A 57671-nucleotide genomic window follows, 5' to 3' on the forward strand; every position below is an offset into this window, starting at 1 on the left:
TACTAATTACAGATTACTGATTACCCTTAATCTTCCTCTGTTTTTCTAAAAGCTCAATATATTTATAATTACCAGGATATGCTTTCACCAGTTCTTCATAGGTTCTTACTGTTTTATCAATATTGTTCTGATTGCGATACATCTTGCCTAATTCTAAGTAAAAATACTCTTTGGAGCGGTTCTTTTTAATCGCCCGACGATAAATTTTTTCCGCCTCCTTCATCTTACCTTCCTCAGTATAAGCGAATCCTAACTTCCTATAAACATCAATTTCGTCCGCTCCTCTTTTCAAGGCTTCTCGAAAAGAAGATTCGGCATCGCGAAAATTTCCCTGCTCAAAATAAAGAGTGCCCAATATTTTGTAAACTTGGGCATTTTTAGGACTCTTGCGAATGACGGAAAAACAAATCTTTTCTGCCGCTTTGAAGTGTTTTATTTTAACAGCATTTTGAGCATCGGTCAACAACTCTTCCAAGCTTAACTCTTCCTGCTCTTCCCGCTTTAAAAGCGCGGAGGGAATTTCCACTTTGACCTCTCTGGCTTTGAACCCTTGGGACGTAAATGGTTTCGGCTTTCTTAACCTCCGTGCTTCTTGCTCATCCCCTGCCCGCATTAATATTTTTTCTTCCTGTTGAATTTTTTCGTTTTGATATGGTATTTTTTGCTTGTTTTTTCTTCTCGCCTCGATGAGCCCTTTAATTCTACCTCCCAAGGCTTTCAGCCCCCTCCTGCATAAAACCAAAATTTTTTTTGCCGCTCCTCCGCCCTTCCGAGCAACGGACAAAATAAAATACCATATATGAGGCAGACACGTTTTAAAAACCGCTAAAACTGTTTTTCTATTTTTTCTCGGCTTTGATACCGCATCTATTTTTAACTCTCGGACCTCGGGCAACTTCCGACCTAAAATCACAACAATACCCGCCAGCGCTAAAACAATTACGAATTGAGGAATGATCTCGTAAATCATTATTGTATAATGGTTTAAAGTGAAGGTCCTTAAAGAATGAAATTTGGATTTTAATTTTACGCCACCCTCCCCCTTTTCACTCTAGATAAACCTCTCTTAAGGGCGGTTATTTCCTTGCGCAAGCCCTTCACCTTTAACTAAAGGTGAATGGGCAAGAGATCTCAATTTCTGTCCCGTCCTGGCTCAACTTAACTTTAACTTTCTGCGCCAAAAGGCTGCGACTGACAACTATCCCCTTGCCTTGGGGAGTGTTAACCACTTCATTGATTTCCGGCATCTGGCGGGCCAGTTCTTCATACATATCCGCTTCGTAAGAAAGACAACACTTTAAGCGTCCGCACAATCCGGAATTTTTTTCACTGCCCTTATGGGTCATTTCTTGCATTCTAGCCATATCCGTGGTGACGCTTTTCAATTCCTCCAAGAAACGGCTGCAACAAATTTCGCGGCCGCACATCCCATAACCGCCTACCACTTTCGCGCCATCTCTGGAGCCAACTTGCTGCAAGCGAATTGATTTCTGAAAATGATGCGTCAAGTCCTTTAAAAGATTGCGAAAATCAATCCTTCCCTCCGCTGTAAAAGCAAAAGTAATGCGGCTGCCGTCCAAAGCAAAATGGACATCAATCAGTTTCATCGTGAGTTTATATTCTTTGATTTTCTCTTGAAAAATTTTGACCGCCTCATCCTTCTTGGTTTTATAATATTGAATCTTTTCCAGGTCGGTATTGACCGCTTTTCTTAAAACCGGCTTCAAGGCCGTTACCGATTTTTCCTCTGCGCTCTCCCTCACATAAAGCACTCTCCCCAACTCCAAACCCTGTTCTGTTTCCACAATCACAGCATCATTTTCTCTTAAATTCAAATCCCGCGGATTGAATTCCTCCGTCATCCCCCAAGATTTAATTTTGACATTTACCACCTGCATATTCTGAAGAAAAGATTTAGATTTCAAATTTAATAAACTCCCCCACCTCAATCTTCTCGCCTAACTTCAATATTTTTTCCTGCACCAATGCTTGAACGCTCATCTCTGGGTTTTGAAAAAATGGTTGCGCGAGAAGACAAATTTCTTCCTGATATTTCTTTAATTTTCCTGCCACAATCTTCTCTTTGACCTGCCGCGGTTTCTTTTTTCCTTTAAGCTCTCCTAAAATGATTTCCTTTTCTTCTTTGATTTTTTCCGCGGGGATATCTTCCGGACGAACATAAAGCGCGCCCGCGGCTAAAACCTGCATTGCCAAGAGATGAGCTAATTCTTGAAATTCCTTATTTCGCGCCACAAAATCACTCTCGCAATAGACCTTGATGAGAGAAGCTACCTTGCCATTATTGTGGACATAACAGCCAATTACGCCTTCATGCGCGACCCGATTTTCTTTCTGCCTCGCAATTTTCTGCCCTTTTTTTCTTAATATTTTTTCTGCCTCCTTTAAATCGCCATCCGCCTCGCAAAGCGCTTTTTTGCAATTCATCATTCCCGCACCCGTCATTTCCCTTAATTTTTGAATAGAAATGATTGCTATTTTCATTTTTTAATTTATTTAAGAAGGTTTTATGGTTTTTAAATTTTTTTGAACCTCGATAATAGCCTCGCCTACCTTTGCACAGATAACTTCAATTCCCCGAATAGCGTCATCATTGCCAGGAATGGGATAATCAATAAGTTCGGGGTTGCCGTTAGTATCTACTAAGGCGATAATAGGCACTTTCTTTCTCCGCGCTTCAAGCACCGCGTTCTTTTCCCTCACCACATCAATAATGAAAATCGCTTGAGGAAACCCTTTCAGGGTCGCGAGCCCCCCCACCATTTCCGTGAGTTTCTCTTTTTCTCGGGCAAGGGCTAAACGTTCTTTTTTTGTATATTTTTCCCATTCCCCTCCTTTTTCTCCTTCTTCCAGCTTTTTGAGCCTCTCTACCTTTTGATGGATAACATCAAAATTGGTAAAAGTGCCTCCCAACCATCTTTTTACCACATACGGCATCTGCGTTTTAAGGGCTGTTTCCCGGATAATCTCTTGGGCTTGTTTTTTACTGCCTAAAAATAAAATTTGACCCCCGCGAGAGACTATTTCCTGAACAAAATGTAAAACCTCTCCCAACTTTTCTTGCGTCTTCTGCAAATCAATAATAGAAATCCCATTCCGCACGGTAAAAATATAAGGCTCCATTTTAGGATGCCTTTTAGACTTTTGATGGCCAAAATGCAATCCCGCTTCCAGCATTTTAACAATTAAATTTTCATTCTCCATAAATAATTTTCAAAAGTATAAATTAATCCTTCAACAAATTTCAGGACTAATGCCAAATAAAGCCGAAATGAAAATTCCATTCTCATTCCCGCCTTCTAGAGCCAATTATAAGCAGAGCTTGAAATTCTTGTTCGGTCTAAATGAAAGTAAACTTTTATTTATCCCTCTACTAGCGAATTATAGCATATAAAAAAATTTAATCAAGGGGAGCAAACCCAGTTAGAGAACCTCGTTCTCTCGGGGCAAAAAACCGCTTTGAAAACCTTGGAGAGGTTATAAAAGCCGATAAATCTTGCCTAAATTCATCTTTTATATTATATTAATCTCATAGTAATTAACTTCTATGAAAGAAAAAATTCACCCTCAATACGGCAAATCAATTGTGACTTGTTCCTGCGGCAACACTTTTGAAACCGGCTCCGTGATTCCAGAAATTCACGTGGAGATCTGTTCGGCGTGCCATCCATTTTACACAGGGAAAAAGAAACTCGTGGACGAAGCGGGAAGAGTGGAACGTTTTGAAAAAATCATGGCTAAAACGAAAAATATCAAAAAAATGAAAAAAACAAAAAAGGTAAAAAGGGGCAAAAAAAGTAAAAAATAAATATTTGTTTTGACCCCGTTAGAAACATGCCCCGCCCCGTTAGAAAAAATTTTCTAACGGGGTTGACTAAATTGAGCTGTAAATAGCAGGGGCGGACCAGTGTGTCCGCCCGGTTTCGGGTTAACAGGAGATTGCGGGTTGACACATGGGTCAATCCCTACAATTTTATCTTTATGAAAGGAAAAATTAAAAAAATTCAAAAGGAATATGAAATGATTTTGAGCGCGCTCTCCGAGCCTGCTGCTATTTCTGATCCCGCGAAACGAACTTCCCTTAACAAAAGAAGCGCTAGGCTTCAGACCATACTTGCGGAGCATGAAAATTACAAAAAAATTCAGAAAGAAATTAGAGAAACTGAAACCTTGCTTGTTGATCCCGAACTCAAAAAGGAAGCGGAGCAAGAATTGCAGAATTTAAAGAGTAAAGAGACGCAGATCAGGCAGAGTTTAGAGGAAAAATTAAATCCCCCAAATCCCAATGACGTCAAAGATATAATTATGGAAATCCGCGCTGGCGCTGGCGGCGATGAAGCCGGACTTTTCGCCGCCGATCTTTTTCGGATGTATTCACGTTATACTGAACAACGCGGATGGGAGGTAAATCTTCTTAATTCCAGCCGCACGGGCATTGGCGGCTTTAAAGAGATTATCTTTGAGGTGAACGGCAGCGATGTTTTCAGCCACTTAAAATACGAAAGCGGAGTGCATCGCGTCCAACGCATACCGGAAACCGAAAAGTCGGGGCGCATCCATACCTCCACGGCTTCCGTCGCGGTTCTGCCTCAAGCCGAGGAAGTGGAAATCAAAATCAAACCGGAAAATTTACGCGTTGACGTTTACCGTTCTTCCGGACCCGGCGGCCAAAGCGTAAACACCACCGATTCTGCTGTCCGCATCACCTATCTTCCCACCGGATTAGTTGTTTCCTGCCAAGACCAAAAATCACAACTTAAAAACAAAGAAAAAGCGCTTCAGGTTCTCCGCTCTCGCTTGCTCGTTCAAAGACAAGAAGAAGGAGAAAAAGCGCAAGGCAAGGCAAGGCGCGCTCAAATTGGCGGGGCTAAGCGCGCTGAAAAAATTCGCACCTATAATTTTCCCCAAGACCGCATCACGGATCACCGGATCAAGAAAAGCTGGCACGGCATAGAAAGGATTATGAACGGAGAAATAGACGATATTATTCAAACAATTAAGAATAATCTTGGACAGAACAACAGCAAAAGTTAAAAGTTCAAAATTCAAAGTTGAGTTTCAAATTAAAAGCTTTAAGATTATTAACTTTAAATTTTTAATTCAACTTTTCACTTTGCACTTTGAACCTTTAACTAGAACAATTTGATAAAAATTGCCTATATTTTGTCCCAAGCTACCGCAAAACTTAGAAAGAGACTGATTCCCTCCGCCCCTTTAGAAGCGGAGATTTTATTATCTTCTGTTCTAAGGAAAAAACGAGAATACCTGCTTGCGCGCCCAGGGGACGCCATAATTTTAAGCCAAAGCCAAAAATACCAAGCCTTAATCTCGCGCCGCGTTAAAGGTGAACCCGCGGCTTATCTCACACATCACAAAGAATTTTACGGTCTGGATTTTTATGTTAACAAAAATACTCTCATCCCGCGGCCGGAATCAGAACTAATCATTGAGGAGGTCAAAAAAATTACAGCATCCTGCGCAAAACCAATTATTATTGATGTAGGCACGGGATCGGGGTGTCTCGCAATTACCTTGGCGCACAGCATACCGCGAGCTACTGTATACGCCACTGACCTTTCGCCAAAAGCGCTCTCTGTCGCCCGAAGAAACGCCCGCTTACACAAGGTAACAATCAAATTCCTGCAAGGCGATCTTATTTCGCCCTTGCCATCTTGCGTTTGGCAGCTACCTAGCAAAAAAATTATTATTGCCAATCTCCCCTATCTTTCAGAAAAATACCGCGAAGATATCCGCGACACGAGCTTAAAATATGAACCCAAAGCAGCTCTTTGGGGCGGCAAAGACGGTTTAAAATATTATCGGCAATTATTTCAACAAATCCAAACAAGAATCAGGAATCAGGAATCAGGAATCAGGATATTTGCGGAAATCAACCCTGAACAAGTGAATAAAATAGAAAGAATAATCAGAAAATATTTTGTCCATACAGATATAAAAATCAAAAAAGACCTTGCTGGTCTTGATAGAGTTGTCGTTATAAAAATAAACTAATGGTGCCCTAAGTTATTTATTTTGTCATTGCGAGGAGGGCTTATAGTCAGATCCCTCGCTTCCGCTCGGGACAGGCTCCGTAATCTCATCGAGCTATATTTATACAGATCTAGGAGATTGCTTCGGGCTCCGCCTAGGGCGGATCCCTCGCAATGACGGTATATTTCGTAATTCAAGGTAGGCTACGAATTACTCCTCATGAATTTCATCTGAAACGTTAAAAGCGGGAGAGTTGATTAAAATTGCTTTAAAATTTCCACTCATTTTATAGGGAGTATTTGCTGGTACATATAAAACTGAATCTTTTTCAACTTTTATTTTTTTATCCTCAAAGTCAAAAATGGCGTTTCCTTCTAAAAAATAATAAATCCTATCACTGACAGTGTTCATTGTTTGAAGGGCGCTTCCGTGTAATTCAGACACGGCTAAACTTACCTTATTAGTAATCTCTTTAGTAATGAAATTGGCTATCTTATAGGTTGCACCTTCACCCCGAATGACAGCCTCGGAACTTCTTTTAAAGATTGGTTTACCCATATCAATCCTTCATTTTTTTCATTATTTAATAAGTGACGTTTTTTTCTGGCGGCACCACTTCCACCCAGGTTGTGCCGGGGTTAAATTTTATTTCTTTTCCTTTCTCATCATAAAACCGCGTCCGCTCTTCGCGGCTGCCCTTTTTCCAAATTCCCTGAATTACTTCGCCATCGCGGAAGACGAGAGCCTTATCCCCGCCAATCGTATGCATACCGAGCCGTCCTTTAATATCACCAGGATCTTTCAATTTAGCCACCATATATTGCACGACGACATTTTTCGCCGCAATCTCCGCGCCGGAATTTTTGTCTATATGTTTGAAGCCGCCATTGTAACGCAAATATTGATTGTTTTCGCGGTCATACTTCCAAACCACTTGATAGCTGGAAGTAGAAAAAGGAATCACAATGTCCCGAACCTCCGCTCCCCGGCCACCAAGCTCTTTCTCTTTTTTAAAGAGCCAAGGTTGAAAACTGCCCTTGTCCTCCCAACCTTTGGATTGCACAGCTTCCCGCAAAGATTCTATCTTAGTAAAAAGATTATGAGGAGCGAGAGCGTCAGAGGCGCGCCAGAAAAAACTGCCATTATACATTTGATCTAATTCCTTAATCCCATATTCCCGCGCGAGTTTTAAGGCGTAAGGATCTCCCCCGCAATGGGCATAGACCGCATTGAGCTCGCTTGCCCAATCCAGATAATAAACCCGCGCGCTCCGCACTGGTCCGATTTCAGGGATATCTCCATCCTCGGTAAAAAAGGCTAAAAAGCGAGTAATCCCGCCTTCGGCGAGCGCTTCATAAACTAAATTGGCTTGAGAGAGACCGGATTGGGGTCTGACCGTTACCAAATTTTCAATCATCACCCCCAAAGGCAGCCTGTTTACTTCCTCTTCTTCAACCGGCATTCCGTCAATGAGGCGAATCCCTTGGGGTAAAACGTAATTTTGATTTTGTTGCGCGTCCTCCTGACTTAACTTACTCTCTCCTTCTCCTCCTCGCGCCTTGGGCGCAAATCCCCGAATGTAAAAAGTACTCAAGAAAACAGCCACTACCAATAAAAAAACAGCCGCGCCAAAAATAATTTGATGCTTGCGGCTTTCTTTTAACAGAGTAAAAAATTGACGAAAAAAAATTTTGATATGCATATAATGTTAAAAACACTATTTTTCAAATCCTCCGGTTACCCAATCAAACTCACTTTGCCAATTACGCCCAGAACAACTCCAACCGGGGCTATTCGGATGAGGATTACCGCTTGTCTCAATATCTACTACTCCTAAAACATAAAAGGCTCCTCGGGAAGCATCGCAACTATAACTCCCAGCAGGATAACGGTAATAGCGATAATTTCCACAATCATAATTATTGATCGGATCTTTTACGTCTTGGCTTAAGAATCCTGCCGTTCTTAAAGAAGAAATAAAATCACCATCTCCGGGAGTATCCCAACCACCACAACCCTGATAGTCTGAACTAGGATATAACCCATATTGATCATAATACAGTGCTAAGGCAGTTATCAATTGTTTCATTGACGCTAATCTTTGGGCGTCTCGCGCTTTTTTTCGGGCATTGTTCACGGACACAGTCACGATTGTTGCCAGAAGACCGATGATCGCAATCACAACCAAAAGTTCAATCAGAGTAAACCCCGTTAAATGCCGCTTCACGGCAATTTTACCAAAAGCAAAATTATTTAATGGGGTAAACCCGATAGAAATTTTAGAACTTACAGCCTGGTGCCTATTGTTACCCTTTATTTCTAATGAGGTAAATTCCCTTGAATGCATTAAAGGATCAACGCGCTTTTTAGTTTTGCAAGACATAATCTTCTTGAACTAAAGGATGTTATTCGCGAATAACATCCTGAAATTTGTATTTTTATTTTGCATCCTCTTGCTTTTCTCCTGCTTCTTCTGGGGCTCCAGGTTCGCCTCCTGCTTCGCTTTCAGCCCCTTCCTCTCCCTCTTTTTTAACGCCCTCAACCTCTTCCACTTTTTCCTCTACTTTTTCTTCTAATTCTTCTAATTCTTTTTCCGAACGTGGCGGCATCACGGAAACGACCACATCTTCAGGGTGAGCCAACACTTCCACATTTTTTGGAATATCCAAATCTTTGACATGAATAACGTCGTCAAATGTCTTTAAAGAAGATATAGAAACAAGAATAGAGTGAGGCAAGTCTTGAGGCAAACAGGAGACCTCAATCTCATCTAAACTTTTCACCAAAACGCCATCCAGATCCTTTACCGCCCGCGATACCCCCTTAAATTCCAAGGGCGCTTCCGCGGTAATCTTCTCGGTCATCTTGACCTCGTAAAAATCTATATGCAAATACTCCCCAGATACTGGGTCGCGTTGCACCTCTTTAACTAAAACCTTGCGCGGTTTTTTTTCTTTTTCAATGGTAAGATCGATCAAAGAGCTTTCCCCTGCTTCTTGAAAAACCTTTTGAAATTCCTTACGATCAGCAATCAAAAAAACATTTTTCACCTTATGCCCGTAGAGCACCGCCGGCACCATTGCTTCTCGCCGCAACTTTTTGGGTTTATTTTGAAGATCTCTTAATTTAACTTGTAAAACTAAATCAGCCATATTTGTAAACCCTGTTAGAAATTTATTTCTAACAGGATGAACTTTCTCAAATATCCCTTTAAAAGTCTGCCTTTTAAAGGGAATATAAGCTCAATTTAATAATAAGACGAAATTCCTCTGTAACTCAAGTTGCGTATTTTAGCGAGGGAAAATAAAATCCCTTTAAAATCTGCATTTGCGGTAGACAAACCTGCCCGCTAGCCTAGCGGCAGCTTAGACAGGCGGGTTCCTAGCGGGTTAAAGAAGCATTTCTAGTCTTCATCTTCTCATAGGTTTCAATGACCTCATCACAATTCACCATTAAACTGTCCACAAACCTTTCCAAATCATCTCCCGTAAAATCAGTGACCATATAAAGGGAACTTGTACCCAAAGGATTATTTAAAATGATATTAATAATTGAAGAAAAGCAAGAAGGACAAAGGATATAAAAAAGATAACGCCCATTTGCTTCCCGAACCAATCTTAAATCCTCCCCACGGTAGACCGCCTGACAAATGGGGCAACGCGGTTTCACTCCCATTCTTTGGATTAACTCACGATCAGTTTGTGACATAAAGTATTCCCTCCTGAAATTTATTATAGCGTAAAATAATAGGTAGTCAATAAAATCTTATAACTTAAAACCTATAGCTTGTAACTCAAGGAGGGAAATACAGATGCTAAGTCTTGAAATCTTGGGTTACACGTTATAAGTTACAAGTTACATACTTATTTCTCCCTTCCAAACGCAACCTTGCGATAATTCATATAGATACTCTCTATAAGCCCCAAACTAATCAAAAAACTAATCAACGCTGAACCGCCATAGCTGATCAAAGGCAAAGCAATGCCTGCCACAGGGACTAAGCCAATATTCATCCCAATATTAATCATCACCTGGCTCAAAATCAAAATAGCTACCCCCGAAGCCAGAAAAACTCCGAATTTATCTAAAGAGAGGCGGCCTACTTTCAAAATTCTTAAGATCAAAAGCGCGAAGAGAACTAAAACAACGAAACCCCCAAAAAAACCAAATTCCTCGGCTGTAACCGCAAAAATAAAATCAGTATGCGGCTCGGGAAGAAACTTCAGCTGACTCTGGGAACCATGTCCCAACCCCTTTCCCCAAATTCCGCCCGAACCAACCGCAATCATGGATTGAATTAAATTATAATTTACTCCCAGCGGATCTGCATGGGGGTTAAAAAAAGCTATGATCCTTGACTTCTGATAAGGAACAAGCAGAAAAAGCCAAGCAACTAAACTAACCAGAATGAAAACCGATAAAGTGATCAAAATATGTTTTAGTTTTAGTCCCGCCACAATAAGCATCCCGACCCACACCACAAGTAAAATGACGGCTGCCCCTAAGTCATGTTCCAGAATGATCAAGCTAACCGGAAGAGCAGTTAAAAACCCAGAAATTAATAAAACTTTGAGCCTACTAATATGTTCTTGATGGTCAGCAAAAAATGAAGCGAGCGTAATAATTAAAAAAATCTTTGCCATTTCTGATGGTTGAAATCGAAACGGTCCCAAAGAAAACCAACTCCTGCTCCCCCGAATCGTTGATCCCCAAAAAAGAACCGCAATTAAAAGAAGGAGCATTAAAATGTAAACAATGAAACGATAATTCTTCAAAAAACGATAGTCAATAAGGCTTAAACCTATAAGCAAAAAAAAACCGATGCCGGCGGCGATTATTTGGACCTTAATCTTAGCCAAATTCGCTCCCCCTTCTTCCCATGTAGCGCTGTAAATTACCACCACTCCTATGGAGATTAATAAAAATAAAGGAATAAATAACCGCCAATCAAAATATTTGAAAAATTGCAAGATTTTCATAAAAACCTTGAATTATGAAATGCGTCGTCTATTAGCGAGAGATCCGCCCTAGGCGGAGACCAAAGCCCGCCCGCCTCGCCTGAAGCGAAGCGATGGCGGGCAGGCAATCTCCTAAATCTGTATGAATAACAGCTCGATGAGATTACGGAGCCTGTCCCGAGCGGAAGCGAGGGATCTGACTATAAGCCCTCCTCACTAATAGGCAAAATGAATTCCGCGATTCAAGGTAAAAAGCGGAAGGTTTAAAATCCCAAACCCAAAATCACGATTTTTAAACTTTAAAGTATTTAGATATCTCTGTATTCCCCGCTCCCCTGCGGGCTATCCTCTGGCAGAGGTTCCAAAAAATTGTCAGGATTATAGATATTAGTTTCTATAAAAATATCCATCCGCTGCATCTCCCCCCGAAAATCTTGCAACCAACGCATCCTGAATTCTCTCTTGGTGTTGGAATAAAAATTGTTTAAGGTGGTGTAATTTACAGCCAAAATCGCATCATTCTCCCCCCAACATACCACTTTCACTTCTACGTCTTTAAAATTATAATAACCCTGGTTTTGCACGATAGCAAAAAGCTCCAGCTGTCCTAGAGGATTTAGAGAAAGGCTCTTTGCATCCTCCAAAACGGAAAGTGAGGGGGACAAGAGATCACTACGGTTTAACCACCGCCCTACGGGTTTTAGTTCCAGTGTCGCTCTTTCTACTTTTATATCTTGAACTTCAATATCTGGACGAATAATATATTGGGTCTCTCCAGGTAAAATATAACTTGCTCCGGCAATCTCTTTAATAATCTCCCCTTGCGCGTTAAAAAGAAAAAATTTATAGTCCAAATTTTGCAAACCTAAAGCGGGATTAGGGTTTCTAATGACCGCAACCAAATTATATTTATTACCCGAAGGCAAGGCTTCGCATCTAACAACCTCCAAATCCTCCGCAGCCACATTCCTCACGGGGAGAGTGACGAGAATGCCAGGTTCCGCCGGCCGGGGGTTCCCTAAATACTGCACTACCGAAGCAAAAATATAAATACCGATGACGGCATTCACGGCAATTAAAATCACAATTGCCATCCAATCAATTAAACGACGATGTTTAATGTACCACAAAGCAAAACTCACGTTAAAATCTTTCATATTTTTGTTTCTTATTTTGCGGAAAAGCGCATTGGATTATCAAGACCAAAACGCATCATTCCTGTCTTTTAATTTAACATAAAAAGCGATTTGTCGCAAATGGCTATATTTAGTATAATAAATCTTAGGAATGGCGCAAAGACTGCGTCATAAAATCTCAATGTCTCAAAAAGTTTACAACTGGGATGCAGTTTCTGATTATCTGCGGGAAAACACGCAGGCAGGACTTCAAATAGCCGTGCTAGAGGCGGATAAAATTTTAATCGCCGTAATTCGAGATTTAAACTATCCTGGCAAAAATGGCGAGGAAAGGTTACTCTTAGCCCAAAAATTATTTTCTGATTTTGACCGTGTCAAAAAAGCCCATCGGTTCGCGCAAAAAATCAGAAGAGAAATCGGTTTTTCTCTCACGCCAAAAACTACGGAAGAAATTCTCGCTGTTTACTACCAAGCTCTTCTAGACATCAAAGAACATTCTAATCCTCGTTTCAAACTTTTCGAAAAAATTGTTTTCTATTTTCAGAAAAGGATTTTGAAGACCAAAAAATTATTAAAATGGATCGGCATAGGCTTACCTCTTTTTCTTCTTGCCACCCTTTTCCTCGATAAAACCAAAATTGGTCATAAGATAGTGAAAACAGTGCTCGCGATTAATGATTTTATTTTCTCTTGGCTGATCATTTTAATCTTTCTTGCTGGTGGTATTATCGCCTTGACCTTCGGAAGCATCTGGTATTTTAAAACGCGCCACAAGATAGATATAGATATGGATATTAACATCAATAAACCCCATTAGACCCTGTTAGAAATTTATTTCAAATGGAGCTAACGGTTTTCGCTGACCCCGTTAGATAAGTAAACATCTAACGGGGTAAATAAAATAACACGCAGTTTTATGTTCACCCACCTTCATACCCACTCCCACTATAGCCTTTTGGATGGTTTAATTAAAATTGATGATCTCGTGCAGATGGCTTCAAAAAACGGAATGAAAGCCCTTGCCTTAACCGACCATGGCGTAATGTATGGCGTGATTGAGTTTTACGAGAAAGCGCTAAGTGTAGGCCTAAAACCTTTAATTGGCGTTGAGGCTTATCTTGCTAATAATGGGATGACGGACAAGCGGCCCAATATTGATAATAAGCAGTATCATTTAGTTTTAATCGCTAAAAACCAACAAGGCTATCAAAATTTAATTAAACTTACCACCCACGCGCATCTTGAAGGCTTCTATTACAAGCCGCGGATTGACCGCGAACTCTTAAAAAAACACAAGGGAGGTCTCATCGCTCTTTCCGCCTGTTTAAAAGGGGAAATCCCTAACGCGATTATGAATGGTGACTTCAAGAAGGCTGAAGAGAGTGCTCTTTTTTATCAAAACACCTTTGGCGCAGGCAACTTCTATCTTGAACTCCAACATCACCCCAACATTCCCGAACAAGCCAAAGTCAACGCAGAGCTCGTTAAAATTTCCAAAAAGCATAACATCCCTCTGGTTGCCACAAACGATATTCATTATTTGGAAAAAACTGATGCCGAGGCTCAGGAAATTCTCCTCTGTCTGCAAAGTAAAAAAACCCTTCTTGACCAAAATCGTCCTCTTTCCATGATCGGCGACGACTTTTCTTTCACTCCTCCTAAATTAATGGAGGAATATTTTCGCGACATTCCTGAGGCTCTAGAAAATACAGCTAAAGTAGCGAAGATGTGCAATCTCAATATCGCCTTAGGTCAAACCAAACTCCCCCATTATCAAGTCCCATCCGGCACTAATCCAATTTCTTATCTTAGAAAACTTTGCCTGTCTGGTTTGCAAAAACGCTACCAAACGAATTATCAAAAGGCGCCACGCACAATTATAGAACGTTTAAACTACGAATTCTCCGTCATTGAAAAAACCGGCTTTGCCACTTATTTCTTAATTGTCCAAGATTTCGTGAATTGGGCCAAGAACCATAATATTATTGTTGGTCCTGGACGGGGTTCGGCCGCCGGCTCCCTGGTTTCTTATCTTCTGAACATTACCGATATTGATCCGATCGCCCATGAACTATTGTTTGAACGCTTCTTAAATCCAGAAAGAATCTCTATGCCGGATATTGATTTGGACTTCGCGGATACCAGACGCGATGAAGTAATCGATTATGTGCGCCAAAAATACGGCCAGGACCATGTAGCCCAAATTATCACTTTCGGAACAATGGCGGCGCGAGCAGCGATACGCGATGTGGGAAGGGTTTTTAGCTATCCTTACAGTTTTTGCGATCAAATCGCTAAAATGATCCCAATGTTCTTTTCGCTAGAACGAGCTCTCTCCACCGTCCCAGAATTAAAAACCGCTTACAAGCAAGACGAAAAAGTGAAGAAATTAATTGATACCGCAAAAAAATTAGAGGGAGTAGCGAGGCACGCTTCTACGCATGCCTGCGGCATCTTAATTACTAAAGATCCCATTGATGAGGTCGCCCCTCGCCAGTATGCCTCCGCTTCTGATCAGACTATTGTGAGCCAATATGAGATGCACGCGATTGAATCCACGGGTCTTCTAAAGATGGATTTTCTGGGCTTGAAAAATCTGACTATTCTGGAAAACACCCTGAAAATCATTGAAAAAATCCGCAACGAAAATGTTGAACTTAAAAAAATCCCGATGGATGATCTCCGAACCTTTAAGCTGCTTGCCCAAGGTAAAACCACTGGCGTCTTTCAATTAGAGTCTTCAGGAATGAAACGATATTTGAAAGAGCTCCAACCCACGACGTTTGAAGATATAATAGCAATGGTTTCTCTCTATCGTCCTGGTCCCATGGAATGGATTCCCGATTATATCGCGGGAAAAAAAGGAAAGAAAAAAATTACTTATCTGCATCCTAAACTCAAACCGATTCTGGAAAAAACCTATGGCGTGGCCGTCTATCAAGAACAAGTTTTGCAAATCGCCCGAGATCTCGCTGGTTTTTCCTTGGGAGAAGCCGACATCTTGCGCAAAGCGGTAGGTAAAAAAATCCCAAAGCTGCTCGCCGAACAAAAAGAAAAATTTGTTCAAGGCTGCAAGCAAAATGGACTCTCACAAGACCTCGCGGAAAAAATCTTTTCATTTATTGAGCCTTTCGCAGGTTATGGTTTTAACCGCGCGCACGCAGCTTGTTATGCCCTCATCGGTTATCAAACCGCTTATTTAAAGACTCATTATCCTGCCGAGTTTATAGCCGCTCTATTAACCTCGGATCAGAGTAATACTGATCGGATCGCTATCGAAGTTGATGAATGTTCAAGCTTAGGAATTAAGGTCCTGCCGCCGGACATTAATGAGAGCTTCGCTAATTTTACCGTCGTCCAACAAAAAGACAAAAAAGAAGTGATCCGTTTCGGACTTTCCGCTATTAAAAATGTGGGGGCTAACATCGTCGCCGAAATAATCAAGGAAAGAAAACAAAACGGCCCTTATCAAAATCTTGATGATTTTATTAAGAGAGTGCAGGATAAGGATTTAAATAAAAAATCGTTAGAAAGTCTTTCAAAATGCGGGGCGCTGGACAAATTCGGCGAACGCAACCAAATACTTGCCAATACTGACAAGATTCTGCATTATGCCCGCGAGTATCGCCGCGTCAACGCCATTGGACAACGCGACTTGTTTGGAAATCTTTCTACCACCCAAGCGAATTTCTCCAGATTGCGCCTAGGAGAAGTCGCTACTGCTTCCAAGGAAGAAAAGCTAACATGGGAAAAAGATCTCTTGGGTCTCTACATCTCCCATCATCCCCTTGATGATTATCGCGAATACCTCGCTTATAAAACGACACCCATTCACGCTTTGAATCCTCTCCAGAAGAATGATCTTGTGACTTTGGGAGGTATTATCACAAAAATCAAAAAAATTATCACTCGCAAGGGCGATCCTATGCTTTTTGTGACTTTAGAGGATTTATCTGACAAAATAGAAATTCTCGTTTTCCCCCGCCTTCTAGCGCAAAACCCCACTCTTTGGCAGGAAAATAAAATTGTCCTTCTCTCGGGTAAACTCTCGGATAAAGACGGTGAACTAAAACTTCTCGCCGACAGCGCCTCTCACGTTACTAAGGAGATATTGACAGAATTTCAACAAAAAGTCAGAGAGCAAAAAATAGATCCAGATTCTGTGTTTGTGGCGAAACAAAAATGTCCAAAGGTCCAAATCAAACTGCCGCGAGCGGCGGATCGCGACCTGTTGATTAAGTTGAAACAATTCTTGGCCTCCCACCCTGGATCCTGCCCGGTTTATCTTTCTATTCCTAATGGCAACCCCTCTTCCCCAGAACAAATCAAAACCGAGTTTAAGGTGGATCTGCAACAGAATGTAACCCAAGAATTAAAAAACTTTATGGGGGGAGAAAATGTGTCGGTAATCAGTAATCGGTAATCAGTAATTAGTAAATAGTAATTGGCAAATCTGCATTAAAATAATTACCAGTTACCAATTACCAATCACTAATTACCAATTTACTATTATTCTTGCTAAAAACATTATTTTTCTCTATAATAAGAGACAATGCATATGCGCGACAACCGTTCTCTTTTAAAAATCACGCGGATCTTATGGCAAAAATATTTTTCCGATATTCCGATTAAAAACAACATTCTAATATTTTTTTCACGCCATAATAAACGTGTTTTAGGTTCGATTAAATACGACCGCCAAAAGAGAACCACCTCTATCCGCCTCAATGGTTATTTTCAGGACGAAACAATTCCCCTTTATGTTGTGATAGCAACCCTCGCCCACGAAATAGCTCATTATGCTCACGGCTTCTCTTCTCCGAGAAGACGGCTCTATCGCTATCCGCACGAAGGAGGAATTGTAAGGCGCGAGCTTCTCCAAAGGAATTTAGGTATTTTGGAAAAGGCATCTAGGAGATGGCTCAAAAAAAATTGGCTAAATTACCTAAAATCTTGCAACTTATAACGTGTAACTCAAGCATTTTCTTGTGTTATAAGTTACAAGTTATATGTTACAAGAATTTAACGGACTTGGAATTGTTAATTGTACGCTTCATACTTTAAGTTTTATGCAACTATGTATTTAGGTCGCATTGAATCTGGAAAATCATACAAGAAATTTTATCTTTTTTTCATTCTCTTGAGTATAGGATTAATAGGAGCAATTGTTTATATTACCTTTTCCCGAGCCACAATCATAATTACGCCGAAAAAGGTAACCTTTGAGACTAATTTTGAGGCTGAAGTTTTGGAAAATCCCAATACAGAGAATGCTATACCCGGCAAAGTCCTTTCCCTAGAGCTGGAAGAATCAAGGCTGGTCACCACTAATGATAAAAAGGGGGTGGATGGACGCAGCCATGGTCTCGTTACCATCTTTAATAAACGCGATAAGGATCAGCCTCTTCTCCCTAAAACACGCCTCCTTTCCGATTCTGGAATCCTTTTCCGCACAGACAAAAGAGCAGTCGTGCCTAGCGGAGGTCAAATAAATATTGAAGTCACGGCGGACAAAGAAGGAAAGGAAGGCAATATTGGACCAGAGCGTTTTACCCTCGTCAACATTTGGAAAGGCTGGCGGGATAAACTCTATGCTGAATCTTATACTCCAATGACTGGGGGCTACACTGAAGTGCCATATATTTATGGTTCCACGATTGATAAGGCTTTAGATATGCTAACTGAAGATCTTTACGCTAAAAATCTCACCGCTCTCCACCAAAGAGTCTCTTCTAGCGAAACCATTCTGGAAGGGGCGGTGAAGAATGAAATGTTGGAATTCTCTTCTTCGGTTGAGCCGGAGACACAAGCGGATAAGTTTATTATTAAAGCCAAAGTGAGAACTGTAGCGCTTGTTTGCAATGAAGAAAAATTAAAAGATCTAGCCCAAAAACATCTGAAGAACGATGCTCCCCGCGACAAAGAATTCCTGGGTATTCAGTGGGATAGCTTTAATTACAAGCTTAAATCCTATGATTTAGAAAAAAAGACTGCCCTCGTTACCACCCACCTTGAGGGCGAATCCCGCGCGAAAATATCGGCAGATCTTCTTGAAAAACAGGAACTCGTTAGTCTGGACCGTTATGAAGTGAAAAAATATTTTGAACGTTTTGACGATGTGGGAGAGGCCGAAGTCTATTTCAAACCATTCTGGGTGCATAAAGTGCCTTCAATGTTGGATCATTTTGAGATCCAAGTTAAATGATAATTTTTAATTTTCAATTTCTAATTTTCATTAAATTTCCATTTACTTAATTTTTAAACAAATAAAAATCAAATTCTCTTAACCCGCTTACCATAGAATCCGAAAGTTTAAAAATTATTTCATTAAAAATTTAATAAAAATTGCCACACCTAACGGGTGGTCACCCATTAGGGTGAAAAATTATAAATTAGAAATTTTATTTACATAAATATGCCTTTAAAAAACACAAACCGGCGTGAAGAACAAGAAAAAATTTTTAAGCTCTCTACCCTCCGCCATTCCGCGAGCCACATTCTCGCTGCCGCAGTTTTAGAATTATTTCCCGAGGCTCGTCTTGGAATGGGACCCGCGATAAGTGACGGGTTTTATTATGATTTTGAATTATCTCACTCCCTCACCCCGCACGATCTGCCAAAAATAGAAGAAAGAATGAGAACATTGATCCGCGCCAACAAAAAATTTGAGAGAAAAGAGATGCAAATTGATGCAGCGCTTAAAATGTTTCAAAAACTAAACCAAAGCTATAAAGCGGAACTCATTCAGGACTTGAAAAATAAGGGCGAAAAAACAGTCTTTCTCTATAAAACCGGTGATTTTACCGATTTATGCCGCGGACCGCATTTAAAATCCACCAATAAGCTGAAACCCAAGGCTTTCAAACTCACCAAGATTGCGGGCGCCTATTGGAAAGGGAATGAAAAAAATCCTATGCTGCAAAGAATCTACGGCACAGCCTTTAACAAACCGGAAAATCTTAAAAAGCATCTTGCAAATCTTGAAGAAGCGCGCAGACGAGACCATCGCAAACTCGGACAGGAATTAAATTTATTCAGCTTCCACCCCGAAGCTCCAGGCATGGTTTTCTGGCACGCGGCTGGATGGACTATCTTTCAAGAGATTTTAAAATATTGGCGCGAAGAGCATAGAAAAGCTGGCTACCAAGAAGTGAGCACGCCTCTTATCCTCTCCAAGCGGCTTTGGCTTACTTCCGGTCACTTCGATCACTATAGGGAAAATATGTATTTTACTAAAATAGACAAAAAAGAATCCGCCGTCAAACCAATGAATTGTCCGGGAGGACTTTTAATCTATAACGAAACAATGCATTCTTACCGCGATTTCCCTTTAAAAATCGCGGAGGTTGGAGTGGTGCATCGCTATGAAAAAGGAGGAGTGCTCGCTGGCCTATTTCGGGTGCGTCAATTTACTCAAGATGATGCCCATATCTTTTGCACGGAAAAACAGGCGAAGGAAGCGGTAGGCGGCGTGATTGATCTCATTACTCATATCTATCGTGTTTTCGGCTTTAAGGATTATCATATTGAACTCTCTACCCGTCCTAAAAATTCTATTGGCACTGAAGAGATGTGGCGCAAGGCGGAAGAAACCTTAAGTGAAATTCTGGAAGAGAAAAAGATTGATTATAAAGTGAATCCGGGCGATGGAGCTTTTTACGGACCTAAAATTGACTTTCATATCAAAGATGCCTTGGGACGCACATGGCAATGCGGTACGATTCAAGTAGATTTTGCGATGCCTGAAGCTTTTCATTTATTTTACGTGGCACGCGATGGAGAGAAAAAAACTCCGGTAATGATTCATCGCACTCTCTTGGGCTCTATTGAGCGTTTCATCGGTATTTTGCTGGAACATTATGGAGGAATGCTGCCTCTATGGCTTGCTCCCACGCAAGTGGCGATCCTTCCCGTTTCCGAAGAAAAACATCGCGGCTACGCCAAAAATATTGCCCACTCCTTGCTTGATTACCATATTCGCGCCGTGATCAATAAAAACAAAGATTCTGTCAACCGCAAGGTCCACGACGCCGAGAAGCAAAGGATCCCTTATATTTTAGTTGTGGGCGATGCTGAAGAGAAAGACAAAATGGTCGCTGTGCGCACCCGCGGCTCGCAAAAGATTGAAAAGATGAAATTAGATGTATTTATCAAAACCATTTTGGAAAAAATTAAAATTAAACAATGACACCTTCAACAACTAAAGAAATGATACAAATTACAATTCAAAAGATTGAAGAATTTATCAAGATACAAGAAGAAATAATTGAGTTCAGGCGCAAGGAAAGAAAATATTCGGAGAGTAAGCACAAGTGGTTAAAAATGGACAAAATCTGACAAATCAAGCACAATAAAATCGAGCTTCCCTAAAAACTCGATTTTATTATTACCAAAATGCAAACCTATTTTTTAAAAACTTTCGGCTGCCAAATGAACCAGTCGGACGCGGAGCGGATTGCCGCGGTTTTAGAAAAAGCAGGGCTCACTTTATCTTCTGAAAAAGAAGCAGATATTTTAATCGCCAATGTTTGCGCGGTGCGGCAGCGAGCAATGGATCGGGTTTACGCCCTGGTGAATAAATGGCAAAAACGGAAAGATGCAAAAATTATCCTCACAGGCTGCATCTTAGAAAAAGATAAAAAATTGTTCTGCGATAAGGCGCATGGTATTGTTCCCATAGGCGCGATTGCGAAACTGCCACAAATCATTAAAGATGGAGACGCGAAACATTGCATCTCTATAAAATCATATTTGGGAATAAAACCAAAACATCATAATTCCTTTTCGGCTTATGTGCCGATTATGACCGGCTGCAATAATTTCTGCGCTTACTGCGTTGTCCCCTACACGCGAGGCAGAGAAATTTCAAGACCGGCGGATGAAATTATAAAGGAGGTGCGAAGTCTTATAAAGATTGGATATAAAGAAATTATCCTGCTTGGACAGAATGTGAATTCATACCAGAGTAAACTCAAATGTCAAAACTCAAATGCCAAAACTACAACTCAAAACTCAAAACTAATAAATTTCCCAAAGTTATTGCAAATGATAGATAGCATAACGGGTAATTTTTGGATTGGATTTATTACCTCGCATCCTAAAGATATGTCAGATAAGTTAATTAACACAATTGCGCGATGTAAAAAGGTTTGCAAATATATCCATTTACCAATCCAATCAGGAGATGATGGGATTTTGAAAAGGATGAACCGAAAATATACGGTTGCGCATTATTTGGGTTTAATAAAGAAAATCCGCTCCAGAATCCCGAAGGTGGCGATTTCCACGGATGTCATTGTCGGCTTTCCTGGCGAAACCAAAAAGCAATTTGAAAATACGGTCAAAGTTTTTAAAAAAGTAAAATTTGATATGGCTTATATTGCCCAATATTCCCCGCGTCCTGGCACAGCCGCGGCGAAATTCAAAGATGACGTCAAAAGCCAAGAAAAAAAACGGAGATTTCAAATCTTAAATCAATTGCTCAAAAAGATTGCGCTGGAAAATAATCAAAAATTAGTGGGGAAAGAAATGGAAATTTTAGTGGAGCAATATGAGAAAGGATATTGCGTAGGAAAAACGCGCGCTTTTAAAAATGTGAAATTTAGAAATAATGGGAAGAAAAATTTGGAAGGTGAATTTGTGAAGATAAAAATCGCAAAAGCAACGGCGTGGGGATTAGAAGGGAATATTTCTCCCCTGACAAGGGGAGATAAGAGAGGGGTTAATAAAAAACCGCAAAATCTTTTTTTCAAGACTTTGCGGCAAAGAACGCAATGAGCTTTCTGCGAACAGTGAAAACTATATACGGTAGAAGGGTTGAAAACCTATGCCAAGAGAATTGAATTCTATATGGCATAAGAATTAAAAACTCATATGCTCTATTGAGTAATATTACCTGACCAGAAGAATGGATAATCTTTTTCTCCCCCGAAGAGAGAATAGTCATTTTTAAAGATCCTTCATGTTCACTGTGAACAAACAGAACAACACCAATTTGTCCGGTTTCAATAATACGAACTAATCTTCCGGGCTTGATCTCGTGCTGATTTTTATCCAGAGCAACCCCATACAAATCATTATAATCTTTTTGACTCCCGGCATTAAACACTCTTCTCATACCTCAAGCTCCTTTCTATTAAATCCAGCCTTTATACCAATAATAGCCAACGGTTGGGATTTCACGCAACCACCAGTAATAGTTGTTGCGTGTCCACCATTGGGCAGAAAAGGGATTGAAAGGGATAGTCTTTAAACTACCGAAGACCGCAGTTTCTATCCCGAGTTTTTCTAAACACTTTGCGCAACGCCAGACGTGGTCAGGGTGAGCAACTACAATTGCCTTAGTCCAATCTTGCTTTTTCATAAATTCTGCGGCCTGCCGAGCAAATTCATAAGTGTCTAGGTATTTTCCCGGGACACTGTGTTCTTTGATATTTAAAACTATATTACCAGACATACTATAGAAATCCAGACACTCGACAATTTCAACTTGGCAAATTATCGGTATTTGCGTATATCCGCCCATGCCATAAGCAATGCAATAAATTTTTTCAGCGATTTTTTGATTACTAATTCCTGGACCAGGTTTAATGTATTCCTCTTGCGGATCATTATATCCAAAAGCAAAAGCGATAATACAATGATATTTGATAGCTCCGCCATTTATCTTAAACAATCCACTCACCTCCTAATCTTTTCTCCCATTCTCTCTTTCTGGCGCGAGTGTAACCTCTATTTCGAGGTTAATTTTGGAACCCACAACGTGATAGCCTGGATGATTTTTGAGAAGTTCCCCTATTTTGTTAGACACTTCCTGATCAACATCAAACATATTTTTACCATCCTTAATAGTAGTTTTCCAGGTGTTCGGTGGAATTTGACCACTCCTTACTGGCGCGACATCCATTGCCTCCCAATAAGTAGAACTCATCTCTTTTTCTCTCTCCTTGCACCCAAAAAGTAAAAGGCAAAGAAATAACCCGCAAAGCGCCAATACTGTTAACTTTTTCATCTCATTTCTCCTTATAATGCGTAGCTTTAAGATCTTCAAATATATTTCTAATCAATAACGCCGCCCGCGCAGATCCGATGGAATAATGCTTCTTTTTCTTCTTCATCTTTATGGATAAAAAATATCCATTCGTGATAAAGAAAACTCTCAAAAGACGCGTTATTCGGGTTTGAAAAACGAATAACAAAGACAAGATCATCCGAAACAAAACTTTGCAATTCTGCGGCGCCATTCCAAAGATCAGATATGAACCTAGCGCGCCCTTTTCTGACCGAATCTAGAATCATTTCTTTGGTGTAATCACTAGTCGGCGAGGTAATGCCGTAATAACTGCGTCCCCAAACCGGAACATCATAGTCTTGAAATATCATTTCTTGACCAGAAAATTTTTCTCTGCCAAAATACCTATCAATATAACGTAACTTCGGCTTCGGAGTATTTATGTTTAATCTGGAATATTCATAAACTATTTCTCGAGGCAAGCTAATAGAAAATTCAACCTTAAAAATATCACCTTCCTCACCCGCCAAATAGGTTTTACTTTCAGCTTCTATTAAAAACTGTGTAATCTGTTCAATATTCATTTTTTTCCTCCTTATACCTATCAAAAAGCAAAAACTGATTATCATTCTCGGCGCAACTGCCTCGGGTAAAACTGAGATGTCTTTAGAATTGGCTAAAAAAATTCCAAACAGCTACATCATTTCCGCGGATTCGCGCCAAATCTATAAAGGCTTAGATATCGGCACGGGAAAATTGACCGGCGGAAGACACAAAATTTTAAAAGGACAAAATATTCTTCACTTCCACAATATCCCGCATTATATGATTGATATTATGGAGCCGAACCGAGAATACACAGTAGCACAATATCAGAAGAGTGTCAAAAAGGTTATCCGCGAAAACAAAGGCAGAATCCCATTTTTGGTCGGCGGCACAGGGCTTTATATTAACGCGATTGTGGACGGCTTGTCTATCCCCCCTTCGGCACCAGATTACAAACTGCGCGGAAAACTTGAGAAAGAAACGGACGGAAATTTATTTCAGAAATTAAAAAAATTAGATCCAATTTGCGCCCAAAAAATTGATTCAAAAAATAAACGGCGCTTAATCCGCGCGCTGGAAGTGTGTTTAAAGACAGGGAAGCCATTTTCTAGTTTACAGAAAAAGAAAAAACCCAATTACGATGTTCTGCAAATTGGGATTTCTGTGCCGCGAGAAGAATTATATGAGCGCATTGATAAGCGCGTAGACAGAATGATAAAACAAGGACTAATTGAAGAAGCAAAAAAAATCTTAAAAAAATATGAGCTTTTGAATTCACTCCCCCTGCCCGAGAAGAGGAGACGTGAGGGGGTGGGAGTTTATGTAAGTTTAGACCTCTCCAACCTCCCCCCGCACTCGCGGCAAGCAGGCTTAGTAAGGAAAATTTGGAGTGGTACTGAAAAAGATTTAAAAAGTCGCAATCTCCCTCCCCCCCTACCCCCCCTCGGGCAGGGGGGGATAATCCACGATTCCATCGGCTACAAAGAAATAATATCGTATCTGGATGGTGAAATCAGTTTAGATGAAATGATAGTCTTGATCAAAAAAAACACGCGACATTACGCCCGCCGCCAAATGACTTGGTTTAAGAGGGATAAAAGGATTCAGTGGATCAAAAATAAAAAAGAGGCGGAAAGATTGGTTAAAAAATTTTTGAGATAAAAAGAGGGGTATATTCATATATACCCCATAAAAATCATTTAAAAGCCTCTTCTATTATTTGGATAGTGGATTCCGCATCATGCAGTTCCCTATCCTCCAATTTTTCCCTGGACCATTTTGCCACGTCATTCAGCAAAAATCTTTTAGTTATGGCGGAACCTTTCCTAGCCTTTGCCACCAAATGCAAAAGGTTTAATTCGTTATCAGCCTCAATGGATCCGGCATGGGCCTCCTTTATGAGTTTGCGGATCTCATCTCTGCTCCTTTTTCCATTATTTTTAGGACTGATTTCTTCACTATCAGCCATCAAAAATCCTTTCTGCCCGCCTCCTTGGCAAGATCGGTGTAAAAGAGCCATATAAAAAAACGACCCACTTTACGAGTGGGCTTTCGAACGAGAAAAATAATAAATTCTTTTGAAAATTGGGGAAAATTTTTGTAATTTCCTTTGCCACATAAAAGAATTTATTATCTCTACACACTGTTCTTATTTTAACCTTTTCTATAAAACTGTCAAGCGCCGCCATTCTGGCTTAGATAAAAGAAAAATAAAAAAACTGGGGATAACCTTAATAAAGTTGTCCACAGTTTTTTATTTCAATTTTTCCCTTATCAAATCCTGCACTATCTGCGGATTTGCGCGACCACCTGTTTTGCGCATCACCTGCCCCACGAGAAACATAAGGGTTTTTGCATTGCCAGCCCGCAAATCCTCCACGGGTTTAGGGTTCTCTTTGACTACTTCTTCAATAATCGCATTCAACTGCTCTACATCACTCACCTGCGCTAAATTTTTCTCGGCAATCACTTGCGAAGGATCCGCGCTCTTCTCAAACATTTCTTTTAAAACAATCTGCGCCGCGGAGGAATTTATCTCCCCGCGAGACACGATATTCATAAATTCGGCGAAATTTTCGGGCGTGATTTTTAAATGGCTAATACTGACTTTGTTCACCCTTAATAATTTCTGTAATTCCGTTACCACCCAGTTCGCCGCGAGTTTAGATATTTTTTGACCTTGATCTTCTGCCGCCGCTTCGGAAACCACTTGCTCATAATAATCGCCTAGGGCTTTATTATTGACTAAGGCGCTAATATCTTCAGGTCCCAAGCCATATTCCGCCTTCAGCCTTTTTCTTCTATGGACCGGCAGTTCTGGCATTTGAGCCCGCATTGCTTCTACAATTTTTTTGAGCCTTAAAGGCGGCAAGTCTGGCTCTCCAAAATAACGATAGTCATGCGCTTCTTCTTTCGTCCTCTGCTCCCGCGTAATCCCCTTGCGATCATCCCAGCCTCGGGTAATTTTACCTTTTTCTTTCTTTAGCGCCGCGAACTCATCCGTCTGTCTATCCACTTCATAAGCTAAAGCTTTTTCCACCATCTTGAAGGAATTTAGATTTTTAATTTCCACGATGGGCGTTTTAGCATTCCCAGATTTAATATTAACATTAGCATCGCACCGCAGTTCTCCTTTTTCCATATCCGCATTGGAAACCCCCAAGTAACGCATAATGAGGCGCAGCTCCCGCAAAAAAGCTCCGGCTTCTTCAGGGGAAGTGATATCGGGTTCCGTCACAATTTCCATCAAAGGCGTTCCTCCGCGATTATAATCCACTAAGCTGTAACTTTTGTCTTCGGCGTGCAAATTTTTTGCCGCGTCCTCTTCAAGGTGCACCCTCCTGATGCTAATCTTATGACCATTAATCTCTAAATAACCATTGACTGCGATAGGCATATCGTATTGGGAAATCTGATACCCCTTAGGCAAATCCGGATAAAAATAATTCTTGCGGTCAAATTTGCTTTCTTTCGGTATTGCACAATTTAAAGCGATGCCCGTTAAGACAGTCCATTCCACAGCCTTTTTATTAATCACGGGTAAAACCCCCGGATGCCCCAAACAAATTGGGCAAATGTTTTCATTCGCTTGTTTGTTTGTAATATCATTATCGCACGCGCAAAACATCTTGCTTCGGGTTTTGAGCTGAACGTGAATTTCTAAACCGATAATGGTTTTAAATGATGGCATTGTTTCATTGTTGAATTGTTTCATTGTTAATTTTAACAGAAAATGAGCTGAAAGGCAAAATAAAAAACTGGCCAAGTTGACCAGCTTAAGATGGAGATATTATTTTTATCCCCTCAATTATTGATAAACCTTGAATTACGAAATTCATTTTGTCGTTGCGAGGAGGGCCTTAAAGCCCGACGAAGCAATCTCATTAAGTGATATTTATGCCTAATTTAGGAGATTGCTTCGGTCGGCATCAAATGCCTCCCTCGCAATGACAATACATTTCGTAATTCAAGGTATAATAATATCTTTAAATATTTATTTTTTTCTCTCTAAAACAACAAAAGAATAAGGATAAAGGTTGTTTGCGTCGGCAGGATAATCCTTGCGGCTTACTTCCTGCCATTCTTCCTTATTAAACACTGGGAAAAAAATGTCGCCTTCAAATTCGTGATGGACGAAAGTGAGATAAAGCTTATCCGCGCGGGGCAAGAATTGCTCATAAACCGAAGCGCCGCCGCAGATCATCACTTCTTGCGCTTCACCCGCTTCTTGAAGCGCTTCTTCAATAGAACCTACAATAATGGCGCCTTGCGCTTTATAATTTGGGTCACGATTTAAGACAATATTTTTTCTGCCGGGAAGAGCTCTGCCGATTGATTCAAAGGTTTTCGCGCCCATAATGACGGGCTTCCCTAAAGTCATTTTTTTGAAATACGCAAAATCCGCCGGCAAATGCCAGGGGATTTTATTTTGATAGCCAATAACATTATTTTCAGAGACAGCGGCGATGAGGGAAATAAGCATTTAAATTGTTCTAATTAATCCTTGTAACTTATAACTTGAAACTTGTAACACAAGCCTTGAGTTACACGTTATAGGTTATAGGTTACAAGTTACAACATCTGTTATTGCATTTGGTTTGCCGTGTTAAATTTTCTTGGCAAGTATTTAATGACATCAAACAGAGTTTTTTTAAACCGCCATCGGCGCTTTAATGGCGGGGTGATATTTGTAATTCACCAGTTTGATGTCTTCCATTTTAAAATCATCAATGTCTTTGATTTTAGAGTTTAACCAAAGTTTGGGTAATTTATATGGCTTGCGTTTCAGCTGCTCTCTCACCTGTTTAAAATGATTGAGATAAATATGGGCATCACCCAAAGTATGAACAAACTCCCATGGCTTTAAGCCCACAGCTTGGGCAACCATACGCAACAATAAAGAATAAGAAGCGATATTGAAAGGCACGCCTAAAAACATATCGCAACTTCGCTGATACATATGCAAAGAAAGTTTGCCCTGAACAGAGAAAAATTGGAAAATCATATGGCAAGGCGGCAAAGCCATCATTTCTAACTCGGCGGGATTCCAAGCACTAACAATTAAACGGCGATCATTGGGATTTTCTTTTAATCCGCGTATTACGCGCGCGATTTGGTCAATAGGCTTTTTTTGATAGGGCGATCGCCATTTGCGCCATTGCACGCCGTAAACCCTTCCCAAATCGCCTTTAAAGCGCGCCCTGGGCTTCCAATAAGGCGCTTCCGCGTTCGCATCCCAAATATGACAGCCTAGTTTCTGCAGGTCTTGAACTCTGGAACTCGCGCTTAAAAACCATAAAAGTTCCGCCTTCACCGCCTCAAAAGCGAGTTTTTTGGTGGTAACAGCCGGGAAACCGTCGGCCATATTAAAACGCATCTGCACACCTAAAACAGCTCGGGAGCCGACATCTGTGCGGTCAGGACGATCAATACCATTTTTCATAACATATCTTAGGGTTTTTAAGTACTGCTGCATAGAATTAAATTTTCAATTTCTAATTTTCAATTTTCATTAAATTTTTAATGAATCAATTTCTAAACAAATAATTTTCAAACTGTTTGCCCCGTTTAGAAATTTGTCATTTCTAACGGGGTTTTAAAATTAAAACATTGAAAATTTAATAGAAATTAGAAATTAAGAAATTAGAAATTCTAGAAATAATATTTCTTCATAATTTCTTTTTCTATCTTTGCATATAATTCTTCAAAAGTTCCGATGTTTTCAATTTTCACTTTTGCTTTCTGCGCGGTCGCCTTGATCACTGTCTCTGTCGGACTTATATCTTCAATCTCCTTAAATTTGTTAAAATCCATATTCTTTTCGTCTGCCTTTTCAGTGCGGTTCTTCATTCTTTCAAAACGGATTTTTATCGGCGCGGTAATATACACCAAGATGAAATTATCAAGCTGGCTGAACATTTCTGCTTCTTCCCGGAAACGCATACCATCCACAATGATCAAATCCGCTTTCTCATCTTTCACATCTTGAAACAAAGTTTTAGCTAAGATATCATCGCCAAAATTTTGACGCAAAGAAAGACCTAACTTAATTTCATTTTCACGGGTGATCGGCAGATAGAGTTTTTTTAAAACTTCATCTAAAATTTGAGAAAAACGAAAAACCACAGCATTATATTTTTCCGCTAAATAAGCGGCGGTCGTGCCCTTGCCGGCTAACTTTTCACCAGTTAATCCGACGATGAATTTTTGTTTTGGCATTGTTTTTCCCCATCTTTTGAAAAAGGTGGGGGCTCAATTTTAAAATAAAATTCACAATTCTTAAAAACAATAATTGTATAATCCCTTATTCTTACAAATTTATGAGATTACTTCACTTAATCCCTTCGGGCTCCGCTCGCAATGAAGGGCGATTATTATTCCGATTATTTAACTCCATAATTTGATCTGTTATTTCTTTTTCGGTTAAGACCTTTTGCCCCTGGCCATATTGCTCTTTGTCGTCAATGACATCCGCGATCTGCCAATCGTGCACCCAGTCCTCAATCCTGAAAATCCGACAACCCCCATCGCGAGTAGAGCAAATCATATGCGCGAGTCCCGCATTAATCACAATTTTCTTACAAATAAAACAAGGCAAGGCATCAATCACCTCGCCTTGCTCGTCCGCGGCGTACAAATACATATCTCCGCCCAGCACGGACACGCCGGCGCGGCTCGCGTTGACAATCGCATTTTGCTCCGCGTGCACCGAGCGGCAAAGCTCGTAGCGATGACCGTGGGGAATGCCAAGTTTAGTTCGAAGACAAAAACCATGCTCATAACAATCCTTGCCTTTGCGGATCGCGCCGATGTATCCAGCGGAGATCATTTGGTCGTCGCGGACAATAATCGCACCCATGATGCGACGATAACACCTTGTTTTCCGCGATACCTCGCGGGCAATGTTCATATAATACTCGTCTTTGGATAGTTTTCTCGTTTCCATTTTGATTTTTCTTCCCCTCCTTGAAGGAAGCACTTTTTTTATTTTAACATATTGGTTTATTTTAGCACAATTCTTTAAAAAAACAAAAAACCGGAGATATCCGGTTAGATTTAAGAAGTTTCAATGAGGTGAAAATTCAATATACTTTCCTGATTATTAGTCCGTATCGGCTTACCCGAATGATCATCGGGTAATCTTACAATTTCCCAAGAAATATAGACATAAAATTCTTCTTCCCCAATTTTCACCAGAAATGCCCCATGATCCTTTCCAGCTATTCTCCTCCAGCGAGGCATATTTGCCACCACTGATTCAACTTGCCCGTAAATCGACAACACCTCTTCTTTTTCAAAATGAGCTTTGCGAAAAAAAAGATTGCCACATCCCCACCACCATGAACTTTTATCAATAACCGCATCAGTTCCTTGCATTACGCAGCCTCCTTTCTTTTGATCATTGCCATCGTGCCTGCCTTACTAATATTTACACTAAATTTTCCTTTATAGGTGAACCATTTAATTCCTCACCCGGACCCCCGGTCCCATAGTGGAACAGACAGAGATAGAATTCACAAGCTCCCCTTTCTGTCCTTCTGGAGCTTGTTTTTTTACTGTTTCTAAAAGAACCTTAAAATTATTTGCTAATTCTGCCTCGGAAAAAGACATCTTGCCAATCACCTGATGCACAATCCCCTGTTCATCGGATTTAAACGAAATCTTGCCCGAGGCAAACTCTTTGATTGCCGCAATAATATTGGGGGTCACTGTCTCACTCTTGGGGTTCGGCATTAAACCTTTTTGACCCAAGAGCTTGCCGATTTGCCCCAAATGCCGCATCATCGCCGGTTCGGCTAGGGCTAAATCAAAATTAACCTTCTGGGTTGTCTTGATTTTTTGCACCAATTCTTCGCCGCCCGCAATGGCGGCGCCGGCTTCTTTTGCTTCTTTCATCTTTTCAGGAGTCACAAAAGCGGCAATCCTTCGGCTCTTGCCCCAACTTTTCGGAAAAACAATCGTGCCGCGGACTACTTGCGTGCCGCTTTTTTTATCTAAATTCAGTTTAATATGCGCTTCAATGGATTCGTCAAACTTTGCGTTCGCCCCTTCCTTCACTTTCTTCACCGCCTCTTCAATCTCAAAAATTCTCTTTTCTTCCTGGGAAAGTTTATTTTTTAAATTTTGATAACGTCTAGAATGCTTGGACATACACAAATTTTCAATTTCTAATTTTCAATTTTCATTAAATTTTTATTTAATAAATTTTTAAACACCCCAACCAAACAAAACAGGAGGTTTAAAAATTAGTTCATTAGAAATTTAATAGAAATTAGAAATTAAAAATTATTTTATTATCTCAATCCCCATACTCCTCGCCGTCCCTGCGATTATCTTTTTTGCCTGTTCTAGATCATTGGCATTTAAATCCTGCATCTTGACCTTGGCAATTTCTTCAATTTGCACTTCTGTAACCTTGCCCACCTTTTTTTTATTCGGCTCGCCCGAACCCTTTTTCACTTGCGCTATTTTCTTTAAAAGCTCTGCGGCGGGCGGAGTTTTCAGAATAAAATCAAAAGTGCGGTCCTCATAAACCGTAATTTCCGCGGGGATGATCTCGTCCCCTTTATCTTTGGTCATCTCATTAAATTTGCTGCAAAAATCCTGAATGTTTAATCCGTGCTGACCCAAAGCGGGGCCTATAGGGGGAGCAGGATTTGCCTTACCTGCGGGGATCTGAAGTTTGATAATTGTTTTAATAGGCTTAGACATGTAAAAATTTTCAATTTCTAATTTTCAATTTTCATTAAATTTTTATTTAATAAATTTTTAAACACCCCAACCAAACAAAACAGGAGGTTTAAAAATTAGTTCATTAGAAATTTAATAGAAATTAGAAATTAAAAATTATTTTAGATTTTTTTGATCTGTAAAAAGTCTAACTCTACTGGCGTTTCCCGGCCAAACATATTCACCAGGACCTTGATCTTTCCCCGCTCTTCATCAAGATGAGAAACTTTCCCGTCAAAACCCTTAAAGGGTCCGTCAATAATTTTGACCGCCTCGCCAATCTCCACATCAATTTTATATTTCGGCTCGGTAACGCCCATCCTCTTTTTCAAAGACTTAATCTCTTCATCAGAAATCGGTGTCGGCGTAGTTCCAGAACCAACAAAGCCGGTCACATTAGGGGTATTCCTAACCACATACCAAGAATCATCGGTGACAACCATTTCCACTAAAACATAGCCGGGAAAAATCTTCTCTTCAATCACTTTCCGCCGGCCATTCTTAATCTTAATCTTTTTCTCTTTAGGCACTAAAACATCAAAGATTTTGTCCTCCATATCCAAGGACTCAATTCTCTGGCGAAGATTATGGGCTACGTTTTCCTCGTAACCAGAATAGGTGTGAAGCACATACCAACGTCGTTCTTGCTCCCCTAATTGCTTGGGCATACACTTTACCTAGCGCAAATAAAGGATTTATTTATCCGAGTCCCTTCGGATAATTTGTCCTTGACGCGCTTAAAAATTAAAATGATTTTTCAAAAAAGCTGACTTAAAGCAACTATCAAAAGATAATCTATAAAGCCCAAAAAGACAGCTACCGCTAAGCTAAAAATAATAACTATGTAGGTATGGCGAAACAACTCTGGCCGGGAGGGCCAAACCACTTTCGCAAGTTCGGTTTTGGATTCTTTGAAAAAAAGAATAATTTTATTCAAAAGGCGAGGCATATCTCTTGTTTTTAAAAAGCCCGCAGGGGCTTTATTACCCTAAGTATATACTAAATAAAAAAAATTGGCAAGACCCTCACTTTTATCTAAGGTCTTCACCTTTAGGATCCACCCTTAGCTAAAGATGGATCCTTTATGAAAGGTGAAGACTAAAGGCGAAAGGTCTTTATAACTAAATATCCAGATTTTTTACTTTTTTCGCGTGGGTTTGGATAAATTTTTTGCGCGGCGCCACCTCTATACCCATTAAAGTCTCAAAGGCCTGATCGGCATCTTCAGCATCTTCAAGTTTGATCTGCCACATTACCCTATTCTCCGGGTTCATCGTGGTCTCCCATAGTTGCTCGGGGTTCATCTCGCCCAATCCTTTATAACGCTGGATGCGTACGTTTCCTTTGCGCCGCTCTTCACCCTCGGCCTCTACGCCTACCGCGATTTCTCCGCTCGGCGCTTCAGAGTTCTCTATCTTGCCTTTCGCGATCTTATCCTTGTTTAAATTATCTAAAATCTCTGCTTTATCCTGATCAGTATAAGCATATTCTACCCGCGATCCTTTTTGAATGCGATAAAGAGGCGGCTGAGCCACATAAAGATGCCCTTTCTTAATAATTTCTTCAAAATAACGGTAAAAAAGAGTAAGCAATAAAGTTCGAATGTGGGCGCCATCAACATCAGCATCAGTCATAATAATAACCCGATCATAGCGCAGACGCGACAAATCAAATTGTTCGCCCAAGCCTGTGCCGAGAGCGGTGATCAAGGTGCGGATTTCGTTATTTTTGAGCATCTTTTCTATGCGCGCTTTCTCCACATTTAAAATCTTGCCTCGCAGAGGCAGAATCGCCTGAAAACGACGGTCGCGACCCTGCTTGGCGCTACCGCCAGCGCTATCACCCTCAACTAAATAAAGTTCGGACTTGCTGGAGTCGCGCGAAGAACAATCAGCTAATTTTCCAGGCAGAGTTAAACCGTCTAAAACCCCTTTGCGAATCACGGTTTCGCGGGCGGCGCGGGCGGCGCGCCGTGCCTGCGCGGTTAGGACACACTTCCCTAAAATCATCTCCGCGTCTTTAGAATTGCTTTCCAGATATTCAGTGAAGGCTTCGCCTAAAACATTATCCACTATCCCGCGCACCTCCGCGTTGCCCAATTTTGCCTTAGTCTGACCTTCAAACTGTGGATTTTTTAATTTGACACTGACCACCGCGGTTAAGCCCTCGCGCACATCATCTCCGCTCAAGTTATCCTCTTTTTCCTTCAAATAATTATTCTTCCGACCGTAATCATTCAAAACCCGAGTCAAACTGGCGCGGAAACCCGTCAAATGCGCCCCGCCTTCAATGGTATGAATGTTATTCGCGAAAGTAAAAATGTGCTCTTTATAACCCTCAAAATATTGCAGGGCAATCTCCACGTTTACTCCCTCTACCTCTTTTTCTGCATAAAATATCTTTTCATTTTTAATTTCTTTCCCTTGGTTCAAAAAATAAACATATGATTTGATGCCGCCCTCAAAATAAAATTGATATTTTTTTCTCTTGGACTTTCTTCGCTCATCACGAATAATAATGCGCACCCTTTTAGTCAGATAAGCCTGTTGACGCGCGTGCTTTAGGATTGTGTTCCAAGAGAATTGCACCCCTTTATCAAAAATCTCCCAATCAGGCTCAAAGCTAATAACGGTCCCCGTATCATCGCTCGCGCCCATTTTACGCACCTTATTTTTTGGTTTGCCACGTTCGTATTCTTGCCTGTAAATGCCGCCATCGCGATGCACCTCCGCTTTGAGCCATTTGGAAAGGGCATTCACCACCGAAACACCCACGCCATGCAAGCCTCCAGACACCTTGTAACTTCCACTGCCAAACTTACCGCCGGCGTGCAACATCGTCATCACCGTCTCCAAAGCCGATTTTTTAGTCTGATGATGCTTCTCCACCGGAATGCCTCGCCCATTATCTCGGACGGTGATAATATTGTGCGCTTCTAAAATTATCTCAATCCGATCACAATAGCCAGCCATTGCTTCATCAATGGAATTATCCAATACCTCCCAAATCAGATGATGCAAGCCGTTCACTCCCGTAGAACCAATATACATCCCCGGCCGCCTCTGCACCGGCTCCAAACCTTCCAAGACGGTAATGTCGCGAGCGCGATAAGAAGCGGATAAATTTTGTTTTTGAGCAGAAACCATATTGTAAAAAATTTCTAATTTTTAATTTTCATTAAATTCTCAATGATTTAATTTCAAAACATTGAAAATTAAATCATTAGAAATTTAATAGAAATTGAAAATTTAAAATTGTTCCTTAACCCTCTCTGATGATCGCCCCAAACCTATTCTTCAAACCATTAATGATTTTTTGATGAATCGCCTTGGCTTCTTCTTCTTTTAAACTCCTTTTTGCGGAACGATACACAATGCGCAAGAACAATCCCTTCTTTCCTTTACTAATTTGTTTACCATGATAGGCTTCTAAAAACCGCACCTCGCTCACAAGCTTACCGCCGCTCACTTTAATTTTATTTTCCACCTCTTGCCACAAAGTCTCTTCCGACACCACAATACTTAAGTCAAATCCCACTGCTGGATATTTGGGTAAAGACTGATATGTCTTGTGGCTGGAAAAATCTTTGAATAAATCTTCAAAATTGAGATCAAAAACCAAAACCGGCTCTTTAAGCTTAAAGTTGGAAGCGATCGCCGGTTTCACTATGCCCAAGAAACCAACATCTCGTCCCGCCGCGCTAATTTCGGCGCTCCCCAAGGGAGCCACCAGTTTTCCCCCTCCCTCTTTCCAACTCAAATCGCGCACCCCCAAACTATGGAGCAAGTTCTCCACCACAGCCTTCATTTGATAAAAGAGAGCGGTTTTACCATTTTTTTGCCACCACAAACCGACAAGATGCCGCTCTTCGCGAGGCAAAACATGGTCTCCTCCTAAATAAATTCTGGCAAGTTCAAAAATTTTAACTTCCTCTGTCTTCTGCCGATTCTCTTTGGCTACATTCAGAAGACTAGGCAATAGATCCCGACGCAAATATTCAAATTCTTGCGATAAAGGATTTGTCACTTTAAGATTATCATCTGTCTCAAAGCCGCATTTCGCAAGCAGATCTTTGCCCACAAAAGAATAGGTATAAACCTCGGTAAGACCTGCGCCGACCAGCATATCTTTGGCTTTCTCCTCCCACAGAAATTCGCAAGGTCTAATCTCTTCCGGAATACGTGTATCCAATAATTTGCCTCGCAATCTATGGTAACCATAAATCCGCGCAATCTCTTCCACCAAATCTTCTTCTTCTCCCGTGTCATAGTACCGCCACGCTGGCACGGAAACGATAGTCTTACCCTTCTCTGTTTTAGCCTGAAAACCAAGCCCCTCTAAAATCGCAATGGCGCGAGGGCGCGGAATATCCTCTCCAAGCAATCTCCTAGCGCTCACGGGATCAAATTCTATTTTCTTCCGAACAAATTTCTTGGGGTAAACATCTACAGCGCGGCTTGCTATATTGCCCCGCGTAAATTTCTGAAGAAGATCAAGAGCGCGGCTGAAAGGCACCTCTAAACCCAAAGGAGAAAGACCCTTTTCAAAACGCGCCGAAGCATCAGTCTGCAGGGATAATGCGCGCGAAGTTTGGCGAATGGAAATCGGGTTGAAATTCGCGCATTCCAAAATAATCCTTTTCGTCTGAAGCGTCACCTCTGCTTTCTTGCCGCCTTTGATGCCGGCAAGAGCAATCGAACTTTTGGCGTCGGCAATGACAAGCATATTATCTTTTAATTCAAAGGTCTGGTCATCCAAGGTGGTAATCTTCTCGCCGCGGCGCGCTCTGCGCACGATAATTTGAGGAATCCCCTTTTGGGTATCCAGCCGATCCGCGTCAAAGGCATGCAAAGGCTGACCATATTCCAGCATCACATAATTAGTGATATCAACCACATTATTAATCGGCCGCAAACCTGCTTGCTCTAACCTTAAGGCAATACCCTCGGGTGAAGGTCCTATCTCCACATCCTCCAAAAGAATGCCTAAATAGCGCGGGCAAAGGGCAGGCTCTAAAATTTCAATCTCTAAATTTTTTGAGAAAGACACTAACGTGGAGACAGCGAGAATCTTGGGCACAACCAACTTTTCCTTTAAGATTGCCGCTACCTCGCGGGCAATGCCAATAACGGATAGCATATCCGGCCGATTAGAAGTCACTTCAATATCATAAATATATTCCGGCTTTCCGCCGCTCACTCTAGAAGATACTTTTTCCACCTTTTCCACCGAAACCCCGCAAAGAGAAACCCGAGAGGCAATCTCTTGGGGTTTAAGATTGGTTTTACAATATTCCAAAAGCCAGTTGTGGGGAATTAAAATATTCATGAAAAAATTTCTAATTTTAAATTCCAAATTTTAATTCAAATCCCCGCCCGCCATCGCTACGCTCTAGGCGTTAGCGGGCAGGCAAATTTTAAATTTTTTAATTTTAAAACCCTTTCTTCTTTCCCTTGGTTTTAAAATTTAAAATTGAGAATTAAAAATTCTTTCAAAATTGTTCTAAAAACCTTAAATCATTCTGATAAAACATTCTCAAATCCGGAATCAGCAAACCTTCCTTCATTAAATAGCACCTTTCTACGCCCCAACCAAAAGCAAAACCTGTCACACTCTCGGGGTCTTGGCCTCCGGCGCGCAACACATTGGGGTGCACCATCCCAGCGCCGCCCAATTCCGACCAACCCTGTTTGCAATAGCGGCAACCTTTTCCCCCGCATAAACCGCAGGTAACATCCACTTCAAAAGAAGGCTCGGTGAAACGGAAATGAAAAGGCCGCAACCTAATTTTGCGCTTTTCACCAAAAAATTCCCGACAGAAATATTCCAAAACACCCTTTAAATGCACGAATTGAATCCCCTGATCCACAACCAGACCTTCAAATTGATGGAACATTGGCACATGATTAATATCAATCTGCCTTCTATAACATTTGGAAATATTCATCATCCGAATCGGCAAAGGATGGTTTTCCATCTCCCGCACCTGACCCGAAGAGGTATGAGGGGTAAGAACAATTTTTTGACTGCTCTTTGTCTTCAATTTTGGGTTTTGCAAAAAGAAGGTTTCCCATTCATCACGCGCGGGATGCCCAGAGGGCATATTTAAGGCTTCAAAGGCGTAATAATCAGTCTCCACTTCGGGATAACGCCGCCTCACAAAACCAATATCTAAAAATATTCTCTCAATCTCCCGAATCGCTTGGGTAACAAGATGCAGGTGTCCCCTCCCCATTTTTCTACTGGGCTGCGTAATATCAATAAAAATCCGGGCATTAGAACTACCTACCGCCTTTCTTTTATCTTGAAATGCTGTCTCTAAATCACGTTTTACGCGGTTAGCGAATTGCCCTGCTTCCGGTTTTTCCGAGGCAGGCAAATCTTTAATTCCTTTTAACGCCTCTGCCAACTCTCCTTTGCGACCTAGATATTTGACGCGGAAAGATTCCAATTGAACATTGGATTGAATAGCGAGAAGATCTAATAAAGCTTTGCTTTTGATTGCTTCTAATTTTTCTCTTAATTTAAATGCCATAACCCCTACTCATAAAATAAAATTCTAATAAACCTACGGAAACGGCGAAGAGTGCCCCGTCCCACCAATTGAGAATCCGAAACTGCTGAAAGACCAAACACCCGACAATGACCGTCGCTAACAACACTGCCTGACGAAAAGCAACCCCAACATGGGCAAAAAGAATCTCATTATGCGAAAAACGAATCCGCAGAGCTAAACCCGTGAGTGTAAAAGTTCCCACCAAGCTAAAAAACAAACTTAAATGGAAACAAATTAAACCTACAATCCCCGCGGCCTCGGGATCAATATAGAAAAGAATTAAACCCCAAGCAGTCCAACAAAAAACCGTGGCGAACATCATCCCAATGACGTATTTTTTCAAAGACATAAAACAAAGCAAAAATAAGGATTATTGTTCCCTTGACATTTCCTATTATAAATCATTTTTGAATCTTCCACAAGGCTAGATTTATACACGAGAATAGCAGGAAATATAAGCAAGGGAAACACAATTTTGTCTCTTTTTATCCCTCCCCGTTCCATAGACTTTAAGCTAGTCTAAAGCAAAAAAGCCCATTTTATGAGCTTTAAAAGCGCGGTTTATCCTTATTTATAATGAGACTCACAAAACTCCCTTGCCCATCCTCCCTCGTCCTCTATTTTAAACCCCTTAAACTGAACTACCGGAGCGTCCCTCTGCCTTTTTTAGCTCACGATATTCTAAATAGGTCAAAACAATAATTACGATGTCAAAAACGGTCAGCAACACCAGCCAAAATGAATGATCGTAGCTAAACCGATAAATCTGGTACAGAATAAAAAGAAAGAAAAAAAATATCGCCAAGGGGTAAGCCCAAAGCTTTCGTTCGAATAAAGCAACAACTAAGAAAATTTTGATCACGCCATGAGAAAAAAGATAAATAGCGCTAAAGATTTGCGTGTTCAAAGAAAAATTCCGAGCAAAATTAACAAGATAGTGAGCAATAATATCCTGGGGATCTTCAACAAGTTCGCCTTGAGTCCATAACAAAATAAAGCGGTTGATCGCCGCTGGTTTAATAACAAAGAGCAACCCCCCGCCAATGGTCTCTAAAAATCCATTAACGCCTTTTAAAAAAATACCAATGCTGAAGGCTTTATGAACGGCCGCTTTTGAGTTTAATTTTTTTTCTTTGCTCATTCTGTTTTTAAAATAAATGACTCTGCAGCTCTGTAAGTTTGGCGCACCTGTATTCAGGGCAGTCTTTGCAATTTTTCAAACCTCTACCCAAACCGCAAATCCTCACCGCGCACTCGCGGCAGTGGGCATACAAAGGCCCCTTGGACAGACAACCACGGCAATTAATCTCTTTGGGCTGAACCGGCGGTTCTTGACTGCCTTTCATCTGATGCCGCGCCGTCCACTCGGCGGCTGTCTTCTTCCGCAGTTCATTATCATTATTTTTGGTAGCAATAAACGCAAGGCACGCGCCGCAATCCAAACCGCAGAAAGCAATATTTTTTGGCATAGAAATTATTATTTTAGGACTTTCGCATCTGGTAACAATTAAATTGAATATACTTATTGTCATTCCCGTCCGCCTTAGGCGGAGGAATCCAGGATTAGTGCTATTAACCTGGATCCCTGAGCCTACTTCGCCGAAGTCCGCCCCAGGCGGACGAAGGCTGAATCAGGTCGGGAACGACAGCAGATGCGAAAGTCCTAATTTATTTTTTCGGCCCAAGGCCGATCAGCCTCGGGCTGATAATTTTAAATATCTTACCGTGCCCTTAGAATAATATAGTCGGCTAATGAGCTTCTTTACTTTTTAAGCAAGATCATTTAATGTTTAGTTGATAGAAAAAATTGCAACAATTAAAGAAAAGGGAGGGATTGAGTTGAATGATGTTGATGCTTTGTCTTTACCTGTATCTAAACAAGAAACTGATTTGGCAATACTGTTTGAAATCCCTGAGCGTAAAAGTTCGGAAAAACCAGGACGGATTTTGCAAATGATTTGGGATAAAAGATTCCCCCTTGTTAAAGGAATGGCAGGCGCTTATATGTATACTGTAACGATAACATCGGGAGGCGCAAGACCGGGCAACCATTACCACAAAAAAAGAAAAGAGATTTATTTTGTTCTTTCGGGTATAGTTGAAGTGTTCTTGGAAAATATTGCAACAAGAAAACAACAGAGATGTTCCTTGGGTGATAAGCCGCAAGCGCTTTACATTAAACCGGGAGTCGCGCATGTAGTAGTTCCTCATGCAGAGCATTCTATCCTGTTGGTGGTAGCTGACAGTCCGAATTCGGATGGAGATGAATTTGGATATGAGATATCTAAGCAGACTTTAACTGATACCGCTTAATTCAAGGGTTTTTAGAAGCCCTTTTTTATTTATCTGGCACTTTGAACATTTTTCCATGTCCAGGAATAATATAATCTGCTATCCCTATGATTCTTTGCCGACTTTTTCTCAATGCCCTTGCGTCCTTCATATAGGGATCCTTGTGGTTAATTAAGCTTACCTCGTCAGTTTCTTGCTTTTGCCCTGCCTGCCACCAAAAAAGATCACCGGCAATGACCACTTTGCCCCATTCCTTTGTCTTCACTAAAACCGAACAATGAAAGGGATCGTGCCCCGGCGTTCTGATGAGTTTAACATCCATACCCGGAATTTTCCCTCTGTGTTCTCCTATCTTGCCATCCCAGGAATAAACATTACTGTCGTCCCAAACTTGCGCTTTCCGAAAAATAGCGGTTAAAAGAGCGTGGTCTAAATGATAGTGGGTTAAAATAACATAATGGATCTTTTCTGGAGAAAGTTTTTCGCGCTTTAAAGCTTTTAGCAGGGATTTCCTGTCCATACCCGGATCCACGACAATATTAACGTTCTTCTCCTGAATTAAAGTGGCGGTTGAGGAGGCAAATTCCACTCCTTTTTTTTCTTTGGCATAACCTTGGACTAAAATTTTAATTGCGGGCATAAGTTTTAAGAGGTTAATCATAAAAAAAATAATCAGGCAAGTCTGCGCTTCTTTTGATGATAATATTCGCTGAAAAGGAAAATCAAAGCCACCAGAACCAACAGACTAATTAAACTAAAAGCGAAACCGCCAAGCATTAAGATTACTGAATCATGAGCGCCGATGCTCTTCATTTCCAACGCATTCTGATGAAGCAAAACATTTCTTAAATCTTCGGATAGAAACCCTAAAATTAAAAGCGGCAGCAGGCTTAAGGCATTATGGATGAAGTGGTTCAAGACCGCCCAAGAAAAACCATAGCGGATCCGCACAAAACCAAGCACTAATCCTAAGAAAAACTGGGGGGTAACCAGCAGCGGAATAAGAAACCAAATCTGGCTCAATTTTGTGTAGTTAAAAATATGTAATGAGGCGAAAATCAAGCTGGAGCCATAATATATCCATTGAAAATTTCTCGCGTAAAATTTTTCCGCGCGGCTTTGCTTCACAAACTTTTTCAAAACGGAACTTAAAAGAAAACCAACTATTAAAATGAAGGAAAAATAGAAGACAAGACCACGCCAGGAAGTTAAATCAAAAACCCACGGCGGGAGCAATTTGAAAACCCGCGAAAATAAATAATCACAAACCAACATCAGAAGGAAAACAAGAGAAAAACCTAATTTGTAAGGAGAGTAGCGAAGCCCCAGCCGAAAAGTCATCTCTTCCGCCAAAGGCGCCCAAAATGCGGCAAATAAAAATAATAAAAAAATCTTCCTTTCTAAAATAAACTGCGTCAGTAAATGATTTTTTTCGTCATAACCGGCAAGGTTCAGCAAAACCGTAATCACAATGCCCAAAACCATAGCAATTAAGATGGCGAAAGACCAAAGCTTAAAAACGTCCCAAAATTTGGCTCGTGTTTTCTTTTGAATCAGGCGGATTTGATAACTGGGATGAATAATGAAATGCAAAAAGGACGCGAGAAGACTGGTATTTTCATCCTGATTTTGAGTGTTCATCTTAGAATAAGAGAGAATTTATATAAGTTCATTCTACCATTAAAGCACGGCATTGAAAACAAAAAAGCGCCAAAATTTTGGCGCGTGCAAAGCAAAGTTTTGTTTATCTCCGCTCCAAAATTTTGGCGCGGGGGTTTACCTCATAATGATCATCTTTTTAAAAGCGGCAAAACCTCCCGCCTGAAAAGTATAAAAATAAATGCCGCTTCCCACCCTTTCTCCTTTTTCATTTTGACCATCCCAATAAGCCGCCTTATCCGGACCTGTATAAAATCCGGCGCGTTTGCGCCCCAACGGGAGTGCGCGCACAAGCTCCCCTGCTGTCGTGTAAATCATAATTTCTACATTTGCTTCGTCCCTCAATTCATAAGGAATCCACGTTTCCCCATTAAAAGGATTAGGGTAATTTTGACCCATACTGTTATCTTGAGCAATGGTGGAAGTAGAGGGAGAATCAGGAATAGATGAGTCTTGAACCGCTGAAGGTTCTGCTTTGAACACACTCCCTGTTAAAAAAGTCTGTTCAAATGTACCATCGCCATTCGTATCCATCTGGATAGTTACTCCTTTCTCACCCGCGGCTGAAGCCTCCCAATTAATGGAATACTGATGCACTGCACCCTCGGCAATGTGGATATCCAAGGTATTAAAAATGATCGGATTCAGTCCCTCCTCCTTAAGCAGGGTAACTTCTAATTGATAATCGCCCTCGCGCGCGCCTACCACCTGAAATTGATATTCCCCCTTTGGATCAGACAAAACCACAGTTTGAGCTGCTTCTGGACCGTAATAGCCAGTGTAATAAGAATGAGGAATGTCTGTCAGAATACTACCAGCGCCCGTATAATTCCCTTCCGCGTCAATAACTTTAAGCTTGACCACTCCCCGAGCAGTAAGAGCGATATGAGGAGATTTTGGAACAGAAAAGCATTGCCAAGAACTGACCTTGCCGCCCACGATTTCTATGACCCGAAAACCGAAATCACCTTTCGTAGCGCTCGCGGTCTGCAGAAAATAAGGATCAAAGGAACCTAGCTCTTCTATCTGGCTGCCCTCGGCGTCAAAATTTTGATTTTGATGCGTATGACCACTTAAAACTAACTGCACATTATATAATTTGCAGTAAGTAAGGAAAGGATCACGGAAGTTTGCAATCGCGGCGTCTTCATATTCTCCGCCGGTTCTCTCTCCTTTATCTTTTCTTCCAGTGAAAACCGGATGGTGCATAAAGATAATTTTTTTACTCTCTTTCTTAAAACGAGTGAGCGCAGAAATTTGGGCGTCCGCTAAGCCATTTCCTTCAGGACCCAAATCCTTTAGGTTCACTTTTTGCCAGTCGCCTGCTTCCAAGTCTAGCGCGAAATCTTCTCCTGAATCTAAACCGATAAAAAGATAGTTTTGATATTCAAACGAGAAGTTATCATAGCGCGATTCAAAATTGGCAATAAGCGGTTTGACCCCTAGATTTTCCAGATAAGGATAAGTTCCTTGATGATAGCTTCGCAACATATCATCCCCAAAACCTAAAAATCCGGAAACTGGCGCGCCATACCAAGTGTAGCGGTCATGATTGCCAGGCACAAAGTAAACTGGAATGCCGCTACCCTTGGTAAAGGTATCGATAAAGGAGATAAAGGTCGCAAACCATTCGTTTTTACTATATTCCACATTATCGCCACTTATTAAAACAAAGGCTGGCTTCGGGTCTAAAGTGTTGATCTTTTCCAAGGTCAGGGCAAAATTGCAGTAAGACTTTTCTTCCGACCAGTCAAAGTTATTGCCGCCAATATGAACATCGGTGATATGGACAAAGGAAAATGGCGCAGATAATGGAGGAGTATTACCAAAACGGAAAATGAATAAACCATCATAACCCGCCAAATAAATATAACCCCCTGCGGCACAAACCTGTCTTGCCGCTTTGGACGCATTATGAAAACCTATCTCTTGAGGATTGGCTTTGTCTCTAAGATCAATAATCCGCAGTCCTCCCCTATAATCCGCGAGATAAGCAAAATAATCATCCACATCCACAGCGTAAGCTTCACCGGGAGTATCTAGAGACCCCACAAGGCGCGGCGCTACAGGGTTGGCAACATCCAAAATCTTAAAACCCGCTCTCCAATCCGCCACGTAAGCATAAGAACCCTCTACCCGCACATCATTTGCAGAAGAAGTGGAATAAAATCCCACTTCTTTAGGACTAGAAGGATCAGAAACATCAATAATCCTTAAACCCAGGCGAGAATCCGCCAGATAAATATAATCACCGGAAAGGTATATTCCACTGATGCTGCACGAAATTCTGCAAACACTGACAATCCACGGCTTCTTAGGATTCGCGATATCAATAATAAGGAGCGAACAGCCGCTAACCACATAGGCATAACCGCCTTGAACATAGACTCTATTAATATCTTGAGAAGCCTGCACCAAAGCGAGAGACTGGGGATCTGCCGGTTGGCTAATATCCACTATTTCTAACCCTTTATACCGTTTAGCTAAAAACAGAAGCGAATCCATTCCCGCGATGGCTTCAATGTCGTCAAGAACACTGTGACGAGCAATCTCTCGCGGTTCACTAGGATCAGAAATATCCAAAATCCGCAACCCGAAACCCTCGCTGGCAACATAGGCGTAACCCTCGTGGACATAAACATCGGTAAATCTGCCGGCTGTGTCATAATGCCCAACCTCTTGGGGATTCTTCGGATCAGCAATATTGATAATCCTCAACCCAGCGTTTTCACTGCCCACGTAAGCGAAATTACCATCAACCCAGACGCCGCGCGCGAATCCTGGCGCGACAAAAAAACCCATCTCTTGGGGATTTTCGGGGCGCGTTACATCAATAATCCGCAAGCCTTGATCTTGGTCGGCAACATAGGCATATTGTCCTCTCACAAAGACAGCAGAAACATACGCCGCAGATAAGGAACAAGAAGCGAGTTTCCGAGGCGAAAAGGGGTTAGCAATATCTATAACCATTAAACCGTAATCGTTATAAAGCACATAGGCGCAATTTCCTTCTATAACCACACTCCAAAAACGCGCTCCAAAATTACCACTGCCTACAAGACGAGGGTTCTTGGGATCAGAAATATCAACAACCTTTAGTCCCTCCTTGTCTGCCGCGACATAAGCATACTGACCCGCAACCTTTACATCAGAGGCAAAGGTACTAAAAAATCCAATCTCCAGAGGATTTCCAGGGTCGGAAACGTCAATAATTCTCAAACCCCCTTCGCTGTTAGCAAGATAAACATAATGGCCGGCAACATCAATCCCGTCCGCGTAACCCGACAGATGTAAAACAGCAATCTCCCGGGGGTTGTTATGTTCAGAAACATCAATAATCCTAAGCCCTGCTACCCAATCAGCTAAATACACTAAGTTTCCCCGGACGCAAATGTCTTTCGGCATAGAACCAAGATACAGTCTGCCCACCTCCACCGGCTGCCGAGGTTCTATAATATCTAAGATCACCAAAGCCTCACCCGCGCTCAAATAGCAGTAATCGCCCGCCACGCACACATCATACGCTGTCCCTAAACCCCACCTTGCTACCAATTCCACATTTTCTCCCACAACGCAATTCACAAAGCAAAACAGAATCAAAAATACTATTCCTAAAAGCATCCGTTTCATAACGAACCCTCCTTAATAAAAATATACCAAGAATACTAGAATCCCTTTCTATATTTTCACAATAATTTGTCAAAGGACCTTTTCAAAAAATAAGATTCTGAAATTTTACTTAAATATTCAGCCTCCAAATGGAAAAATTCAATATGGCTGCGAAACTTACCCAAAGTATATAGGGTAAAAGCAAAAGTCCGGCAACGCGGCTGATGCGGTAAAAAACAATAACCGTAGCTAAAATGGAAAGCCACAAAATAAGAATTTCCAGAAAGGCTATTTGGGGAGAATGCAAGCCAAAAAATAAACTTGACCACAAAACATTGAGCATAAGCTGCCCAAAAAAGATGGAAAGCGCCCTCTCCCTTTCTCTACCCCCGCCCTTTTGCCAAACTAAATATAATGCAATCCCCATTAAGAGAAAAAGCGTGGTCCAAGCTGGCGCAAAAACCCAATTCGGCGGAGAAAAGCTGGGTTTGACCAGAGAAGCGTACCACCCCGGAATCGCCGGCATAGTAAAAAGCGAACCTAGAACTCCCACCCCTTGGCAAACCACGACAGAAACGATAAGTTGAACAATCTTTTTACTTCGCATATTTTTATTTCCCTTACGATTAATTTTTAAAAAATTAAACTAATGTTTCTTGCACTATTGCTAATTATTATATTTTATGTTATGATAATATGTTCGTCTTAAACCACAGAGCTGGCATTATAACACAAAAAAGGAGAGATTTAGCTATGGAAGAAAGATTGCAAAAAGTTCCGGCATTGAAAATTGTTCTTTCTATTTTTTTCGTCATTGTCTTGACAGGGCTACCCATCCTGCACATCTCACACGCGCCGAGAATAGAAATTAATCCAATAAAGAAGGTTGTAAATTCAATTGTTGTCGCTATCGCCTTCATCCTTACTTACGGCATAGGGTTTGTGGTGATTATTAAAGACATCATCAACAAATTCCGAAGGAAAAAAGTGAATAACGAAAGTTTCTTTGTTATTTGGATCCTCTTCTGTGTGGGCGTTCCTATTCTATATATGCTTTTGGGAACAATTTGGGGTAGGTTAGATCTAAGTGCGCTTTTTGACTGGTAGCCCAATCCGTACATAAGTACGGATTTTTTTATTACCCTTCGAAGGATTTTTAAAATCTCGCGGGACGTAAATTTTTCGGAATCTATTACAAAGCTAATCAAATCTGGAGAAAAAAACAACTGGATGTAAATGATCAGCTATAAAAACAAAAAGGCACTAACTCAATCCACTAAAATTTGTTATAATCAAAGAAAGAAAAATAAAAATCCTAACCGCCCAAATCTATGTCCAAGAAAAAAACCATTTTTCTAAGCCTCGGCATTCTCATTGTGATTGCGGTGGTGATTTTTCTGGTCTGGTTTATCCCCAACTATCGCCGCCATCTAAAAGTGCAAGAAAAATATGGTCCTCTACCCACAGAGGTGGAAAGGATGGCAGAAAAATATGAGGCAATGGAAGAACATCCGCAAGTGACTCCCGAACAAAAAGAGGCAACAATCAAAGAGATTGAAGCGATCGCTCATAATCTTGTAAACGGCACCAATGATATTGGCGAACCGATTCTACCACCGAATGAAATCTTTGTCAATCCTGAAGTCTGGGATGAAACAAAATATAGCGTCACCCTTGAGCTTTACGCCGATGGTCAAACCAGTGATGTGGCAATTAAGAAAAAGATGTGGCCTATGATTGGGAGAATTTTGAAAACCCTCTACACCAGCAAACAACCCATCGGCAGAGTCGTGATCAGCGTAACCCAGAAAGATACCTCGTCTTATGAAAAGATGGTGCGCACTGAATTATTGCTCCTCTTTTTAACAGCATCTGATGTAGAAAAAGCCAAGATTAACTGGAACCAGGACGAGCAAACCCTATACTTTAATGTCTTGCCCAATACATGGGAAACAGTGAACATTGACCCTAATTTTGCCACGGCGCAAATTGACTAAGCCAACGCACTTTTCTTTGGTGGTTTAATTCTTATGAATTAAACTCAATATTTCCGTAAATTGTTGGCAAGGGAGGGAACCTAAACTAAAAACTATTGACAATATTGAAATATGTTGTATAATTATTAAGCTCCATTTCGTGCTGTTCCTTTCACTTTTATAACGTATATTTTTTATTCAGGAGGGATTGAAATGAAAAAGAATCTGATTTCGGTTGTTTTATTGATGTTCTTGATAATAACAATGGTGCCTATTTTTGCCAACAGCGAAGAAACGCATTGCGCCATTAATATAGAACCTGCAAAGACTGGTACTGAAGACAAAACCCAGCTGATGATTGTTGGGGGGTATATTGATGAAACAATACAGGACCTTTTGCCCACGACAACAATAATCGTAGAGCTGAATGGCGTCAAGATCCCTGCCGAGATCCACGAAAATATGACATACACCGCGACATTTATAACATTCGGAGGATATGTCGCAGGGGTTGGCGATGCTGTGACTATATCTATGGATAAGAATGGGGTAGAGTTGTTTTCAAAAAAGCATATTCTGACCCAAACGGAGATCAATGAAAAGAATTGTATAATTGATCTCGGGCTTTCATCCACAGCTACATCCCCCCTAAAAATTTGCCCCACAACTTGGGGAGCGCTAAAAAGATGATTTCTGGATAAAAAATATTTTCCTAGGTTGTAACGATTTTTAATTCGGAGGTACAAAATAGTTCAAGACGCAAAGCTGAGGCAGTGACCATACTGCCTTTTTTATTTTTCACGATTCTAAACTTTTTATTATATTTCCTCGTAGCTTTAGGTCTTAAGACCTAAAGCTACTCCGACGAGTTGTCTCAATCAGAATGACTTTACTTATTTAAACACAATCGGGATTTCGATCGCTGCGTCGTTTTCAGGCAGACCAGAAGGATTGTCTCGGCGCAAAATCAAAGTGCCCTTGTTACTCACTTCAGTATTAGGTTTGGTAAATTTGATCGTGCCCTCAAAATCCACAAACTCCTCGGTCATCCATTCCCCTTTGGCTTCGGCATACCCATTGGTAATAATTTTACCGTCCCAATCCATTAAGGACACGGGGAAGCTCCCTTCAAAATACCAAGTCCCCCGCGCTCGACCGCGCACAATTAACGGCGAGGCAATCGCCTCTCCGGGTTGCGGTGAAGTCACAACAATCATCTCATTGGTTTCCGCAGCAGGCGGGTTTGTCTCATCTCCTTCACTGTCTGATGTTGGCGGGATTGCCGTATCCTCTTCACCTTTGGGTGCAGGGGGGGTTACCTGTTGTTTTTCGCCCTGCTCACAACTTGCTCCCAAAAACAAAGAACCTGTAAGGAGCAAAAACGCCACTGTGCTAATCTTTAGGATGTTTTTTCTTTTGAGCATAGTTTTGTTTTGATTGGTTTGTTTAATTGCTTTTAAGTCTTTACATTAAAAATATAATGATGGGCAAAGATATAGGCAAAAATTTATGGTTCAAATCAGGAGACCTGAATTAACAAGGATAAAAAAACTTAGAGTTTTCTGTATTCGCAAATCTCCCGAAAATCACAATATTTACAGACATAGGGGTTAGGGCACGGAGCGAAGGAGGAAGATTTGATTTTTTGAATCGTTTCGGAAATGTCAGTTTTTAATTTGGTTAACTCCTTATCGCTTCCTAAAAATGAAATCTCCTGATTATTTTTGAAAAAGTAAAAGGTTAGTTTTTGCGGCTTAAGGCGCAAAACTTCTTCCGCGGCTAATTGGTAAAGCAGGAGCTGAGCGCGCTGGTCGCGGGTAAGACGCTCTCTTGCTTCCCCTGTTTTATAATCCACAATCGCCACCCCGCCATCTACTTCATCCACGCGGTCAATGCGACCAATCACGACCGCGCCATCAATTTTTAAACGAAAAGCTTTTTCCACGCCCAGAACCTTGGGCCAATTGTTCTGACGCGCTTCATAAAATGTTTTCAGCTGTTTTAAGCCTTGTTGTTTATACTTTTTCTGCGTCGCTTCGTCTGGATACCAATCATCAATCCAAGCGTTCTCATAAATCTTTTTTAATGCCTCCCATGTAATTTTATTGCCCTTATTCCGCAGAGACATTACCTGCGACTTTTCTGTATTTCTAAATCCAAACAAATCGGTTTGCATGGCGTTTTCTTGGTTTTGCAAAAGATGAAACAAATCATACATTACCTTGTGCATTGCTTGACCAAAGCTATGCTGATAATGACCGCGCTTCGGGATGCGGATGCCAAATTGAAACTTGTATTGCAAAGGGCATTTTTGGAAAGCCGCGAGCTGGGAAAAGCTAAAATGTTTAGGAAGCCTTAGGGCTTCTTGCGGAATTCTAATTGTTTTGGGAATCGCGATTTGCAAATCCTCCAAAACCCGCTTCTCTCGCGGAATAGATAGAGACGCGGAATCTTGCGTCTCTATATTTTTCGCGGCAATGTTGCACTCAATCAAAAAGCGGGAGAGTTTTTTAGCTCTGGCGCCACCGTAATTTGCCGCCGAAGTGAAAAACACTCCTTCTTTGGCACGCGTTACGGCAACATAAAAAAGCCTCCGCTCTTCCTGAAGGTGAATATCACCTTCAGGCAAGATTTCTTTAACCAAGGAATCGGGAATCTCTATCGGGTCGCGGCGGTTGATACTCGGAAATCTTTTATCCACCATACCTACAATAAACACATAGCGGAATTCCAAGCCCTTCGCTTTATGAATCGTCATAATCTTAACCGCTTCAGGTCCGGCTTCCAGATCCATATCAAGCGCCCCCTCGTCCCCTGCTTCCTGCTCTAAGTTGATACGTTTAATAAAATCCTGGAGCCTCGCGCGGGTCGTAGTCTCGGTTTCAAAATTTTTAACTTTTTTGGCGAATTGATTTAAATAAAAAATATTGTCCCGCGTTTCCTGGTCGTCTTTGCCCCCTAAATATTTTAAATATCCAGAATCTTCCATAAAAGCGAAGAAGACGGCGTGAATTGTCGCGTCGCGGACAATTTGAGAATGTTTTTGAATCAAGGATAAAATTTTCCTGGTTTGATCCTTGCTCTCCGGGCTGATTCGCAAAAGGTCGGCTTGGAGAAGGGCGCGATACAGACTTGTGCCTTTGCGTCCCGCCCAATAATTCAATTCCACCAGATCTTCGGTTTTGATTTTGAAGATGGGAAGATTTAAAATGCGGTATAAGCTCGGGCTTTCGTGGTAATTATCCAGAAGATTAAAATAAGCGAGGACATCCATAATAATCGGCTTTTTGTATAAGCCTCGGCTCGCAGCCCAAACATAAGGCACGCCCGCTTCTTTCAAGCCGTGCGCGAAAATCTCGGAGATTTCATTGGTGCGCGACAGGATGGCAAAATCGTTCCAAGTCAAATCTTTATTCCTTTGTATTAAATCCACCATCTTTTTGACCACTTTTTCCACTTCTCTCTTCTGATCCGAAAGATGCAAATGTTCCACCATCCCTTTCTCGCCAGTTTGCGACTGCAACTTTTTGCTCACTTTGCCGCCGAGCTTAACCTCTAGGCGTTCCGGATTATTGAGTTTAATAAATTCATAAGATAAATCCAAAATATTCTGGCGCGAACGGTAATTATTGGTAATAAAGACTTCGGCAGAATCCGGATAGTCGCGTTTAAATTCCAAAATATTGGAAACTGACGCCCCGCGGAATTTATAGATTGATTGGTCATCGTCGCCAGTCACGGTCAAATTGTTTTCAGGCCGGCTGAGAAGTTTCACTAATTCGTATTGCGCGTAATTGGTGTCCTGAAATTCATCCACGAGAATATATTTAAAACGGTTTTGATAAAGGGCTAGAACCGAGGGGCGCGACTGCAAGAGTTTTAAAGCGTAATTAATAAGGTCGCCAAAGTCCAAAGCATTGTTCTGCAGTAATAAGTCTTGATATACTTTGTACGCTTTGGCGACTTCCAAAAGCCGCTCCCCTTCCCCACTCGCGCGGTCTCTTTCCTCCAGAGCCGCGCCCTGATCCAGTTTCATGTTCTCGGCATATTCCAAATATTCCGCGGGTGAGATTAATTCATCTTTTAAACGCGAGAAGTGCTGAACAAGGGCTTGGATAAATTTAGTCGGATTGCCCAAGGGTTTGTAATAATCTAGATCAAATTTGTCCAGATTTTCGCGAATTAAAATCCATTGGTCTGTGGCGTTTAATAATTTAAAATCATTGGGGAGACCGATGTCCAAGGCGTGCTCTTTTAAAATCCTTTGCCCCAGCCCGTGAAAGGTATCAATCCAAATATCCACATAGCCATAGGGCAAAAGCTCGTCCACGCGATTCTCCATTTCCTCGGCGGCTTTTTCCGTAAAGGTTACGGCTAAGATTTCTTCGGGCTTGGCTAAACCTTTGTAAATCAAATAGGCAATGCGGCGGGTAATGACCGTAGTTTTTCCAGTCCCCGCGCCAGCCACAATTAAAAGCGGACCCTGCCCGTGCGTTACCGCTTCCTTTTGCGCAGGGTTTAGGTTTTGCAAAAAATCTTTACTTTTTGACTCTTTTATTTTATTATCCATATCAGATTGATCAAATAAGGGTGTTGTTGTTTTCATAAAGGATCGTTGGCTCCATAGTCTAAAGCGATAGCGAGGACTGTGGAGCCAGAGCACAAAATAACGTTCAATACCAGGATAAAGTATAGAAAAGAAGAAAGGTCTGCATTATGGTCCCATAGGGCTTGCGCCACTATGGAGCCAACGATGATTGACCTTTTACCATAACTGTAATAGATAGAAAAGGAATGACGCAAAAAGGAGGTGTGAGACGATGAGAATGGAAATAAGAAAACGCGACTGGTTAGAACTTGCTCTTTTTTTGGCTATTAGCGCTACCATTACAATTATTGGGTTTGTGCAAACGAAGAATATAGCTTGGCGCATTCTTTCCCTCCCCGTGGGAATCCTGTTCGGGGTTTGCATTGCCTATTGGGCGCCTAATTCAGTCATCAAAATTAAGAAGGCAAAGCCTAACAAGAGAATCCGGGGGAGAGTTGCTGAAGCAGTTGCTGAAATACGCCTGCGCCGGCGTCCATTATAATGCACAGTTCAAGCCGCAAGCTTGAACTTTTTTTATTTTCATAATTCCTGATTCCTAATTCCTAATTCCTGCTTCTGTTCTTTGGGCGTTTCCAGCATATCAATGCGATCAATTTTGGTGGAAAGCTTTATATATTCGTTATTGGTAGTGTCCATCATATTCTTGGCGTTATTCACATGGCGGGAAAGGATGGAAAGATTTTTACCAAATTTATCCGCATCCTGTCTAATGCCTTTTAGCGCGTTTAAAATTTCTTTGGCGGCGTCTTCGATTTTCGCTCCTTCCAAACCGACCATCACAACTTTCAAAAAATAATAAAAACTATTCGGGGATACGAGAAACACGCGTTTACTTTGGGCATATTCATTTAAGTTATCGTCGTCCATCACAACATCATACCAAAGACTTTCGCTCGGCACGTACATCACGGCAAAATCCACTGTCCCCTCTTGCGGCAGAATATATTTTTTGGCGATGTCATCAATATGTTTTTTAACATCGCGCAAGAATTCGCGGCGAAAAGAGGTTTTTGTGATTTCATCCGGCGCTTGGGAGGCTTTGCGAAAATTTTCCATCGGGAATTTGGAATCAATCGGAATAATATTATCTTTATTTTTGACAATCGCGTCCACAGTCTGACCTTCTTTAAATTTATACTGCAGGCTATAACAATTTTTGGGTAACATTTGATCCAACAAGTCATGCAAAACCTGCTCGCCAAGATTGCCGCGCAGTTTGGGCGAACGCAAAAAGTCCTGGAAATCTTTCATCTGGTGACCAATCTCCTGCATTCCGCCAAGAGCCTTGGAAACTGTGCCAATAATTTTGGCGGCATTGTCTAGGCGTTCGTTGATGGATTTATTGGTTTGGGATAGTTGGGTTTGCAAATTGTTATTCGTCTGGTTTAAATTTTGGTGCATTTCACGGCGCACTTCGTTAATCATTTCCAGAGTTTTTTGCGTGGATTCGCGCGTGTCGCGGAAAATTCTTTCATTATCCGTTTTGGTGTTTTCCATTAAACGTTGCATCATTTCAAGGGCAGGGTCAGAATCTTTAGTTTTGTTTAAATTTTGGAGACGATAAATTAAGTACGCAATCGCGCCCAAAATAGCAAGACCGATGAGGATTAAAACTATTTCCATTTTAACTGTCATTCCCGTCCGCCTTAGGCGGAGGAATCCAGGATTAGTGCTTGTAGACCTGGATCCCCGATCAAGTTGGGGATGACAAATTAAATTATTGAACTAAGTTTATTATATCAATAAAAGGAGGATAAAAAAAGGATTAAAAAAAAGACCAAAAATGGTCTTTAGATGCCGAGAATATTGTGAGCTATGAAATTGGCTACACGTTCGGCATTTTTTCCGTCAACGATTTTTGAATTGAAGCATGAAAAGTTAATTTGGTCAAATTTAAGGGGAAAAAATTTATAACCCCTCCAACCTCCCCTTGTCAGGGGGAAATTATTTTCAAAACCACTCTTTTAGAAAGGGAGGTTTTAGGGCACAATAATTACAAACTCCCCTTTCCCCTTCTTGCCTGTAAAATACTTTTTTGCTTCTTCTATATTGCCTTGAAAAATATCTTCAAACATTTTTGTCAGCTCGCTCGCGACAATAACTTCTTTTTCCAGACTAAAAACTACAGCCAGATTCTCTAAAGCCTTTTGGAGACGGTATCGGGATTCATAAAAAACAATGGGGCGGGTTTTTATTTCCGCCAGTTGCGCAAAAAAAGTTTGGCGACCTTTTTTGTGCGGCGGGTAGCCCAAAAAAGTAAATCTATTTGTCGGAATGCCGGCTACAGATAAAGCCGCGATTAAGGCTGAAGGTCCGGGAATGGGAATGATTTTGGTTTCAGGTAAATTTTGACGAATAAATTGAATGAGTTTCCCCGCAGGATCCGCAATAGCAGGCGTGCCCGCATCCGTGACCAAAGCGATGTTTTGACCTTGTGCCAGCGCATTTTTAATCCCCAGATAAGTTTTTTCCCCTGAATGCTCGTGATAACTTTTTAAAGGTTTCTGAATCTCATAGCGGGCAAGCAATTTGCTCGTCACGCGCGTATCTTCGGCTAAAATTAAATCCGCGCTTTTTAAAATTTCTAAAGCGCGAAGAGTAATGTCTTTTAAGTTTCCGATGGGGGTGGCGACAATATACAAGGTCATAATTTTCAATTTTCAATTTCTAATTTCTATTAAATTTTCAATGGATTAATTTTTAATGAAAGAATAAGGTTGTTTTATCATTTGAAAATTGAGTCATTAAAATTCATTGAAAATTGAAAATTAGTAAATTGTGAATTTATTTTATTGTTTCCCTTAATAAATCAATCACCATACTATACATCCTCAAATTATGGATTGTGGCTAAGCGGTAAGCGGCGGTGTCTTCGATTTTGAATAAATGATGCAAATAGGCGCGGGAATAATGCTGGCAGGTGTGGCAATCGCAAAACTCACTTATGGGACGTTTATCCCGCACGTATTTTTCTTCGCCAATGCGGAAATAATCGTAAATTTTTTCTTCTTTTTGAAAATCAATCTCTTTGGGGTCTTTTTTAAAAACATAAAGCCGCTTGTGCCTGCCGTCGCGAGTCGGCAAAACGCAGTCAAAAATGTGGTAGCCCATTTTGAAGCCTTCTACGATTTCCTGCGGTTTGCCAATCCCGAGAGCGAATTTAGGAAAATGTTCGGGAATTAAAGAGGCTGTATAGCGGACAATATCAAAATTAAATTTCCCATCTTCACCCATGGGCCAGCCACCAAAAGCATAAGCGGAAAAATCTAACGCTAATAAGCCCTTCGCGCATTCCTCGCGCAAATCTTTGTGCTCCCCGCCTTGAACCACGGCAAAAAGCAAAGGGGCATTTTCTTGGCTGATTTTACGGCTCGCAAGTTGGCGTTCATATTCTGCCTTGCACCTCCCTGCCCAGGCAATCGTTCGTTGCACGCTTCCCGCGATTTCTTCTTTGGACGCGCTTCCTTTCGGGCAATCATCCAAACAAATCATAATATCCGAGCCGATATTAAATTGGATGGCAATGGATTTTTCAGGAGTCAATTTATATTTTTTGTTCTGCCGCTTGAAAACTACGCCCTCGTCCCGCACTTCGCCAAGGGACTTGTTCATATAAATCATAGACAAAATCTGGAAACCGCCGGAATCAGAAGCAAGTAATCCCTGCCAACCCATAAAATTCTTTAAGCCGCCAAATTTCTTTAATACGCTCATCCCTGGATTGTGCATCAAATGATACGCGTTCACCATTACAGCTTCAATGCCCACGCGCTTCACATCCTCCATATCCGTACTGCGCACTACTGCCCGCGTGGCATCAGGAAGATAAAGCGGCAATTTAAAGTCGCGCCCTTTAATTTTTAATTGATTTAACATATTTTTATCTTACCGTTTATTCCGCGCCAGGTCAAAAAGCCGACAAAAAACGGCTTACAAAAAGCCATTTTTTGAGTGGACTGTGTCACGCCGAAGGCGATGTAATTATAGGTTATACCTGTCCGAATTCTCCAATCCATTATATCCTATTTCACAACATACGTCCCATCCAATAGGTCACCGATGCCTTTACGCTCATTGACACGAGCCTTTTGCACCAGAGAGTCATACTTTATCAGTCTGGCATATTCTTGTTTCCCTTTCTTGCCGGATGCCGCCAATACATCCTCCACAATAATCGGTTCCACCTCTACTGGAAGATCTTTAATATACTCCGCGTAAATTTTTCGTATTTTCTCTAAAGCTTGATGATCTCCATTGTCCTTATCTTCCAGAGTGTTATGGAGAATGTCTTTTATATTTTTCTTATCCTCTTCTGTTATGATATTAATGAGATTCGCGCCATCGTGTTCTATGCTGTATAAAGCATGCACGAACATAATCCACGCGCGAGTCATATGAAACTCATTTGTGAGAATATGTATTTTTTCCAATTTACCAACTATTTCTCTATGCTCATTAACCCATGAAGCGAGGGCTTTTGCGTTTCCTTGCGTAGACCCACCCGATGGGAGCGCTGTTACGATGTTTTCCGAAAAATGATACTTTTTCAACAATTTCTCGCGAGCAGCATCCGCACGAGATATTTCTTTTGCGGAACCATCCTCTCTTTTTATCTTTTCGGTTCCGCCTGTAGTGAAGATATGTATATTTGGATACTTCTCCTGATATTCCTGCAACGCCCGCAAACGAGAGTCGCCGCCGCTAACTTCTTTCGGTTTTCCATCGCGTCCAATGGGCATATCCTTCTTGATTGTGTCAAGATGAAGCGGAAAATGCTCAAATTGCGCATTAGGGGTCTCACGGAGACTTGCTCCAAGCATAACCACTATCTCCATCTTCTGTTTTTCTTGCTCTCGCTTTTCAACCGCGTTTTGTGGTATCTCACTAGCTTCAGAAGAGTTTTTCATAAAATTCAGCTTGAATAAGAATCTGATATTTTGGCGGTCGCGACGGGTACCCTACGCCTGCGGCTTCGGAATACCTGCTTCACCCTCAAGACTACGTCTACTTGGTAAAGCCATTCCAAAGCTCGCGAGCGAAGGATGGCGGTCGCGACGGGAGTCGAACCCGCGATTTCCTCC

The 57671-nt window shown here is 41.2% G+C and carries 58 protein-coding genes and 1 tRNA gene (1 of these 59 running past the window's edge); 15 read left to right on the forward strand and 44 right to left on the reverse strand.

Annotation, left to right across the window (positions count from 1 at the left end; all coding sequences use genetic code 11):
- Nucleotides 1-13 precede the first annotated feature (13 nt).
- From PHW01_01210 to rpsB, 4 genes are all read right to left on the reverse strand, one after another.
- On the reverse strand, nucleotides 14-970 hold the full coding sequence (locus PHW01_01210) for a tetratricopeptide repeat protein (GenBank protein MDD5626619.1): 957 nt from the start codon (nucleotides 968-970) through the stop codon (nucleotides 14-16).
- Between the two features lie 133 nt (nucleotides 971-1103).
- Nucleotides 1104-1925, reverse strand: coding sequence for a regulatory iron-sulfur-containing complex subunit RicT (gene ricT, locus PHW01_01215; protein ID MDD5626620.1), 822 nt, complete (start codon nucleotides 1923-1925; stop codon nucleotides 1104-1106).
- A complete protein-coding gene (gene tsf / locus PHW01_01220; protein MDD5626621.1) occupies nucleotides 1915-2502 on the reverse strand; it encodes an elongation factor Ts in 588 nt (195 codons plus the stop codon). The genes ricT and tsf overlap by 11 nt, the downstream gene beginning before the upstream one ends.
- Nucleotides 2503-2514: 12 nt before the next feature.
- Nucleotides 2515-3222, reverse strand: coding sequence for a 30S ribosomal protein S2 (gene rpsB / locus PHW01_01225; GenBank protein ID MDD5626622.1), 708 nt, complete (start codon nucleotides 3220-3222; stop codon nucleotides 2515-2517).
- A 343-nt stretch (nucleotides 3223-3565) separates the two neighbouring features.
- On the opposite strand from rpsB, the gene rpmE reads away from it, so the two are divergent.
- The 3 genes from rpmE to prmC all read left to right on the forward strand — a co-directional run bounded on the left by rpmE (nucleotide 3566) and on the right by prmC (nucleotide 6030).
- On the forward strand, nucleotides 3566-3826 hold the full coding sequence (gene rpmE, locus PHW01_01230) for a 50S ribosomal protein L31 (protein MDD5626623.1): 261 nt from the start codon (nucleotides 3566-3568) through the stop codon (nucleotides 3824-3826).
- Nucleotides 3827-3999: 173 nt separating this feature from the next.
- On the forward strand, nucleotides 4000-5052 hold the full coding sequence (gene prfA / locus PHW01_01235) for a peptide chain release factor 1 (GenBank protein MDD5626624.1): 1053 nt from the start codon (nucleotides 4000-4002) through the stop codon (nucleotides 5050-5052).
- 129 nt (nucleotides 5053-5181) lie between these two features.
- On the forward strand, nucleotides 5182-6030 hold the full coding sequence (prmC, locus tag PHW01_01240; GenBank protein MDD5626625.1) for a peptide chain release factor N(5)-glutamine methyltransferase: 849 nt from the start codon (nucleotides 5182-5184) through the stop codon (nucleotides 6028-6030).
- Nucleotides 6031-6219: 189 nt separating this feature from the next.
- On the opposite strand, the gene PHW01_01245 is transcribed toward prmC, so the two are convergent.
- From PHW01_01245 to PHW01_01275, 7 genes are all read right to left on the reverse strand, one after another.
- Complete coding sequence (locus PHW01_01245; GenBank protein ID MDD5626626.1) at nucleotides 6220-6567, reverse strand: hypothetical protein; 348 nt, start codon at nucleotides 6565-6567, stop codon at nucleotides 6220-6222.
- Between the two features lie 25 nt (nucleotides 6568-6592).
- Complete coding sequence (locus tag PHW01_01250; GenBank protein MDD5626627.1) at nucleotides 6593-7711, reverse strand: DUF3048 domain-containing protein; 1119 nt, start codon at nucleotides 7709-7711, stop codon at nucleotides 6593-6595.
- A 15-nt stretch (nucleotides 7712-7726) separates the two neighbouring features.
- A complete protein-coding gene (locus PHW01_01255) occupies nucleotides 7727-8392 on the reverse strand; it encodes a type II secretion system protein (protein ID MDD5626628.1) in 666 nt (221 codons plus the stop codon).
- Between the two features lie 55 nt (nucleotides 8393-8447).
- Complete coding sequence (locus PHW01_01260; protein ID MDD5626629.1) at nucleotides 8448-9161, reverse strand: 50S ribosomal protein L25; 714 nt, start codon at nucleotides 9159-9161, stop codon at nucleotides 8448-8450.
- Between the two features lie 229 nt (nucleotides 9162-9390).
- Nucleotides 9391-9717, reverse strand: a complete 327-nt coding sequence (locus PHW01_01265; protein ID MDD5626630.1) for a hypothetical protein — start codon at nucleotides 9715-9717, stop codon at nucleotides 9391-9393.
- 155 nt (nucleotides 9718-9872) lie between these two features.
- Complete coding sequence (rodA, locus tag PHW01_01270; protein MDD5626631.1) at nucleotides 9873-10988, reverse strand: rod shape-determining protein RodA; 1116 nt, start codon at nucleotides 10986-10988, stop codon at nucleotides 9873-9875.
- A gap of 287 nt (nucleotides 10989-11275) precedes the next feature.
- A complete protein-coding gene (locus PHW01_01275; protein MDD5626632.1) occupies nucleotides 11276-12124 on the reverse strand; it encodes a hypothetical protein in 849 nt (282 codons plus the stop codon).
- A gap of 160 nt (nucleotides 12125-12284) precedes the next feature.
- Between PHW01_01275 and PHW01_01280 the strand changes: the two genes are divergently transcribed.
- The 6 genes from PHW01_01280 to miaB all read left to right on the forward strand — a co-directional run bounded on the left by PHW01_01280 (nucleotide 12285) and on the right by miaB (nucleotide 21880).
- Nucleotides 12285-12920 (forward strand): hypothetical protein, encoded by a 636-nt coding sequence (locus tag PHW01_01280; GenBank protein ID MDD5626633.1) that lies wholly within the window; start codon nucleotides 12285-12287, stop codon nucleotides 12918-12920.
- A 99-nt stretch (nucleotides 12921-13019) separates the two neighbouring features.
- On the forward strand, nucleotides 13020-16526 hold the full coding sequence (locus PHW01_01285) for a DNA polymerase III subunit alpha (GenBank protein ID MDD5626634.1): 3507 nt from the start codon (nucleotides 13020-13022) through the stop codon (nucleotides 16524-16526).
- Nucleotides 16527-16661: 135 nt separating this feature from the next.
- Nucleotides 16662-17069, forward strand: a complete 408-nt coding sequence (locus PHW01_01290) for a hypothetical protein (GenBank protein ID MDD5626635.1) — start codon at nucleotides 16662-16664, stop codon at nucleotides 17067-17069.
- 111 nt (nucleotides 17070-17180) lie between these two features.
- Nucleotides 17181-18308: a hypothetical protein gene (locus PHW01_01295; GenBank protein ID MDD5626636.1), complete on the forward strand. Its 1128-nt coding sequence runs from the start codon at nucleotides 17181-17183 to the stop codon at nucleotides 18306-18308.
- Nucleotides 18309-18518: 210 nt separating this feature from the next.
- A complete protein-coding gene (gene thrS / locus PHW01_01300) occupies nucleotides 18519-20291 on the forward strand; it encodes a threonine--tRNA ligase (GenBank protein MDD5626637.1) in 1773 nt (590 codons plus the stop codon).
- Between the two features lie 206 nt (nucleotides 20292-20497).
- Complete coding sequence (gene miaB, locus PHW01_01305) at nucleotides 20498-21880, forward strand: tRNA (N6-isopentenyl adenosine(37)-C2)-methylthiotransferase MiaB (GenBank protein ID MDD5626638.1); 1383 nt, start codon at nucleotides 20498-20500, stop codon at nucleotides 21878-21880.
- On the opposite strand, the gene PHW01_01310 is transcribed toward miaB, so the two are convergent.
- Genes PHW01_01310 through PHW01_01325 form a run of 4 tightly spaced genes read right to left on the reverse strand, consistent with a single transcriptional unit; the run spans nucleotide 21852 to nucleotide 23698 of the window.
- Nucleotides 21852-22220: a hypothetical protein gene (locus tag PHW01_01310; protein ID MDD5626639.1), complete on the reverse strand. Its 369-nt coding sequence runs from the start codon at nucleotides 22218-22220 to the stop codon at nucleotides 21852-21854. The genes miaB and PHW01_01310 overlap by 29 nt on opposite strands.
- An 18-nt stretch (nucleotides 22221-22238) precedes the next feature.
- On the reverse strand, nucleotides 22239-22778 hold the full coding sequence (locus PHW01_01315; protein ID MDD5626640.1) for a hypothetical protein: 540 nt from the start codon (nucleotides 22776-22778) through the stop codon (nucleotides 22239-22241).
- Nucleotides 22779-22790: 12 nt separating this feature from the next.
- Nucleotides 22791-23114: a hypothetical protein gene (locus PHW01_01320; protein MDD5626641.1), complete on the reverse strand. Its 324-nt coding sequence runs from the start codon at nucleotides 23112-23114 to the stop codon at nucleotides 22791-22793.
- Nucleotides 23115-23161: 47 nt separating this feature from the next.
- A complete protein-coding gene (locus PHW01_01325; protein ID MDD5626642.1) occupies nucleotides 23162-23698 on the reverse strand; it encodes a DUF5680 domain-containing protein in 537 nt (178 codons plus the stop codon).
- 43 nt (nucleotides 23699-23741) lie between these two features.
- On the opposite strand from PHW01_01325, the gene miaA reads away from it, so the two are divergent.
- Nucleotides 23742-24821, forward strand: coding sequence for a tRNA (adenosine(37)-N6)-dimethylallyltransferase MiaA (gene miaA / locus PHW01_01330; GenBank protein MDD5626643.1), 1080 nt, complete (start codon nucleotides 23742-23744; stop codon nucleotides 24819-24821).
- A 34-nt stretch (nucleotides 24822-24855) separates the two neighbouring features.
- Here miaA and PHW01_01335 read toward each other — a convergent pair whose 3' ends face one another.
- The 17 genes from PHW01_01335 to PHW01_01415 form a co-directional block, all read right to left on the reverse strand.
- Nucleotides 24856-25179 carry a hypothetical protein gene (locus PHW01_01335; protein MDD5626644.1) on the reverse strand — a complete coding sequence of 108 codons (324 nt, stop codon included), beginning with the start codon at nucleotides 25177-25179 and terminating at the stop codon, nucleotides 24856-24858.
- A gap of 234 nt (nucleotides 25180-25413) precedes the next feature.
- The gene (gene gatB / locus PHW01_01340) at nucleotides 25414-26874 is read right to left on the reverse strand and encodes an Asp-tRNA(Asn)/Glu-tRNA(Gln) amidotransferase subunit GatB (GenBank protein MDD5626645.1); all 1461 of its coding nucleotides are present in this window, start codon (nucleotides 26872-26874) and stop codon (nucleotides 25414-25416) included.
- 279 nt (nucleotides 26875-27153) lie between these two features.
- Nucleotides 27154-27642: a type 3 dihydrofolate reductase gene (folA, locus tag PHW01_01345; protein ID MDD5626646.1), complete on the reverse strand. Its 489-nt coding sequence runs from the start codon at nucleotides 27640-27642 to the stop codon at nucleotides 27154-27156.
- A gap of 168 nt (nucleotides 27643-27810) precedes the next feature.
- A complete protein-coding gene (locus PHW01_01350; GenBank protein MDD5626647.1) occupies nucleotides 27811-28635 on the reverse strand; it encodes a thymidylate synthase in 825 nt (274 codons plus the stop codon).
- A 176-nt stretch (nucleotides 28636-28811) separates the two neighbouring features.
- Nucleotides 28812-29378 (reverse strand): AAA family ATPase, encoded by a 567-nt coding sequence (locus tag PHW01_01355; protein ID MDD5626648.1) that lies wholly within the window; start codon nucleotides 29376-29378, stop codon nucleotides 28812-28814.
- Between the two features lie 112 nt (nucleotides 29379-29490).
- Nucleotides 29491-30105 (reverse strand): deaminase, encoded by a 615-nt coding sequence (locus tag PHW01_01360; protein ID MDD5626649.1) that lies wholly within the window; start codon nucleotides 30103-30105, stop codon nucleotides 29491-29493.
- 110 nt (nucleotides 30106-30215) lie between these two features.
- Nucleotides 30216-30536: a hypothetical protein gene (locus PHW01_01365; GenBank protein MDD5626650.1), complete on the reverse strand. Its 321-nt coding sequence runs from the start codon at nucleotides 30534-30536 to the stop codon at nucleotides 30216-30218.
- Between the two features lie 84 nt (nucleotides 30537-30620).
- Nucleotides 30621-31310 carry a 50S ribosomal protein L1 gene (gene rplA / locus PHW01_01370; GenBank protein ID MDD5626651.1) on the reverse strand — a complete coding sequence of 230 codons (690 nt, stop codon included), beginning with the start codon at nucleotides 31308-31310 and terminating at the stop codon, nucleotides 30621-30623.
- 135 nt (nucleotides 31311-31445) lie between these two features.
- Entirely contained in the window at nucleotides 31446-31871 is a 426-nt protein-coding gene (gene rplK / locus PHW01_01375) for a 50S ribosomal protein L11 (GenBank protein ID MDD5626652.1), read from the reverse strand.
- A 140-nt stretch (nucleotides 31872-32011) separates the two neighbouring features.
- Nucleotides 32012-32557, reverse strand: a complete 546-nt coding sequence (nusG, locus tag PHW01_01380; GenBank protein MDD5626653.1) for a transcription termination/antitermination protein NusG — start codon at nucleotides 32555-32557, stop codon at nucleotides 32012-32014.
- An 89-nt stretch (nucleotides 32558-32646) separates the two neighbouring features.
- On the reverse strand, nucleotides 32647-32838 hold the full coding sequence (secE, locus tag PHW01_01385; protein ID MDD5626654.1) for a preprotein translocase subunit SecE: 192 nt from the start codon (nucleotides 32836-32838) through the stop codon (nucleotides 32647-32649).
- A gap of 172 nt (nucleotides 32839-33010) precedes the next feature.
- Nucleotides 33011-35035 carry a DNA topoisomerase (ATP-hydrolyzing) subunit B gene (gene gyrB, locus PHW01_01390; protein MDD5626655.1) on the reverse strand — a complete coding sequence of 675 codons (2025 nt, stop codon included), beginning with the start codon at nucleotides 35033-35035 and terminating at the stop codon, nucleotides 33011-33013.
- A 115-nt stretch (nucleotides 35036-35150) separates the two neighbouring features.
- Complete coding sequence (gene pheT / locus PHW01_01395) at nucleotides 35151-37217, reverse strand: phenylalanine--tRNA ligase subunit beta (protein MDD5626656.1); 2067 nt, start codon at nucleotides 37215-37217, stop codon at nucleotides 35151-35153.
- Nucleotides 37218-37380: 163 nt separating this feature from the next.
- Nucleotides 37381-38424 (reverse strand): phenylalanine--tRNA ligase subunit alpha, encoded by a 1044-nt coding sequence (gene pheS / locus PHW01_01400; GenBank protein ID MDD5626657.1) that lies wholly within the window; start codon nucleotides 38422-38424, stop codon nucleotides 37381-37383.
- Entirely contained in the window at nucleotides 38414-38794 is a 381-nt protein-coding gene (locus PHW01_01405) for a hypothetical protein (protein ID MDD5626658.1), read from the reverse strand. The genes pheS and PHW01_01405 overlap by 11 nt, the downstream gene beginning before the upstream one ends.
- 282 nt (nucleotides 38795-39076) lie before the next feature.
- The gene (locus PHW01_01410) at nucleotides 39077-39586 is read right to left on the reverse strand and encodes a DUF2127 domain-containing protein (protein ID MDD5626659.1); all 510 of its coding nucleotides are present in this window, start codon (nucleotides 39584-39586) and stop codon (nucleotides 39077-39079) included.
- Nucleotides 39587-39593: 7 nt separating this feature from the next.
- Nucleotides 39594-39914, reverse strand: coding sequence for a DUF3795 domain-containing protein (locus PHW01_01415; protein MDD5626660.1), 321 nt, complete (start codon nucleotides 39912-39914; stop codon nucleotides 39594-39596).
- A 325-nt stretch (nucleotides 39915-40239) separates the two neighbouring features.
- On the opposite strand from PHW01_01415, the gene PHW01_01420 reads away from it, so the two are divergent.
- Nucleotides 40240-40758, forward strand: coding sequence for a WxcM-like domain-containing protein (locus tag PHW01_01420; protein MDD5626661.1), 519 nt, complete (start codon nucleotides 40240-40242; stop codon nucleotides 40756-40758).
- A 25-nt stretch (nucleotides 40759-40783) separates the two neighbouring features.
- Here PHW01_01420 and PHW01_01425 read toward each other — a convergent pair whose 3' ends face one another.
- The 4 genes from PHW01_01425 to PHW01_01440 all read right to left on the reverse strand — a co-directional run bounded on the left by PHW01_01425 (nucleotide 40784) and on the right by PHW01_01440 (nucleotide 46612).
- The gene (locus tag PHW01_01425) at nucleotides 40784-41377 is read right to left on the reverse strand and encodes an MBL fold metallo-hydrolase (GenBank protein MDD5626662.1); all 594 of its coding nucleotides are present in this window, start codon (nucleotides 41375-41377) and stop codon (nucleotides 40784-40786) included.
- A gap of 32 nt (nucleotides 41378-41409) precedes the next feature.
- Nucleotides 41410-42378, reverse strand: a complete 969-nt coding sequence (locus tag PHW01_01430) for a CPBP family glutamic-type intramembrane protease (protein MDD5626663.1) — start codon at nucleotides 42376-42378, stop codon at nucleotides 41410-41412.
- A 135-nt stretch (nucleotides 42379-42513) separates the two neighbouring features.
- Nucleotides 42514-46026 carry a metallophosphoesterase gene (locus PHW01_01435; protein ID MDD5626664.1) on the reverse strand — a complete coding sequence of 1171 codons (3513 nt, stop codon included), beginning with the start codon at nucleotides 46024-46026 and terminating at the stop codon, nucleotides 42514-42516.
- A 109-nt stretch (nucleotides 46027-46135) separates the two neighbouring features.
- Nucleotides 46136-46612 carry a tryptophan-rich sensory protein gene (locus PHW01_01440; GenBank protein MDD5626665.1) on the reverse strand — a complete coding sequence of 159 codons (477 nt, stop codon included), beginning with the start codon at nucleotides 46610-46612 and terminating at the stop codon, nucleotides 46136-46138.
- A gap of 146 nt (nucleotides 46613-46758) precedes the next feature.
- Between PHW01_01440 and PHW01_01445 the strand changes: the two genes are divergently transcribed.
- From PHW01_01445 to PHW01_01455, 3 genes are all read left to right on the forward strand, one after another.
- The gene (locus tag PHW01_01445; GenBank protein MDD5626666.1) at nucleotides 46759-47112 is read left to right on the forward strand and encodes a hypothetical protein; all 354 of its coding nucleotides are present in this window, start codon (nucleotides 46759-46761) and stop codon (nucleotides 47110-47112) included.
- Between the two features lie 224 nt (nucleotides 47113-47336).
- Nucleotides 47337-48002 carry a hypothetical protein gene (locus PHW01_01450; protein MDD5626667.1) on the forward strand — a complete coding sequence of 222 codons (666 nt, stop codon included), beginning with the start codon at nucleotides 47337-47339 and terminating at the stop codon, nucleotides 48000-48002.
- Nucleotides 48003-48194: 192 nt separating this feature from the next.
- Nucleotides 48195-48671, forward strand: coding sequence for a hypothetical protein (locus PHW01_01455; GenBank protein ID MDD5626668.1), 477 nt, complete (start codon nucleotides 48195-48197; stop codon nucleotides 48669-48671).
- A gap of 203 nt (nucleotides 48672-48874) precedes the next feature.
- On the opposite strand, the gene PHW01_01460 is transcribed toward PHW01_01455, so the two are convergent.
- The 3 genes from PHW01_01460 to PHW01_01470 form a co-directional block, all read right to left on the reverse strand.
- Nucleotides 48875-49405, reverse strand: coding sequence for a Gmad2 immunoglobulin-like domain-containing protein (locus PHW01_01460; protein ID MDD5626669.1), 531 nt, complete (start codon nucleotides 49403-49405; stop codon nucleotides 48875-48877).
- Between the two features lie 128 nt (nucleotides 49406-49533).
- A complete protein-coding gene (locus PHW01_01465; protein ID MDD5626670.1) occupies nucleotides 49534-52587 on the reverse strand; it encodes a UvrD-helicase domain-containing protein in 3054 nt (1017 codons plus the stop codon).
- Nucleotides 52584-52784 carry a hypothetical protein gene (locus PHW01_01470; GenBank protein MDD5626671.1) on the reverse strand — a complete coding sequence of 67 codons (201 nt, stop codon included), beginning with the start codon at nucleotides 52782-52784 and terminating at the stop codon, nucleotides 52584-52586. The genes PHW01_01465 and PHW01_01470 overlap by 4 nt, the downstream gene beginning before the upstream one ends.
- 23 nt (nucleotides 52785-52807) lie before the next feature.
- Here PHW01_01470 and PHW01_01475 point away from each other — a divergent pair, with 23 nt between their 5' ends.
- Nucleotides 52808-53071, forward strand: coding sequence for a hypothetical protein (locus tag PHW01_01475; protein MDD5626672.1), 264 nt, complete (start codon nucleotides 52808-52810; stop codon nucleotides 53069-53071).
- A gap of 38 nt (nucleotides 53072-53109) precedes the next feature.
- Here the strand turns inward: PHW01_01475 and PHW01_01480 are convergent, their stop codons facing one another.
- The 5 genes from PHW01_01480 to PHW01_01500 all read right to left on the reverse strand — a co-directional run.
- A complete protein-coding gene (locus tag PHW01_01480) occupies nucleotides 53110-54213 on the reverse strand; it encodes a DNA recombination protein RmuC (protein ID MDD5626673.1) in 1104 nt (367 codons plus the stop codon).
- Between the two features lie 356 nt (nucleotides 54214-54569).
- The gene (gene rsmI, locus PHW01_01485) at nucleotides 54570-55238 is read right to left on the reverse strand and encodes a 16S rRNA (cytidine(1402)-2'-O)-methyltransferase (GenBank protein ID MDD5626674.1); all 669 of its coding nucleotides are present in this window, start codon (nucleotides 55236-55238) and stop codon (nucleotides 54570-54572) included.
- 136 nt (nucleotides 55239-55374) lie between these two features.
- Nucleotides 55375-56466 (reverse strand): tRNA guanosine(34) transglycosylase Tgt, encoded by a 1092-nt coding sequence (tgt, locus tag PHW01_01490; protein ID MDD5626675.1) that lies wholly within the window; start codon nucleotides 56464-56466, stop codon nucleotides 55375-55377.
- Between the two features lie 146 nt (nucleotides 56467-56612).
- Nucleotides 56613-57497, reverse strand: a complete 885-nt coding sequence (locus PHW01_01495; protein MDD5626676.1) for an ElyC/SanA/YdcF family protein — start codon at nucleotides 57495-57497, stop codon at nucleotides 56613-56615.
- Nucleotides 57498-57633: 136 nt separating this feature from the next.
- Nucleotides 57634-57671: transfer RNA gene (locus tag PHW01_01500), tRNA-Asp, on the reverse strand (it continues 38 nt past the right edge of the window).

Source organism: Patescibacteria group bacterium, assembly GCA_028717685.1.
Taxonomy (GTDB): domain Bacteria; phylum Patescibacteriota; class JAQUNI01; order JAQUNI01; family JAQUNI01; genus JAQUNI01.

What these genes read in the sequence shown, in the direction of transcription:
- PHW01_01210 (MDD5626619.1), bottom strand. Translation starts at nt 970, where the DNA reads ATGATTTACGAGATCATTCCTCAATTCGTAATTGTTTTAGCGCTGGCG.
- tsf (MDD5626621.1), bottom strand. Translation starts at nt 2,502, where the DNA reads ATGAAAATAGCAATCATTTCTATTCAAAAATTAAGGGAAATGACGGGT.
- rpsB (MDD5626622.1), bottom strand. Translation starts at nt 3,222, where the DNA reads ATGGAGAATGAAAATTTAATTGTTAAAATGCTGGAAGCGGGATTGCAT.
- rpmE (MDD5626623.1), top strand. Translation starts at nt 3,566, where the DNA reads ATGAAAGAAAAAATTCACCCTCAATACGGCAAATCAATTGTGACTTGT.
- prfA (MDD5626624.1), top strand. Translation starts at nt 4,000, where the DNA reads ATGAAAGGAAAAATTAAAAAAATTCAAAAGGAATATGAAATGATTTTG.
- PHW01_01245 (MDD5626626.1), bottom strand. Translation starts at nt 6,567, where the DNA reads ATGGGTAAACCAATCTTTAAAAGAAGTTCCGAGGCTGTCATTCGGGGT.
- PHW01_01250 (MDD5626627.1), bottom strand. Translation starts at nt 7,711, where the DNA reads ATGCATATCAAAATTTTTTTTCGTCAATTTTTTACTCTGTTAAAAGAA.
- PHW01_01255 (MDD5626628.1), bottom strand. Translation starts at nt 8,392, where the DNA reads ATGTCTTGCAAAACTAAAAAGCGCGTTGATCCTTTAATGCATTCAAGG.
- PHW01_01260 (MDD5626629.1), bottom strand. Translation starts at nt 9,161, where the DNA reads ATGGCTGATTTAGTTTTACAAGTTAAATTAAGAGATCTTCAAAATAAA.
- PHW01_01265 (MDD5626630.1), bottom strand. Translation starts at nt 9,717, where the DNA reads ATGTCACAAACTGATCGTGAGTTAATCCAAAGAATGGGAGTGAAACCG.
- rodA (MDD5626631.1), bottom strand. Translation starts at nt 10,988, where the DNA reads ATGAAAATCTTGCAATTTTTCAAATATTTTGATTGGCGGTTATTTATT.
- PHW01_01275 (MDD5626632.1), bottom strand. Translation starts at nt 12,124, where the DNA reads ATGAAAGATTTTAACGTGAGTTTTGCTTTGTGGTACATTAAACATCGT.
- PHW01_01280 (MDD5626633.1), top strand. Translation starts at nt 12,285, where the DNA reads ATGTCTCAAAAAGTTTACAACTGGGATGCAGTTTCTGATTATCTGCGG.
- PHW01_01285 (MDD5626634.1), top strand. Translation starts at nt 13,020, where the DNA reads ATGTTCACCCACCTTCATACCCACTCCCACTATAGCCTTTTGGATGGT.
- PHW01_01290 (MDD5626635.1), top strand. Translation starts at nt 16,662, where the DNA reads ATGCGCGACAACCGTTCTCTTTTAAAAATCACGCGGATCTTATGGCAA.
- PHW01_01295 (MDD5626636.1), top strand. Translation starts at nt 17,181, where the DNA reads ATGTATTTAGGTCGCATTGAATCTGGAAAATCATACAAGAAATTTTAT.
- thrS (MDD5626637.1), top strand. Translation starts at nt 18,519, where the DNA reads ATGCCTTTAAAAAACACAAACCGGCGTGAAGAACAAGAAAAAATTTTT.
- miaB (MDD5626638.1), top strand. Translation starts at nt 20,498, where the DNA reads ATGCAAACCTATTTTTTAAAAACTTTCGGCTGCCAAATGAACCAGTCG.
- PHW01_01310 (MDD5626639.1), bottom strand. Translation starts at nt 22,220, where the DNA reads ATGAGAAGAGTGTTTAATGCCGGGAGTCAAAAAGATTATAATGATTTG.
- PHW01_01320 (MDD5626641.1), bottom strand. Translation starts at nt 23,114, where the DNA reads ATGAAAAAGTTAACAGTATTGGCGCTTTGCGGGTTATTTCTTTGCCTT.
- PHW01_01325 (MDD5626642.1), bottom strand. Translation starts at nt 23,698, where the DNA reads ATGAATATTGAACAGATTACACAGTTTTTAATAGAAGCTGAAAGTAAA.
- PHW01_01335 (MDD5626644.1), bottom strand. Translation starts at nt 25,179, where the DNA reads ATGGCTCTTTTACACCGATCTTGCCAAGGAGGCGGGCAGAAAGGATTT.
- gatB (MDD5626645.1), bottom strand. Translation starts at nt 26,874, where the DNA reads ATGAAACAATTCAACAATGAAACAATGCCATCATTTAAAACCATTATC.
- folA (MDD5626646.1), bottom strand. Translation starts at nt 27,642, where the DNA reads ATGCTTATTTCCCTCATCGCCGCTGTCTCTGAAAATAATGTTATTGGC.
- PHW01_01350 (MDD5626647.1), bottom strand. Translation starts at nt 28,635, where the DNA reads ATGCAGCAGTACTTAAAAACCCTAAGATATGTTATGAAAAATGGTATT.
- PHW01_01355 (MDD5626648.1), bottom strand. Translation starts at nt 29,378, where the DNA reads ATGCCAAAACAAAAATTCATCGTCGGATTAACTGGTGAAAAGTTAGCC.
- PHW01_01360 (MDD5626649.1), bottom strand. Translation starts at nt 30,105, where the DNA reads ATGGAAACGAGAAAACTATCCAAAGACGAGTATTATATGAACATTGCC.
- PHW01_01365 (MDD5626650.1), bottom strand. Translation starts at nt 30,536, where the DNA reads ATGCAAGGAACTGATGCGGTTATTGATAAAAGTTCATGGTGGTGGGGA.
- rplA (MDD5626651.1), bottom strand. Translation starts at nt 31,310, where the DNA reads ATGTCCAAGCATTCTAGACGTTATCAAAATTTAAAAAATAAACTTTCC.
- rplK (MDD5626652.1), bottom strand. Translation starts at nt 31,871, where the DNA reads ATGTCTAAGCCTATTAAAACAATTATCAAACTTCAGATCCCCGCAGGT.
- nusG (MDD5626653.1), bottom strand. Translation starts at nt 32,557, where the DNA reads ATGCCCAAGCAATTAGGGGAGCAAGAACGACGTTGGTATGTGCTTCAC.
- secE (MDD5626654.1), bottom strand. Translation starts at nt 32,838, where the DNA reads ATGCCTCGCCTTTTGAATAAAATTATTCTTTTTTTCAAAGAATCCAAA.
- gyrB (MDD5626655.1), bottom strand. Translation starts at nt 35,035, where the DNA reads ATGGTTTCTGCTCAAAAACAAAATTTATCCGCTTCTTATCGCGCTCGC.
- pheT (MDD5626656.1), bottom strand. Translation starts at nt 37,217, where the DNA reads ATGAATATTTTAATTCCCCACAACTGGCTTTTGGAATATTGTAAAACC.
- pheS (MDD5626657.1), bottom strand. Translation starts at nt 38,424, where the DNA reads ATGGCATTTAAATTAAGAGAAAAATTAGAAGCAATCAAAAGCAAAGCT.
- PHW01_01405 (MDD5626658.1), bottom strand. Translation starts at nt 38,794, where the DNA reads ATGTCTTTGAAAAAATACGTCATTGGGATGATGTTCGCCACGGTTTTT.
- PHW01_01410 (MDD5626659.1), bottom strand. Translation starts at nt 39,586, where the DNA reads ATGAGCAAAGAAAAAAAATTAAACTCAAAAGCGGCCGTTCATAAAGCC.
- PHW01_01415 (MDD5626660.1), bottom strand. Translation starts at nt 39,914, where the DNA reads ATGCCAAAAAATATTGCTTTCTGCGGTTTGGATTGCGGCGCGTGCCTT.
- PHW01_01425 (MDD5626662.1), bottom strand. Translation starts at nt 41,377, where the DNA reads ATGCCCGCAATTAAAATTTTAGTCCAAGGTTATGCCAAAGAAAAAAAA.
- PHW01_01430 (MDD5626663.1), bottom strand. Translation starts at nt 42,378, where the DNA reads ATGAACACTCAAAATCAGGATGAAAATACCAGTCTTCTCGCGTCCTTT.
- PHW01_01435 (MDD5626664.1), bottom strand. Translation starts at nt 46,026, where the DNA reads ATGAAACGGATGCTTTTAGGAATAGTATTTTTGATTCTGTTTTGCTTT.
- PHW01_01440 (MDD5626665.1), bottom strand. Translation starts at nt 46,612, where the DNA reads ATGCGAAGTAAAAAGATTGTTCAACTTATCGTTTCTGTCGTGGTTTGC.
- PHW01_01445 (MDD5626666.1), top strand. Translation starts at nt 46,759, where the DNA reads ATGGAAGAAAGATTGCAAAAAGTTCCGGCATTGAAAATTGTTCTTTCT.
- PHW01_01450 (MDD5626667.1), top strand. Translation starts at nt 47,337, where the DNA reads ATGTCCAAGAAAAAAACCATTTTTCTAAGCCTCGGCATTCTCATTGTG.
- PHW01_01455 (MDD5626668.1), top strand. Translation starts at nt 48,195, where the DNA reads ATGAAAAAGAATCTGATTTCGGTTGTTTTATTGATGTTCTTGATAATA.
- PHW01_01460 (MDD5626669.1), bottom strand. Translation starts at nt 49,405, where the DNA reads ATGCTCAAAAGAAAAAACATCCTAAAGATTAGCACAGTGGCGTTTTTG.
- PHW01_01465 (MDD5626670.1), bottom strand. Translation starts at nt 52,587, where the DNA reads ATGAAAACAACAACACCCTTATTTGATCAATCTGATATGGATAATAAA.
- PHW01_01475 (MDD5626672.1), top strand. Translation starts at nt 52,808, where the DNA reads ATGGAAATAAGAAAACGCGACTGGTTAGAACTTGCTCTTTTTTTGGCT.
- PHW01_01480 (MDD5626673.1), bottom strand. Translation starts at nt 54,213, where the DNA reads ATGGAAATAGTTTTAATCCTCATCGGTCTTGCTATTTTGGGCGCGATT.
- rsmI (MDD5626674.1), bottom strand. Translation starts at nt 55,238, where the DNA reads ATGACCTTGTATATTGTCGCCACCCCCATCGGAAACTTAAAAGACATT.
- tgt (MDD5626675.1), bottom strand. Translation starts at nt 56,466, where the DNA reads ATGTTAAATCAATTAAAAATTAAAGGGCGCGACTTTAAATTGCCGCTT.
- PHW01_01495 (MDD5626676.1), bottom strand. Translation starts at nt 57,497, where the DNA reads ATGAAAAACTCTTCTGAAGCTAGTGAGATACCACAAAACGCGGTTGAA.